This is a genomic window from Pseudoalteromonas sp. SD03, from assembly GCF_040937955.1.
GTDB lineage: Bacteria > Pseudomonadota > Gammaproteobacteria > Enterobacterales > Alteromonadaceae > Pseudoalteromonas > Pseudoalteromonas tetraodonis.
On record NZ_CP162514.1, the window covers coordinates 2,305,221 to 2,362,891 of the forward strand.

General features: G+C 40.3%; 51 protein-coding genes and 1 other RNA gene (2 of these 52 cut by a window edge). 32 read left to right on the forward strand and 20 right to left on the reverse strand.

The genetic code is table 11. The features are described from left to right. Positions 1–389, reverse strand: partial view of a hypothetical protein gene (locus ABZP26_RS10800; RefSeq protein WP_016898941.1) — the 5' portion only. The gene continues 70 nt to the left of window position 1, outside the view; 389 of the gene's 459 nt are visible here — the first part of the coding sequence; its start codon is at positions 387–389; its stop codon lies beyond the left edge, outside the window. A 574-nt stretch (positions 390–963) separates the two neighbouring features. Here ABZP26_RS10800 and leuS point away from each other — a divergent pair. The 14 genes from leuS to ABZP26_RS10870 all read left to right on the forward strand — a co-directional run bounded on the left by leuS (position 964) and on the right by ABZP26_RS10870 (position 14,112). Then, positions 964–3,552 (forward strand): leucine--tRNA ligase, encoded by a 2,589-nt coding sequence (gene leuS / locus ABZP26_RS10805; RefSeq protein WP_036953917.1) that lies wholly within the window; start codon positions 964–966, stop codon positions 3,550–3,552. Position 3,553: 1 nt separating this feature from the next. Further along, positions 3,554–4,045, forward strand: coding sequence for an LPS assembly lipoprotein LptE (gene lptE / locus ABZP26_RS10810; RefSeq protein WP_016898943.1), 492 nt, complete (start codon positions 3,554–3,556; stop codon positions 4,043–4,045). Next, positions 4,045–5,085 carry a DNA polymerase III subunit delta gene (holA, locus tag ABZP26_RS10815; protein WP_036953914.1) on the forward strand — a complete coding sequence of 347 codons (1,041 nt, stop codon included), beginning with the start codon at positions 4,045–4,047 and terminating at the stop codon, positions 5,083–5,085. The genes lptE and holA overlap by 1 nt, the downstream gene beginning before the upstream one ends. Positions 5,086–5,095: 10 nt before the next feature. Then, a complete protein-coding gene (gene nadD, locus ABZP26_RS10820; RefSeq protein WP_036953911.1) occupies positions 5,096–5,725 on the forward strand; it encodes a nicotinate-nucleotide adenylyltransferase in 630 nt (209 codons plus the stop codon). A gap of 62 nt (positions 5,726–5,787) precedes the next feature. Then, positions 5,788–6,105, forward strand: a complete 318-nt coding sequence (gene rsfS / locus ABZP26_RS10825) for a ribosome silencing factor (RefSeq protein WP_013465348.1) — start codon at positions 5,788–5,790, stop codon at positions 6,103–6,105. Positions 6,106–6,142: 37 nt separating this feature from the next. After that, positions 6,143–6,613, forward strand: a complete 471-nt coding sequence (rlmH, locus tag ABZP26_RS10830; protein ID WP_002958522.1) for a 23S rRNA (pseudouridine(1915)-N(3))-methyltransferase RlmH — start codon at positions 6,143–6,145, stop codon at positions 6,611–6,613. A 9-nt stretch (positions 6,614–6,622) separates the two neighbouring features. Further along, a complete protein-coding gene (gene mrdA, locus ABZP26_RS10835; RefSeq protein WP_028834085.1) occupies positions 6,623–8,503 on the forward strand; it encodes a penicillin-binding protein 2 in 1,881 nt (626 codons plus the stop codon). Beyond that, positions 8,500–9,606 (forward strand): rod shape-determining protein RodA, encoded by a 1,107-nt coding sequence (gene rodA, locus ABZP26_RS10840; RefSeq protein WP_016898947.1) that lies wholly within the window; start codon positions 8,500–8,502, stop codon positions 9,604–9,606. Before mrdA ends, rodA begins: the two co-directional genes overlap by 4 nt. Further along, positions 9,606–10,367 (forward strand): septal ring lytic transglycosylase RlpA family protein, encoded by a 762-nt coding sequence (locus tag ABZP26_RS10845; RefSeq protein WP_028834084.1) that lies wholly within the window; start codon positions 9,606–9,608, stop codon positions 10,365–10,367. Before rodA ends, ABZP26_RS10845 begins: the two co-directional genes overlap by 1 nt. Positions 10,368–10,420: 53 nt before the next feature. Further along, the gene (locus ABZP26_RS10850) at positions 10,421–11,581 is read left to right on the forward strand and encodes a serine hydrolase (protein ID WP_013465353.1); all 1,161 of its coding nucleotides are present in this window, start codon (positions 10,421–10,423) and stop codon (positions 11,579–11,581) included. Positions 11,582–11,791: 210 nt separating this feature from the next. Then, positions 11,792–12,070, forward strand: coding sequence for a DUF493 family protein YbeD (gene ybeD, locus ABZP26_RS10855; RefSeq protein WP_016898950.1), 279 nt, complete (start codon positions 11,792–11,794; stop codon positions 12,068–12,070). Positions 12,071–12,089: 19 nt separating this feature from the next. Next, on the forward strand, positions 12,090–12,743 hold the full coding sequence (gene lipB / locus ABZP26_RS10860; protein ID WP_013465356.1) for a lipoyl(octanoyl) transferase LipB: 654 nt from the start codon (positions 12,090–12,092) through the stop codon (positions 12,741–12,743). Then, positions 12,740–13,705: a lipoyl synthase gene (gene lipA, locus ABZP26_RS10865; RefSeq protein ID WP_013465357.1), complete on the forward strand. Its 966-nt coding sequence runs from the start codon at positions 12,740–12,742 to the stop codon at positions 13,703–13,705. The genes lipB and lipA overlap by 4 nt, the downstream gene beginning before the upstream one ends. Before the next feature lie 167 nt (positions 13,706–13,872). After that, complete coding sequence (locus ABZP26_RS10870) at positions 13,873–14,112, forward strand: hypothetical protein (protein ID WP_008109433.1); 240 nt, start codon at positions 13,873–13,875, stop codon at positions 14,110–14,112. A gap of 105 nt (positions 14,113–14,217) precedes the next feature. Here the strand turns inward: ABZP26_RS10870 and ABZP26_RS10875 are convergent, their stop codons facing one another. From ABZP26_RS10875 to ABZP26_RS10895, 5 genes are all read right to left on the reverse strand, one after another. Further along, a complete protein-coding gene (locus ABZP26_RS10875; protein ID WP_028834082.1) occupies positions 14,218–15,291 on the reverse strand; it encodes a phosphotransferase enzyme family protein in 1,074 nt (357 codons plus the stop codon). Positions 15,292–15,500: 209 nt separating this feature from the next. After that, positions 15,501–16,376, reverse strand: coding sequence for an NTP transferase domain-containing protein (locus ABZP26_RS10880; RefSeq protein WP_290218910.1), 876 nt, complete (start codon positions 16,374–16,376; stop codon positions 15,501–15,503). A 15-nt stretch (positions 16,377–16,391) separates the two neighbouring features. Beyond that, on the reverse strand, positions 16,392–16,841 hold the full coding sequence (locus tag ABZP26_RS10885; RefSeq protein ID WP_013465361.1) for a flavodoxin: 450 nt from the start codon (positions 16,839–16,841) through the stop codon (positions 16,392–16,394). Next, on the reverse strand, positions 16,842–17,606 hold the full coding sequence (truC, locus tag ABZP26_RS10890) for a tRNA pseudouridine(65) synthase TruC (RefSeq protein ID WP_013465362.1): 765 nt from the start codon (positions 17,604–17,606) through the stop codon (positions 16,842–16,844). After that, positions 17,599–17,919 carry a YqcC family protein gene (locus tag ABZP26_RS10895; protein ID WP_013465363.1) on the reverse strand — a complete coding sequence of 107 codons (321 nt, stop codon included), beginning with the start codon at positions 17,917–17,919 and terminating at the stop codon, positions 17,599–17,601. Before ABZP26_RS10895 ends, truC begins: the two co-directional genes overlap by 8 nt. Before the next feature lie 103 nt (positions 17,920–18,022). Between ABZP26_RS10895 and ABZP26_RS10900 the strand changes: the two genes are divergently transcribed. After that, positions 18,023–19,051 carry a DUF3549 family protein gene (locus ABZP26_RS10900; protein ID WP_036953904.1) on the forward strand — a complete coding sequence of 343 codons (1,029 nt, stop codon included), beginning with the start codon at positions 18,023–18,025 and terminating at the stop codon, positions 19,049–19,051. Beyond that, on the forward strand, positions 19,052–19,351 hold the full coding sequence (locus tag ABZP26_RS10905; protein WP_013465365.1) for a DUF3301 domain-containing protein: 300 nt from the start codon (positions 19,052–19,054) through the stop codon (positions 19,349–19,351). It begins immediately after the preceding gene. Positions 19,352–19,948: 597 nt separating this feature from the next. Here the strand turns inward: ABZP26_RS10905 and ABZP26_RS10910 are convergent. After that, complete coding sequence (locus ABZP26_RS10910) at positions 19,949–20,605, reverse strand: GNAT family N-acetyltransferase (RefSeq protein ID WP_013465366.1); 657 nt, start codon at positions 20,603–20,605, stop codon at positions 19,949–19,951. A gap of 295 nt (positions 20,606–20,900) precedes the next feature. Between ABZP26_RS10910 and ABZP26_RS10915 the strand changes: the two genes are divergently transcribed. The 3 genes from ABZP26_RS10915 to ABZP26_RS10925 all read left to right on the forward strand — a co-directional run bounded on the left by ABZP26_RS10915 (position 20,901) and on the right by ABZP26_RS10925 (position 22,288). Continuing rightward, a complete protein-coding gene (locus ABZP26_RS10915) occupies positions 20,901–21,137 on the forward strand; it encodes a DUF2789 domain-containing protein (RefSeq protein ID WP_036953901.1) in 237 nt (78 codons plus the stop codon). A 97-nt stretch (positions 21,138–21,234) separates the two neighbouring features. Continuing rightward, on the forward strand, positions 21,235–21,501 hold the full coding sequence (locus ABZP26_RS10920; protein WP_024601586.1) for a hypothetical protein: 267 nt from the start codon (positions 21,235–21,237) through the stop codon (positions 21,499–21,501). A 13-nt stretch (positions 21,502–21,514) separates the two neighbouring features. Next, positions 21,515–22,288, forward strand: coding sequence for a Zn-ribbon-containing protein (locus tag ABZP26_RS10925; protein WP_013465369.1), 774 nt, complete (start codon positions 21,515–21,517; stop codon positions 22,286–22,288). A 56-nt stretch (positions 22,289–22,344) separates the two neighbouring features. On the opposite strand, the gene syd is transcribed toward ABZP26_RS10925, so the two are convergent. Further along, positions 22,345–22,884: a SecY-interacting protein gene (gene syd, locus ABZP26_RS10930; protein ID WP_036953897.1), complete on the reverse strand. Its 540-nt coding sequence runs from the start codon at positions 22,882–22,884 to the stop codon at positions 22,345–22,347. Positions 22,885–22,943: 59 nt separating this feature from the next. Here syd and queF point away from each other — a divergent pair, with 59 nt between their 5' ends. Further along, the gene (gene queF, locus ABZP26_RS10935; protein WP_036953894.1) at positions 22,944–23,789 is read left to right on the forward strand and encodes an NADPH-dependent 7-cyano-7-deazaguanine reductase QueF; all 846 of its coding nucleotides are present in this window, start codon (positions 22,944–22,946) and stop codon (positions 23,787–23,789) included. A 43-nt stretch (positions 23,790–23,832) separates the two neighbouring features. Here queF and ABZP26_RS10940 read toward each other — a convergent pair whose 3' ends face one another. The 3 genes from ABZP26_RS10940 to ABZP26_RS10950 form a co-directional block, all read right to left on the reverse strand. After that, positions 23,833–24,717: a peptidylprolyl isomerase gene (locus ABZP26_RS10940; protein WP_273001647.1), complete on the reverse strand. Its 885-nt coding sequence runs from the start codon at positions 24,715–24,717 to the stop codon at positions 23,833–23,835. A 291-nt stretch (positions 24,718–25,008) separates the two neighbouring features. After that, positions 25,009–28,695 carry a translocation/assembly module TamB domain-containing protein gene (locus ABZP26_RS10945; RefSeq protein WP_368484933.1) on the reverse strand — a complete coding sequence of 1,229 codons (3,687 nt, stop codon included), beginning with the start codon at positions 28,693–28,695 and terminating at the stop codon, positions 25,009–25,011. Beyond that, positions 28,695–30,422, reverse strand: a complete 1,728-nt coding sequence (locus tag ABZP26_RS10950) for an autotransporter assembly complex family protein (RefSeq protein WP_138686876.1) — start codon at positions 30,420–30,422, stop codon at positions 28,695–28,697. The genes ABZP26_RS10945 and ABZP26_RS10950 overlap by 1 nt, the downstream gene beginning before the upstream one ends. A gap of 192 nt (positions 30,423–30,614) precedes the next feature. Here ABZP26_RS10950 and ABZP26_RS10955 point away from each other — a divergent pair, with 192 nt between their 5' ends. Beyond that, positions 30,615–30,947, forward strand: a complete 333-nt coding sequence (locus ABZP26_RS10955) for a ribonuclease E inhibitor RraB (RefSeq protein WP_008109396.1) — start codon at positions 30,615–30,617, stop codon at positions 30,945–30,947. A 36-nt stretch (positions 30,948–30,983) separates the two neighbouring features. On the opposite strand, the gene ABZP26_RS10960 is transcribed toward ABZP26_RS10955, so the two are convergent. The 3 genes from ABZP26_RS10960 to ABZP26_RS10970 form a co-directional block, all read right to left on the reverse strand. Then, entirely contained in the window at positions 30,984–32,735 is a 1,752-nt protein-coding gene (locus ABZP26_RS10960) for a DEAD/DEAH box helicase (RefSeq protein ID WP_368484934.1), read from the reverse strand. A 103-nt stretch (positions 32,736–32,838) separates the two neighbouring features. Next, positions 32,839–35,664: a TonB-dependent receptor gene (locus ABZP26_RS10965; protein ID WP_290208073.1), complete on the reverse strand. Its 2,826-nt coding sequence runs from the start codon at positions 35,662–35,664 to the stop codon at positions 32,839–32,841. Between the two features lie 416 nt (positions 35,665–36,080). Continuing rightward, a complete protein-coding gene (locus tag ABZP26_RS10970; RefSeq protein WP_368484935.1) occupies positions 36,081–38,429 on the reverse strand; it encodes a DNA polymerase II in 2,349 nt (782 codons plus the stop codon). A gap of 60 nt (positions 38,430–38,489) precedes the next feature. On the opposite strand from ABZP26_RS10970, the gene dinG reads away from it, so the two are divergent. The 6 genes from dinG to ABZP26_RS11000 are packed head-to-tail and all read left to right on the forward strand — an operon-like array spanning position 38,490 to position 43,306. Beyond that, the gene (gene dinG / locus ABZP26_RS10975; RefSeq protein ID WP_028834065.1) at positions 38,490–40,565 is read left to right on the forward strand and encodes an ATP-dependent DNA helicase DinG; all 2,076 of its coding nucleotides are present in this window, start codon (positions 38,490–38,492) and stop codon (positions 40,563–40,565) included. Further along, positions 40,565–41,341 carry a TSUP family transporter gene (locus ABZP26_RS10980; protein WP_016898974.1) on the forward strand — a complete coding sequence of 259 codons (777 nt, stop codon included), beginning with the start codon at positions 40,565–40,567 and terminating at the stop codon, positions 41,339–41,341. The genes dinG and ABZP26_RS10980 overlap by 1 nt, the downstream gene beginning before the upstream one ends. Position 41,342: 1 nt before the next feature. After that, positions 41,343–41,951 carry a primosomal replication protein gene (locus ABZP26_RS10985; protein ID WP_368484936.1) on the forward strand — a complete coding sequence of 203 codons (609 nt, stop codon included), beginning with the start codon at positions 41,343–41,345 and terminating at the stop codon, positions 41,949–41,951. Then, entirely contained in the window at positions 41,951–42,838 is an 888-nt protein-coding gene (locus tag ABZP26_RS10990; RefSeq protein ID WP_368484937.1) for a histone deacetylase, read from the forward strand. The genes ABZP26_RS10985 and ABZP26_RS10990 overlap by 1 nt, the downstream gene beginning before the upstream one ends. Positions 42,839–42,888: 50 nt before the next feature. Further along, complete coding sequence (locus tag ABZP26_RS10995) at positions 42,889–43,161, forward strand: late competence development ComFB family protein (RefSeq protein ID WP_008467472.1); 273 nt, start codon at positions 42,889–42,891, stop codon at positions 43,159–43,161. Next, positions 43,154–43,306, forward strand: a complete 153-nt coding sequence (locus tag ABZP26_RS11000) for a YbaM family protein (protein WP_081745130.1) — start codon at positions 43,154–43,156, stop codon at positions 43,304–43,306. Before ABZP26_RS10995 ends, ABZP26_RS11000 begins: the two co-directional genes overlap by 8 nt. A gap of 2 nt (positions 43,307–43,308) precedes the next feature. On the opposite strand, the gene ABZP26_RS11005 is transcribed toward ABZP26_RS11000, so the two are convergent. After that, positions 43,309–43,836 (reverse strand): sel1 repeat family protein, encoded by a 528-nt coding sequence (locus tag ABZP26_RS11005; protein ID WP_368484938.1) that lies wholly within the window; start codon positions 43,834–43,836, stop codon positions 43,309–43,311. A gap of 240 nt (positions 43,837–44,076) precedes the next feature. Continuing rightward, positions 44,077–46,233, reverse strand: coding sequence for an exonuclease domain-containing protein (locus ABZP26_RS11010; RefSeq protein ID WP_368484939.1), 2,157 nt, complete (start codon positions 46,231–46,233; stop codon positions 44,077–44,079). Positions 46,234–46,719: 486 nt separating this feature from the next. On the opposite strand from ABZP26_RS11010, the gene ABZP26_RS11015 reads away from it, so the two are divergent. The 4 genes from ABZP26_RS11015 to ABZP26_RS11030 all read left to right on the forward strand — a co-directional run bounded on the left by ABZP26_RS11015 (position 46,720) and on the right by ABZP26_RS11030 (position 50,428). Beyond that, positions 46,720–48,144, forward strand: coding sequence for a sugar porter family MFS transporter (locus ABZP26_RS11015; RefSeq protein ID WP_368484940.1), 1,425 nt, complete (start codon positions 46,720–46,722; stop codon positions 48,142–48,144). Between the two features lie 202 nt (positions 48,145–48,346). Then, positions 48,347–49,606: an OmpP1/FadL family transporter gene (locus ABZP26_RS11020; RefSeq protein WP_368484941.1), complete on the forward strand. Its 1,260-nt coding sequence runs from the start codon at positions 48,347–48,349 to the stop codon at positions 49,604–49,606. Positions 49,607–49,609: 3 nt separating this feature from the next. Beyond that, a complete protein-coding gene (locus tag ABZP26_RS11025) occupies positions 49,610–50,023 on the forward strand; it encodes a YeeE/YedE family protein (protein ID WP_368484942.1) in 414 nt (137 codons plus the stop codon). A gap of 3 nt (positions 50,024–50,026) precedes the next feature. After that, positions 50,027–50,428 carry a DUF6691 family protein gene (locus ABZP26_RS11030; RefSeq protein ID WP_013465390.1) on the forward strand — a complete coding sequence of 134 codons (402 nt, stop codon included), beginning with the start codon at positions 50,027–50,029 and terminating at the stop codon, positions 50,426–50,428. 74 nt (positions 50,429–50,502) lie between these two features. Here the strand turns inward: ABZP26_RS11030 and ABZP26_RS11035 are convergent, their stop codons facing one another. From ABZP26_RS11035 to ABZP26_RS11045, 3 genes are all read right to left on the reverse strand, one after another. Further along, entirely contained in the window at positions 50,503–53,259 is a 2,757-nt protein-coding gene (locus ABZP26_RS11035; protein ID WP_368484943.1) for a response regulator, read from the reverse strand. Between the two features lie 202 nt (positions 53,260–53,461). Then, positions 53,462–53,558: signal recognition particle sRNA small type (gene ffs / locus ABZP26_RS11040), an RNA gene on the reverse strand. A gap of 139 nt (positions 53,559–53,697) precedes the next feature. Next, a complete protein-coding gene (locus tag ABZP26_RS11045) occupies positions 53,698–54,576 on the reverse strand; it encodes a DUF3014 domain-containing protein (RefSeq protein ID WP_016899296.1) in 879 nt (292 codons plus the stop codon). A 172-nt stretch (positions 54,577–54,748) separates the two neighbouring features. On the opposite strand from ABZP26_RS11045, the gene ABZP26_RS11050 reads away from it, so the two are divergent. Then, positions 54,749–55,894, forward strand: coding sequence for a patatin-like phospholipase family protein (locus ABZP26_RS11050; protein ID WP_016899295.1), 1,146 nt, complete (start codon positions 54,749–54,751; stop codon positions 55,892–55,894). Positions 55,895–55,913: 19 nt separating this feature from the next. On the opposite strand, the gene ABZP26_RS11055 is transcribed toward ABZP26_RS11050, so the two are convergent. After that, positions 55,914–57,671 carry the 3' portion of a monovalent cation:proton antiporter-2 (CPA2) family protein gene (locus ABZP26_RS11055; RefSeq protein ID WP_368484944.1) on the reverse strand. Its footprint extends 216 nt past the window's final position, so 1,758 of the gene's 1,974 nt are visible here — the last part of the coding sequence; its start codon lies beyond the right edge, outside the window — the gene reads right to left on this strand; it ends in the stop codon at positions 55,914–55,916.

Sequence of the window (57,671 nt, forward strand, 5' to 3'; positions counted from 1 at the left end):
TGATAAACATCGTAACTATGGTTGCAATTCTTACATACTAATGTGCCCATGGCTATCCATTCACCTGCGTGATAAACACCATTATGCTTAAAATCTTCACTTAATGACTGCCATTCAAGCTGTGTTTTGTCTTCAATATGAGAAAGCTCAAACCACAATGACTCTTTAAGCTCCTGCCATGCAAGCGAATTATAGTAGTTGTTATTTTCTTGTAGATGAGAAATGTCACGCATTAGGTAATTACGATAAAGATAATATTTTTCTTCACCTAAATCTTTAAGTGCCTGCTCGGATTCAATAAATCGCTTTACTGCTGCTTTAACTTCATGCTCTTTTACATCTTTTAACCAATCGGTTAAATCGCTTAGCCATGCTCTGTAATCTGCCATTTTTTACTCCTTCAAAATTGTGAGGGGACTGATATTTATACGGCGCTATTAGCTGTTGATAAAAACAACACCATACAGGCTTTGTTTAGGGTCTGTTGACCTTTCAAGGTTAAATTTGCAGCAGTCTGTTTGGTATTTAGGCAAGGCAGAGCCTATGTGGTGTGGTTATTCCCCATAAATAGGCGATAACGCAGCATCAATGCCAAACAGGCGCTGCCCGAAGGGTTCTGCCTAGGGGTGATTTACTCTTTGTTGCTCGGTTTTTACTTAGCCCACTAGGTTACAAACCTCGCGTCGCGATTAAATCGCCCCTAGTTTGAACAAATTGTAATCCACAAAGATCAACAGACCCTAGCTTAAACCTCAAATACTTGCGTGTAAACTTAACTAAAAAGATTAACAAACGCTAAGTTAAAACTGACTCCTAACATAGATAAGTATAGGTTAACCTGCACTGAAAACTAATTTAGCGGCAAATTTATAAAAAGCGCCGCTTTGGCGCTGTGAATAACGCTTTATTTGGGGTATCCTATCGACAATTTTTTATTAGTATGCAAGAAGTTTGGAAACGTAAATGCAAGAGCAATATAACCCACAAGACATAGAGTCAAAAGTCCAACGCTACTGGGAAGAAAACCAAGTATTTAAAGTCACAGAAGACGAGAGCAAAGAAAAGTACTACTGCCTCTCAATGTTTCCTTACCCAAGTGGTCGACTGCATATGGGTCATGTGCGTAACTACACCATTGGTGACGTGGTTTCTCGCTTTCAGCGCTTGCAAGGCAAAAACGTAATGCAACCTATGGGTTGGGATGCGTTTGGTTTACCTGCAGAAAACGCGGCTATTAAAAATAAAACAGCCCCTGCAAAGTGGACTTACGAAAATATTGATTACATGCGTAACCAGCTTAAGCAATTAGGGTTTGGCTACGACTGGGATCGCGAAATTGCGACTTGCCACCCAGAATATTACAAATGGGAACAATGGTTTTTCACTAAGCTTTACGAAAAAGGCCTAGTGTACAAAAAAATGTCAACGGTTAACTGGGATCCGGTCGATCAAACTGTACTAGCTAACGAGCAAGTAATTGACGGCCGCGGTTGGCGTTCAGGTGCGGTAGTGGAACAAAAAGAAATTCCACAGTGGTTTATTAAAATTACCGACTACGCACAAGAACTATTAGACGATTTAGACAAATTAGAAGACTGGCCTGAACAAGTTAAAACCATGCAGCGCAACTGGATTGGTCGTTCTGAAGGCTTAGACATAGAATTTACGCGTACCGATAACAACGAAAAATTTAGCGTATACACAACACGCCCAGATACATTTATGGGCGTGACATACCTAGCTGTTGCCGGTGGCCACCCTATTGCACAAGAAGCGGCTAAAAATAGCGACGCGATTGCAATGTTTGTTGAAGAATGCAAAAACACCAAAGTTGCTGAAGCAGACATGGCAACCATGGAGAAAAAAGGTATTGCAACAGGCTTTTACGCCACGCATCCATTAACGGGCGAGCAACTACCTATTTGGGTTGCTAACTTTGTATTAATGCATTACGGCTCAGGCGCGGTAATGGCAGTACCAGCGCACGACCAACGTGACTTTGAATTTGCCACCGCTTACGGCCTCGATATTAAACAAGTTATTGCCCCTGCTGGAGGTTCAGAGCTTGAAGTAAACCTAAGCAAAGAAGCATTCACCGAAAAAGGCGTACTGGTTAACTCAGATGAATTTGATGGCCTTGATTTTGAAAACGCCTTTAACGCTGTTGCCGACAAATTAGAAGCATTAGGTGTAGGTGAGCGTAAAGTAAACTTCCGTCTTCGCGATTGGGGTGTTAGCCGTCAACGTTATTGGGGTTCGCCAATTCCAATGCTGAGTGATGAAAACGGCAACGAACTTGCTGCCACTGAAGATATGCTACCGGTGCGTTTACCAGAAGATGTGGTAATGAATGGCGTTACCTCACCAATTAAAGCCGATCCGAATTGGGCTAAAACAACTGTAAACGGTGTACCCGCTACTCACGAAACAGATACTTTTGATACCTTTATGGAATCATCGTGGTATTACGCTCGCTACTGTAGCCCACGCCATGACGAGGGTATGTTAGACCCTGCAGCCGCTAACTACTGGTTACCAGTAAACCAATACATTGGTGGTATTGAGCACGCTATATTGCACTTATTATATTCGCGCTTTTTCCACAAATTATTACGTGACTTTGGTTTAGTTAATTCAGATGAACCATTCGACCGCTTACTTTGTCAAGGTATGGTACTTGCTGAAACATTTTATCGTAAAGATGAAAAAGGTGGCGACATTTGGATTTCACCAAGTGATGTAAACACCGAAACCGACGACAAAGGTCGCGTAACTAAAGCATGGCATAAAGATGATGGTGAACCGGTATTCTCATCAGGCATGAGCAAAATGTCTAAGTCGAAAAACAACGGTATAGACCCACAAGAAGTTATTGCCCAATACGGTGCAGATACAGTACGTTTATTTATGATGTTTACTGCACCACCAGAGCAAACACTTGAATGGTCAGATTCAGGCGTTGAAGGCGCACACCGTTTCTTAAAGCGTGTGTGGAAATACGCAGTAGATGTTAAAACAGTAGGTTACCAAGCACTTGATAAATCGGCGCTTACTAACCCACAAAAAGTACTACGTCGTGAGCTACACAAAGCAATCGCAAAAGTGAGCGATGATGTAGAACGTCGTCAAACCTTTAACACCGCTATTGCCGCAATTATGGAGCTTTCTAACAAGCTATTAAAAGCGCCATTAAGTGACACACAAGATGTTGCCATTGCTAACGAGGCACTGGAAGCATTAATAATTATGCTGGCACCTATTACACCGCATTTATCGCATCAATTATGGCAAGACCTAGGTAAAGAAGGTGATATTTTAGATGCGGCATGGCCAAAAGTTGACGAATCTGCTCTTGTTGAAGATGAAAAACTAATCATCGTACAAGTAAATGGTAAGCTGCGTGCAAAACTAACAGTGGCAGCTGATGCTACGCAAGAGCAAGTAGAAGCTTTGGCATTTGCCGAGTCTAACGTGACTAAATTTACTGATGGTGCAACGATACGAAAAGTTATTTATGTACCAGGTAAATTACTTAACGTGGTAGCTAACTAATATGGCTGCTTTAAACGCCATTAAAAACGGACTAGCCTTAGTGCTAGTCTGTTTTTTGTTATCGAGCTGTGGCTTTCATCTTAAAAAAGCCTCTAGCCTACCCGATGATTTAAAACAGCTAACGCTTGTGGGGGATGATCAAAAATCTGCTTTATTTAGCTATTTGCAAAGCGAACTGGCTATGAGCGATGTCACTTTAGTGCCTGCAAGTAAACAATCAGCGCAGCTTTATTTATTTAAAGAACAACTAGAGCGTCAAACCTTATCGTTGTTCCAAAACGGACAAGTAGCTGAGTACGAACTGGCATACAGCGTAAGTTATGTAGTAAAACGCCCGAAACAAAAAGCCATCGAAAAACGCTTTGAGTTATACCGTAACTACCAAGACGATCCAGATAATGCACTAGCAAAAGCAAAAGAGCTTGAGCTGCTAATTAGCGAAATTCGCCAACAAGCGAGTCGTCGTATTGTTAGAGAGTTGTCGCAACTATAATGCGTTGTTATGCAAATCAGCTATCGAGTGAATTAAAAAAAGGCTTAAAACCTTTTTATTTGGTTTTTGGCGAAGAGCCTTTTCAAGAAGCGCAATGTGTACAGCTCATTCGCGACACGGCAAAGGCACAAGGATTTGATGAAGTAATTAAATTCACTTTAGCTCAGGGCTTTGATTGGCAAGAAATAATCGCGCAATACCAAAGTATGTCGTTGTTTAGCGCGCGCACTATTATTGAGCTTGATTTAAACCAGCAAAAACCGGGAACACCCGGCGCAAACACCTTTAAAAAAATAGTAGAGCTTGAAAACCCTGATACGATCTTAATCGTAAAAGGCGCTAAGGCCAGTCAAGATGTTCAGCGCGGCGCGTGGTTTAAAGCACTTGATAAGCATGGGTTATTTGTACCCTGTTACCCACTTAGCGGAAATCACTTAAAGCGTTGGCTTGATGAGCAGTGCCAACGCTTGTCACTAAATATTCAAAACGAGGCCAAACTCAGTTTAATTAATGCCACTGAAGGCAACTTACTTGCGTGTTACCAAGAGCTTGAAAAACTAGCATTAATACACGGTGACGCTCTGATCACGCAACAGCTGGTGATGCAAGGACTACTAAACCAAGCTAAGTTTGATATTTTTGATTTAAGTGATGCGCTTTTAAACGGCCACACCGCTCAGGCTATAAAAGTACTTAACAAACTTGCCAGTGATAACACTGAGGTTGTGAGTATCTTATGGGCTATCAATAAAGACCTTAGTACATTATTGAGTGTGCAGCAGGGATTATTGCAAGGTGAGTCATTAGCAACCTTATTTAAACAAAAAGCTATTTGGAAAAATCAACAAGCGCCAGTACAAACAGCCATTAACAGGCTAAACATTCATACCCTAGAGAATATTAGCAGTGAACTGGCATTGTTTGATGCAAGTTACAAGCAAGGTGCATTGATTGCCCCTTACCAAGCATTGGCGCATATTTGCATTAAGTTCTGCCAACCGCTCGATATTCCACTTCCCTGCCATAGTAACCGTCAGTAAAGGGAAATACATGATTGCAATTTTTGGTGGTACTTTTGATCCCGTTCATTTGGGACACCTTAATATGGCGCAGCAATGCGTTGCGACCTTTAAATTACACTCACTCTATTTTATGCCCTGTGCAATACCTGCGCACAAAGCGGCACCGGGGATCAGCACCGAGCATCGTATAGCAATGCTTAAAGCCGCAATTACACCTTATGCGCAGTTCAAGCTTGATTTACGAGAACTGCAACGCAGCGGCCCGTCGTATTCTTTATTAAGTTTGCAAGAGCTAAGAGCAGAAAACCCCGGTACCCCTATTTTATTTTTAATTGGCATGGACTCATTCAACAATTTCGATAAATGGTATCAATGGCAAACAATAACTCGCCTTTGTCATCTGGTGGTGTATCAACGCCCTGGCCAAATTTGTGATACACAGGGTGAACTTAAATGCTATCAACATAACGCTGTTACCACTGATATTGCCTTGCTGCAAAAAACAAATGCCGGACACCTTTACTTTTTAGAAGGAGAACAGCTGGATGCCGCATCCAGCGAAATCCGTCAAGCCCTTAAAAAAAGTACTAAAAAGAGTGAACTATTACCCGACGCCGTGAGTCACTATATTAAGCAGCACCAGCTTTATCAAGAGTGATTGGTATAAACCCCTCAGCGTGTTAAAATAACCGCTATTAAATTTTAAATTGAGACAAAACCTTGGATTCGAAACAACTACTCGCTTTTGCACTAGACAAAATTGACGATATGAAAGCACGTGATGTGATTCAACTTGACGTAACTGGCAGCTCAGACGTAACCGATTACATGATTGTATGTTCAGGCACATCAAGACGTCATGTATTGTCAATTGCTGATAACTTAGCAAAAGAAGCTCGCCACGCTGGTGAAGAGCCATTAGGGTATGAAGGCCAAAGCGATGGTGAATGGGCACTCGTTGATTTAGGTGATGTGATTGTTCACGTTATGCAAGATCAAGCACGTAGCTATTACGATCTAGAAAAGCTTTGGGGCTAATTGCTCCCTATTTTAGACAACGCTCGGAAGTAACGTAGTGAAAATACAAATGATTGCTGTTGGTACAAAAATGCCAGCATGGGTAGAGACAGGTTTTGCAGAGTATCAACGCCGCTTTCCCAAAGATATGGCATTGGAACTCATTGAGATCCCTGCTGGTAAACGTGGAAAAAATGCCGATATAAAGCGTATTTTGCACATTGAAGGTGAAAAAACCTTAGCCGCCATACCTAAAGGCAATCGTATTGTCACACTAGAAGTAACCGGTAAAGCACTGGATACTCATCAACTAGCGAAAAACATGGAAAAGTGGCAACTAGATGGTCGCGATGTCAGTTTATTAATTGGCGGACCTGAAGGCTTAGCCCCAGAGTGTATTGCTGCCTCTGAGCAAAAATGGTCGTTATCAAATTTAACGCTCCCACACCCTTTAGTACGCATTATTGTTGCTGAAAGCCTCTACAGAGGCTGGAGCTTAAATAACAACCATCCTTATCATCGCGAGTAGTTTCTTGCTATGCTAAAACGAAGACCCACCATTCGCGACCACTCAGCAGAAGCTAATTTATTTGCTCGGCGTGCATTCGTGGGTTTTATTTTTATATTAGTCCTTGTAGCAATATTGCTGTCTAACTTGTATAAAATCCAGGTTGATGATCATCAAGATTATCAAACTCGTTCTAATGATAACCGTATAAAAGTTATACCTATAGCCCCCAATCGCGGTTTAATTTACGACCGCAATGGTGTTTTACTAGCCGAAAATAAGCCCGTTTATAACCTTGAGGTGATCCCCGAAGAAGTTGATGATTTAACCGCCTCTTTGAAGTCTATCAGCAAAATCATTGAAATAACCGAGCAACAACAAGCTGATTTTCTTGATGATATAAAACATACTCGACGTTTTAAAAGTCAAGTCCTCAAAGCCCGTTTAAATGAAAACGAAGTAGCGATGTTTTCAGTAAACCAACATAAGTTCCCAGGCTTTAGTATTGAGGCGCGTCTAGCGAGATATTACCCCTTTGGCGATACTTTAACCCATGCATTAGGCTATGTCGCAAAGCTCAATAGAAAAGAGTTAAACAAGCTTGAACAACAAGATGAAGCCACAAACTACCGAGCCACGCATGATATTGGTAAGCTGGGTATCGAAAAGTACTACGAGCCGTTATTACATGGCCAGGTTGGCTCACAACGAGTTGAAGTTAATAACCGCGGCCGAATTATCCGCACTTTAAGTATGGATCCACCGCAAGCGGGTGACGACTTAGTACTTACTCTCGACATTGGTTTACAACAAATAGCCCAACATGCACTTAAAGATATGCGCGGCGCTATTGTGGTAATGGATGCAAAAGATGGCGGCGTTTTAGCACTGTATTCAAACCCAAGTTATGATCCCAATTTATTTGTGCACGGTATTAGCAGTAAAGACTACAAAGCCTTACTCAACCCTGATCGTCCACTGATCAATCGCACGACTCAAGGTCGCTACGCACCAGCATCTACTGTTAAACCACACATGGCTATTTTGGCATTAGAAGAAAATATAGTGCAAGAAACCACCAGCATGTGGGATCCGGGCTTTTTTCAAATTCCCAACGTAGAGCATAGATGGCGTGATTGGCGACGTTGGGGCCATGGCCATGTTGATGTTTATAAAGCAATAGAAGAGTCATGCGATACCTACTTTTATGACGCAGCCTATCGAATGGGGATCACAAAAATAAGTAACTTTATGGCTCGCTTTGGCTTTGGTGAATTATCCGGTATTGATATTCATGAAGAAACAACCGCTATTTTACCCTCAAAAGAATGGAAAGAAGCCCGTTTTAAAGAGTCTTGGTGGCCTGGAGATACTATTTCTGTAGGAATTGGCCAAGGTTATTGGACTGCCACCCCCATTCAAATAGCGAATGCCACTAATATTTTAGTTAACAGAGGGATAAATCACCCTCCTCATTTAGTGCAAGTTGCTAAAAAAGAAGATCAAATTACTCAGCTCAATAATGAAGAAAAACCGCCGGTTGTACTCAATAACGAAGATAACTGGCGCATCGCTATTGATGCCATGCATAACACCGTTAAAAAAACTACCGGAACTGCCCATCGTGCGTTTAAAGGGGCTACTTATGACCCTGCAGGTAAAACCGGTACTGCCCAAGTGGTGAGTATTGCTCAGGGCGAGCGTTACGACGCCGATGCACTCAAAGAGCGCCAACGCGACAACGCCATTTATATAGGTTTTGCCCCGTTTAATAACCCACAAATTGTTGTCTCTATTGTGGTAGAAAATACCGGTGGGGGAAGCTCAGTAGGTGCGCCCATTGCGCGCCAATTAATGGATTACTATTTTGCAGCTAACCCAATCCAATCTTCAGGGGACAAAGCACCATGACAGCTTTACATGATAAGCGCTCTATTTGGCTGCGACTGCATATTGATTTGCCACTTTTTATTGCGTTATTGTTGATGATGGCCGGTAGTATCACTATTGTATACAGCGCCTCAGGGCAAGACGCTGCCATGATGGTTCGCCATATTACGCGAATGGCTGGCGCCATTATAGGTATGTTTGTACTTGCTCAAATTCCACCAGCGACTTTAAAACGTTTAGTTATTCCCATGTATTGCCTAGGATTACTCATGCTGGTTGGGGTACTGCTATTTGGTGTAAGTTCTAAGGGAGCTCAACGCTGGTTAGATTTAGGCATTACTCGCTTTCAACCCTCAGAGCTAATGAAACTAGCGGTTCCGATGATGGTTGCTTGGTATATTGGCCGCCACCATTTGCCGCCGCGTCCGTTACATTTAGTCATTGGCTTTGCCATTGTTATGCTGCCTACCCTACTAATTAAAGAGCAACCTGATTTGGGCACCTCAATTTTGATTGCCAGTTCCGGTGTATTTGTGTTGTTTTTATCAGGCTTGAGCTGGCGTTTAATCGGCTTTTTAAGCTCGGTTGTTGCTTTGGCAGCATGGCCATTTTGGCACTACGGTATGCACGATTATCAAAAGCAAAGAGTACTGACCTTTTTAGACCCTGAGAGCGATCCGCTGGGTTCTGGCTATCATATTATTCAATCAAAAATTGCCATTGGTTCAGGCGGTATCGAAGGAAAAGGCTGGCTGCAAGGCACGCAATCACAGCTAGAATTTTTACCTGAACGACATACTGACTTTATTTTTTCAGTACTGAGTGAAGAGTTTGGCTTATTTGGTGTGTGTGTTTTACTTAGTTTATATTTATTTATTATTGGCCGTGGACTGTATATTGCGGTTAACGCACAAGATGCGTTTGGTAAACTATTAGCCGGCTCACTCACGCTCACATTTTTTGTTTATATTTTTGTAAATATTGGCATGGTATCGGGTTTGTTGCCTGTTGTAGGTGTACCGTTGCCATTAATTAGTTATGGCGGTACCTCGATGGTGACCCTGATGGCTGCATTTGGCATTATTATGTCGATTGCCACAGATAAAAGGATGCTCTTAAAATAATGCGCCTTTACAAACAACTTATAATTATTATTCTCGTTAGCCTCTTTTTAAGTGCATGCAGCAGTTCAAATAGTCGTTACAGCATGCGCCATGATGCGGCGCCGCTTCGTGCACCGACCGAATTAGAAATGCAAGATGCCATTGTTACTCAAGTTATTAAAAGTGCGAGTACTACGCGCCCCTACGAAGTGCTTGGCAAACGTTATACCCCGATGCTCGATGAAACCGGCTATTCAGAAACGGGCATTGCTTCGTGGTATGGCCGTAAATTTCATGGGTATCACACCTCTAACGGCGAAATTTACGACATGTTCGCGATGACCGCAGCCCATAAAACGTTGCCTTTACCTAGTTTTGTGCGGGTAACAAATACGGCTAATGGCAAATCAATTATTGTTCGTGTTAATGACCGTGGCCCCTTTCATGATAATAGAATTATTGACCTTTCTTATGCCGCTGCATACAAACTTGGATACCATAAGTACGGTACAGCAGAGGTTAAGCTAGAAGCCATTACTCTAGCCGATACCCATGCACGAAAAACCTACGTTCAAGTTGCCGCGGGCAGTACCTTAGCCAACATAGAAGCGTTAGCAAGTACACTGCGAGAACAGTATAAGTTACCGACAAATATCGTTGAAAAAGACGCTATTTATAGATTGCACTTAGGGCCAATAAAAGATGCCCAACATGCGCAACAAGTACTAGAAACATTAAAACAAAATCAATTTCAAAACGCGTTCTTGCTTTACACTCAGTAAGCCCTTTAGAATGGGAATACGCATATTTTTAACTTTAACCATTAATGAGTATGATGAAATCTATTAAACATAAAATTCTTACTGGTGTTTGCGGCTTAGTCTGTTCTGCCGCCGTCTTTTCAGCCACCGCCCAAATTATTCCAGCGCCTCCTCAAGTTAATGCAAAAGGTTACTTTTTGGTGGACTTCACCACAGGTAAAGTTATTGCAGAAGGCGAGGCTGATACCAAACTCGCACCGGCCAGCTTAACTAAAATGATGACCAGTTATGTAATTGGTACCGAAATTAATGCTGGTAATATTGCGCCTACCGATATGGTTACTGTTAGTGAAAAAGCGTGGGCAAAAAACTTCCCTGAATCATCAAAAATGTTTATTGAAGTCGGTAAACAAGTTAGTGTCGATGATCTTAACCATGGCATTATTATTCAATCAGGAAATGATGCATGTGTTGCTATGGCAGAGCATATTGCTGGTAGCGAAAGCGCGTTTGCAGATTTAATGAATGCTCACGCCGAAAAAATAGGCATGACTAATACGCATTTTGTTAATAGCCATGGCCTTGATACTGATGCGCATTATACAACGCCACGCGACATGGCAACATTAGGGGCTGCACTTATCAGAGATGTGCCTGATGAATACGCTCTATATAAACAAAAGTCTTTTACTTTTAATGGTATAAAGCAATATAACCGCAACTCGTTGTTATGGGATGAAAGCTTAGATGTAGATGGTATTAAAACAGGTCACACGTCTGAGGCGGGTTACAGCTTAGTCACCTCTGCAACAAAAAACGACATGCGTTTAATTGCCGTTGTAATGGGCACCTCAAGTGAGCGCGCGCGTAAAGTAGAAAGTAAAAAACTACTAAACTACGGTTTTCGCTTTTTTGAAACAATTACCCCGTATAAAGCCGGCGACAGCTTTGCTGAGCAACGTGTTTGGATGGGCAATAAAGAGAATGTTTCTTTAGGAATTTTAGAAGATACACCTATTACTATTCCTCGTGGTCAGCATAAAAACCTTAAAGCAAACTTTGAGCTAGACGATACCCTTGAGGCACCTTTAGCTAAAGGCACAAAAGTAGGTACTTTATTTTTACAGCTTGAAGGCGAAGATATTGCACAATATCCGCTAGTTACACTTGAAGAAATACAAGAAGGTAGCTTCTTTAGTAAAATATATGACTACTTACGCTTACAGATTATGTAATTGCGAGTAAAGTAATATGAACGCCTCCACTGTGAGGCGTTTTTTTTTGCTTGAAAAGTGCTAGAATGCGCCCCATATATACCAATCGTATTGAATGACTATCATTGGCTTGGGTCAACAATAGCATCATTTCAAGATTGCCATTAGCCTGTCAGTTTTAAGCTTCGCGTTTTAGCAAAGCCAACACTTTTTGTTTGAGGAGTTCCCGTCGTGGTTGAACCTGTTAAAGACACTAAATTTGATGAGTACTTAGAGTACCCTTGCCCATTTACATTTAAAATTATGGGTCTAGCTAATGTAAACTTAACTGATCAAATTTTAGCTAAATTACAACCTATTGCTCCAGGTGATTATGCGCCAAAAGTAAAACCAAGCAGTAAAGGTAATTACGAGTCTGTAACGCTAGTAGCTACTGTAACAAGCGGCAAACACATTGAAGAAATTTACAACGTGATCAGCAACATCGATGACGTACGCCATATGCTTTAATCCATAGTTGAGATTTGTTGTGAGCGAAAACACCCTAATCGTACGCCAACTGGGTCGTCAGCGTTACATGCCGATTTGGCAAAAAATGCAAGAGTTTACCGACACCCGTGATGAAAATACCCCAGATGAAATTTGGCTGGTAGAGCACGAAAGTGTATTTACCCAAGGCCAAGCCGGTAAAGATGAGCACTTGCTCGCCCCAGGTGACATTGAAGTGATTAAAGTGGATCGTGGCGGACAAGTAACTTACCACGGCCCAGGTCAGCAAATGATGTATGTATTATTTAACTTACGTCGTTTAAAGATTGGCGTACGAGAGCTAGTAACATGGCTTGAGGAATGTATTATTGAATCCCTTGCTGAGTACGGTATTGATGCATACGCAAAAGCCGATGCACCCGGTGTTTACGTGAACGACAGCAAAATTGCCTCTTTAGGCCTAAGAGTTCGTCGTGGCTGCTCATTTCATGGTTTAGCATTAAATGTTAACATGGACCTAAGTCCATTTTTACGCATTAACCCTTGTGGTTATGCGGGCATGAATATGGTGCAAACTAAAGAATTAAATGGCCCTCAAAACCTTGAAGCTGCAGGTCAAGGGCTGGTAAAACACATGATCAAAAAGCTTAATGCAACACAGGTTAAGCATACTGAAGGGTTTGAAAACGAATGAATAAACCAGTCAAAATGGAACCAGGTGTAAAACTACGCGACGCAGAAAAAATGGCGTTGATCCCCGTTAAAGTTTTACCAACTGAAAAAACCGAAATGCTCCGTAAGCCAGAGTGGCTTAAAATCCGCTTACCTAAGTCAACCGAGCGGATTGACGGCATAAAACAAGCAATGCGCAAGCATGGCCTTCACTCTGTATGTGAAGAAGCCTCGTGCCCCAACTTATCAGAATGTTTTAACCACGGTACGGCGACCTTTATGATTTTAGGGGCTATTTGTACACGTCGTTGCCCATTCTGTGATGTTGCACATGGCCGTCCATTAAAGCCCGATGCAGCAGAGCCTGAAAAGCTTGCACTGACCATTAAAGACATGAAGCTAAGCTACGTAGTGATCACTTCGGTAGACCGTGATGATTTACGTGACGGTGGCGCTCAGCACTTTGCCGATTGTATCCGTGAAATTCGCAAGCACAATCCAGAAATCACCATTGAGATATTAGTCCCTGATTTTCGTGGTCGTATGGACAGAGCGTTGGAAATATTAATTGAAACGCCGCCAGATGTATTTAACCACAACCTAGAAACAGCACCACGTTTGTACAAATTGGCGCGTCCAGGTGCTGATTACAAGTGGTCACTTGAATTATTACGCCGCTTTAAAGAAGCACACCCTGAGGTTAAAACTAAATCGGGGTTAATGGTTGGCCTTGGTGAAGAAATTAGCGAAATTGAAGAAGTACTGCGTGATTTACGTGAGCATAACGTTGATATGCTAACCGTAGGCCAATACCTACAACCCTCTAAGCATCACTTACCAGTAAAACGCTACGTGCCGCCTGCTGAGTTTGATGCACTAAAAGAGTATGCTGATGAAATTGGCTTTACACACGCGGCTTCTGGCCCGTTTGTACGCTCAAGCTATCACGCCGATCAACAAGCAGCGGGTAAAGAAGTAAAATAAGCCTTGCTGAACAACCGGCTGGTAAATAAGCCTGCTGATTAACAAAAAGCTGCCAACGAGCAGCTTTTTTTGTTTATGGGCGTTATTTTCAGCAAATGTAAAATAAAGTTAGGCTAAAGCGGGGTTACTTGAGATAATTACCGCTGATACCCTTAATTAGGTTCATTATGAAACTATTAGTTCGCAACTTATCTCGTGCTACCACTGAGCATGAACTTCGTACTTTATTTACAGCGCACGGTAAAGTGACCACCTGTAACTTAGTACTCGATAAAGAAACTGGCCAATCAAAAGGTTTTGCTTTTGTAGAAATGCCAAACGACATTGAAGTTAAAGGCGCTATTAAAGCCCTTAATCAAACAACCGTTGATAAAAGCAAAATCCGCGTAAAACTAGCCGATGCTTAATAACGATTGAGGGGTTGGAAGTTTATACGTATTTTCAGCGTTTAACCTCGCTTTATATTGCTCAAAGCTTAGCTTTAACACTTTGAGCAATATAACCAATTGTGCTTATATCTGAGTTAACATCGCCTTTAATACCTGCTGCTTACTTACTATATCCCTGTACAACGCAAATTGATTTTTTGCGCGATCTAAATTGTGTCTCTCATGTTTAACACTAAAGTAATTATCGCCGTCTATATAGTCGGTTAAAAAGCGTAAGCCAATCATAAAAGGCATCACTTTAGCACCTAACCAAAAGCTTTGTTTTTCCGCGGCCGTTAATACTGACTTTAATGGTTCAACGTAACCTTTAACAATTGCTGCAAAAATGTCTTCACGAACACCTACTTTTTCAAGCGCTGTTGAATCTTCTTGCTCTGCAGAGCAGAATGTTCTGACCATATCGCCAAAGTCATTAAGCCAATAACCTGGCATACAGGTGTCTAAATCAATCACCGCTTTTGCATCATTTGAATCTGAACAAAATAGCATGTTGTTTATTTTAGTATCGTTATGACACACGCGAATAGGGACTTTTCCAGCTAATGCATTGAGCTCATCAATGAGTGAGAACTGCGACAAGCAAAAATCAACCTCCTCCTGACAATGAGCTACACGTTTATGAGGATCGGCGTTAATAACTTGCTTAAAAACCTCTGCACGCATGGCTAAATTATGAAAGTTAGGGATAACTGCATGTAATTTGTTAGCGTCAAAATCCTCTAATGCTGCAGCAAATTGGCCAAATGCATTAGCCGCGGTTTGCGCTTGGCTAACAGTATTAACCACATCTTCGCTGTAACTGCCACCAATAAACTCAAGGGCTCGCCAAGTATCGTTATTATTATTTACTAAATAGTCATGCTGAGTTGTTGCTACATGCCGCACAATTGCTAAGTTGAACTCACCGACTTGCTGCTTTTTGCTTAAGTGTCGTTCTATTAATCTTGCATTATCAACAAGTAACTGTGGTTTTGGGAATACCACCGTATTGAGCTTTTGTACAACCAATGACCGCTTAGGTGTGCTCAATAACATGGTAGTATTGATATGCCCACTACCAATGGGTTTTATACTCGCATGCTTATCGTCAAGGCCAAAACTCTCAGATAAGTAAACTTCTATAGGAATTGAATTCATTTTCTACTTCACTCTTTTCGCCCAAGGCGACAATAATTTATATCAATTGCATTAAATTAGTGAACGATTACAGCGACAAGGAAATAACGCGATAGCAAGGCGAAAATTATGATACATAGTTGTTCTATATAAATAATTTTTAACGCAGGAAGCGGGTTATTTAATACGCTAGATTGATCATATTTTTAATAAAATTGGTATTAACACCTTTACGCTTGACGCAATGCGCACAAAGTAGCCGCAATGCTTGTCAGTTCTGATTTATAGGTAACACCAAACCAAGGCTCTTTTGCAGTGTATACAAATACAGGCTGTGCTTTTACATTAATCGCTTGCTGGATTTGATCAGGTAAGTAATACTCTTGCTGAGTATTAGCGTTATATTGCTGTAAAAACGTCTCAAAACCTTGTTGCAAATAATCAAAAAAGCACGGCGTGATCCCCCAAAAACTCATAGATCCTAGCGCATCTCGGCTAATTTTTTCACGCAAGCCCTGCGGATTATTTCCAACAATATGTGCAGATTCTTTTTGAATATTTAAATATTCCGTCACTGCAACAAGCTTTCCATCAGCAATGCTACATACCCCGCGATTAACCCCACCGTGCTCAGAGAGGGTATTGATAATCGGGTACCCCACCATTGCCCATTCGGGGCTATTTTTAAAATGCTCACTAAGCAATAAAAATGAAGACGCACCATAATAGTCATCTGCGGTAATAACAATTGCAGGGTTGTTAATATATGCTTTGGCACACAGTAACGCATGCCCTGTGCCCCATGGTTTTATACGTTGCTGTGATAGTGCTTTGTATGCATCAGGAACAAGCGCGTTATGTTGCTCTACTAATACCACGTCAAGGGCTTTAGGTAAGCGAGGTAAAATAGTGTGTTCTATCTCACTGCGAACGGCTTGATTGATGATCAGTACAACCTGTGTCACACCGGCGCGATACGCATCAGTAATGCTTAACTCCATAATCGTGCAATTTAGCCCAGGTATTTCTGCTATTTGTTTATTGCCACCAAAGCGACTACCTAAGCCACCCGCAAGCACAACCAAACTCAGTTTATGTTTTTTCATTTAGAGTCTGCGCATTTATGAGGGTAATTTACCAAGCCAAGCTTGCAACCAAGGCTCAGTTACCGGCCATGGCTCAAAGTCTTCACAGGCATCGATTTCTAGTCGGTTACCAACAGGTTTAGCTTGTAAATCACGTAGTAGCTCATCAAAGCTGCGCCCTGCCCCACAAAACGTATCACCGTAACTTCTATCACCCATGGCAACAATACCAAAAGGCTTGTCTGTTAGCATTGGAAAAGTACTATTTAATTGATGATAAAGATCCGCTAAATTATCAGGAATATCGCCTTGCCCAGTGGTCGAGGTAACAATTAAAATATGCGAAGCATTTTTTATATCATCTAAAGTAGGCTGCTCGAAGACACTAACCTGATGACCAGCTTGCTCTAGCGTGTCGCTAACTTGCTCACTTAATCGCTCTGCACCGCCATACACGCTGCCAACAAAAATACTAATATGTGCCATTTAATAATCCTCTTCTTGTTCTGGCCACCCCAGCTGTTTGCAAATGTTTAACATTGCATCACCCAGCGGCGCTTTAATTGTTATGGGTTCATTATTATAAGGGTGCACAAAGCTAAGCTCTGATGCAAACAACATTAGACGGCGAAGCGAAAAATGCTCCCTAAAAAACTGATTATGCTGGTTATCGCCATGATTTACATCACCAATAATAGGTAAAGACAAGTGCTTTAAATGCCGGCGTATTTGATGTTTGCGACCCGTTTTAGGAAAACACTCTACCAAAGAATAACGAACCGTTGGGTATTTTCCTATTGGGATAGGCAGCGCAGCTTGATGCAAACAATTAAATTGGGTTTGTGCTTCTTGCGCGGCTTTGTCTTGATCAGCAAACTTATCGGCTATTTTGTCGAGTTCTTCTTTTAACGGTTTATCTAAAAAAACAGATTCAGGCGCAAACCCGCGTACCAACGCTAAATAACGTTTTGTTATTGTGCCCTCAATAAATAATTGATTCATATCACGCGCCGCCTCTGAGCTTAATGCAAACAGTAATACACCCGAAGTAGGCCTATCAAGACGGTGAACAGGAAACACATGTTGCCCTATTTGATCGCGCAGCATTTGCATTGCAAATTGGGTTTCATGTTTATCTAAAAATGAGCGATGAACAAGTAGCCCAGAGGGTTTATCTATTGCTACATAATTTTCATCTTGATAAAGAATCGACAGTTCGCCGTATTCAATAGGCTCTGGGCGCTCACTCATTAGGCTCTCCTAAATATGAATCTAATTGGGTCAGTAAAGCGATAATGTCTTCGCTGCCTGATTTATCAGTGAGTGTCATTTGCGCCATCGGGGCGACTGCAAAATTGCGCGGTAACGGCTGCTTGTTGTCAATTAGCCGCTGTAACTTTTCAATAAATACAAACTGCAACCATTGTTCAAATGCCAGTGTATCGTGACAAAACGGTACGCTAGAATCTAATAAATCGGGATTCAGTGGCTCAACCTGCCACAGTTGATGCTTTTTAAGTAGCGCCGCTAATTGCTGTAAATATATGTGGGTTTGCTGGTACATAATCACCCTTTGGTCTGTGTATTATGCAATTATACCCTGTTCCCACAACAGTCGCTATGGCGTATAATTAAGGTAATTTTGTAGTAAAAACAGTTGGAAATCCATGAGTGAACATATAGCTACGTTAGGCCAGCTTTTAGATGGTGCAGGCACTCAATGGCGTGCTTTTGATATTGGCAGGCACATTACCAAGCTTGATAAACAACAATTTTTAGCCGTTGAACAAGCGCAAATTCCTTACCCTTACCCATTAGCAGGTCATGCATGGTTAGCGATTCAGTTTTGGGATAGCAAAGCCAGTAAAGAACCCTATGTGTGGTTCTTAAAATTCCCACTTGATGAGCAAAGTAAGTTAGTAAGCGCGAGCCGTGATCACTTTGCAGATATGGTTATTCAGGCACTAGGAACAGAAATTACCGGCGAGCAAGCCGATGGCACACTCGATAACAACCCTTATGTATTTACTCCGAACGCAAATAAATTAGCGGCGTTTAATGCACAAGTTAAAGTGTTGCTAAAGCAACCAGCGTCGCAATACTACGAGCACGCCCAACTCTACTTTAGTGGCCAAATTGGCTTTGATAATTGGCAAAATGTCGCGTTACAAGGCATTGCCGATTTTGCTTATCGTCTTCATAGTGCTGATAACTTGAAGCACTTACAAGCAGCGTGGCCTAAATTACCAGTTGAAGTATTACAGCCATTAAGTGCAATGCTTGAACACATCGAAATACCGCCCTCGTTAAGTGAGTTATTGTTAAGTTATGGGCAAACCGCCCTTACTAATAATGATGTTGTTGCGGCCTCTGCCGCGCTGCGTGCAATATCATCAGGGCAAGCAGCAGGGCTTAGCGCACAACTTGTTGACTGCGCGCTTAACTCACCTTTAGGGCAAGATTCTGATATTTTGTTGACCATTGCTGGTCGCTGCTTTAAACAGTTAGAACAACCACAGCGTTTACATGTGTTTATGGATAACTGTGCGCATCATGAGAAAATAGCTGAATTATTTCCTAGCGTTTTTGCAGATTTAGTTGCAATTGCGACTATTCGCCCTCACTTATTAGCTTTATTACGTGAAGAAAACAGAAGCGAGACATTAGCTCGCGCAATTGGAAGGTTATTCTCTTAAATGGCTAGTTTATGGACGTTCATACTTATTGGTGCTGTAATTTATTTTTTTTGGCTAAATCGTAAAATAGCCGAAGCAGCGAACGTTCATGCCAAACGCCAAAGCGAGCAATTGCAAGTGCAACTTATGAGTGTAGCTTGCAACAAGCGTCGATTTGGCATTTTAAAAAGTGGTAAACCGGGCATGAAAAGCGAATTTATTTTTGAGTTTTCAAGTGACGGTGAAAACGCCTACCAAGGGGTATTAATCATGGAAGATGAAAAACTAAAAAGTGTGGTTGTGCCACCACATAGAATATAATTTCTTAGCACAAAAAACTAAGGCGTAACCTCAGTTACGCCCCAATTGCAAACATCCTGTAAGGTATCCTTTACCTATTCCCTGTTTATCATCCTCTGAACGAGCAAACTACCGTGTTTACTCTCCATTGCATCCTGCAATATCCACTTACCGCCTTGGCTATCCTGCGTAAACTAACGCTCCTGCAATTTCCTATCGCATCATCCTTGGTGTCCTTTAAATAGCTCCCAGCTATTTTAGTACTCCGTGTACTTCCTGTTTCATCCCTGCATCCGTGTTAACTTGTCCTTTGTGCTTCCTGCTAGTAACTACTTAGTTGCCTGATTCCTTATCCGTGGCAGTAGCTCAATCATTGGGCTATGTCGTCTTGACAAAGTAAAGTTTAAAGCAAACGGCTTAGTATGATAGTGGGGAAAACAAAAAAAATTACGGTCATAAAATTGAAAAATAAAAATAACTATAAATAACAATGGCTTGATGTTTTCAAGAAGATAAAATACGGAGTTAAACTGACAAGGCGCACGTTAATGTAAGATATATCTCACGTAAGTGCGCCCTATTTGGAACATTGGCTTACATAATCACAATTCTAAACACCTAGCCTTGTACAGATAGAGCAGCTTTAAAAAGTAATTCACCTTTAACTCGGTTAAATGTGAGCTGCTTAAAGTGCTCAAAGCCTTGTGATTTAAAAAATTGCGTATGTTCGTCACGAGTCACAAATACCGCTATACCAGAGGACTCAGGATTGTCATGTAATAAACCATCTAAGCCTTTAAGTAATTGGCGGCCAAACCCTTGACCATGAAAATGTGGGTCAACGGCTATAAACGCTAAAAAGTAGTAATTGCCTTGCGGCTTTAGTGCATCACGAATAGTTTTTTCTTTTTCAATTAATTGATTCGTTTGCAAATAACCGGCACTTAACATCAACTTTAATCGCCAATGCCAATAACGCTCTGCTTGAAGTTGGCTACTTGACTCAAATACACAAGCAACTGCTTTTAACTTATCGTTACGGTAAAGGCCAATTAAAGGCTGTTTTTCTTGCCAAAAGCTACTGAGCTCTTCGCGAATAAGCGCACGGAGTTTTTTTTCATAGTCTAGAGGGCTTTTTTCGTTATACCCTAGCAGAGTTTGTAAAATAGGGTCATTTTGGTAGGCCTGATATATAAGGCTTGCAGCGGTACTGATATCTTCTGGTGCAATATGTTGCACGCTAAACGTGTCTGTGGATTCTGCTGTGGCTGTCATTTTATTTCCTTTATTATTTTATACCCTTTGTCATTACGCCGCGTAACTTGTTTGGGATTAATTTTGAACTACAACGATGACCAAATGCTCATATAACTATATACCTAAGTGGGACAAATAAGCGAATTTACATTTTAGTTAGTACGCTCATCCACTGCATTGAGTCAGATCATGCTTTAGCGACTTACTACTGAGTAAATAAAGCGTAAATTCAGTAAGGGTTAAACTGGCTAGATATATCATTCCCCCCTAGAGTTAATAAGTATTAAGTATTAATTCATTAAGGAGCACGATTATGGATACGACTAAGCACGACATAAATACATTGTTCGCACAATTAGGGTTAGCTAATACAGAAGCAGAAATAGATGCATTTATTGCATCGCATGCCATTTCGGATACCACATTATTGCAAGATGCTCCCTTTTGGGATGAAGCCCAACAACACTTTATTGCTGAATCGCTGGCGGTTGATGGCGATTGGAGTGAGGTAATTGACGAACTCGACTCTCGCCTTCGTCAAAATAATTAAATCGCACATTTTAATGTGTCTGAGCCACTTTATTGTTACCATACCTGCTCGCAACTTCAATGTTGCGAGCTTACTTTATTAAAGAGTTATAAATCGAATGAATGCTGCTGTATTTGAAGCTATTAAAGTCCTTCTTGATGAAGGCAAAGTCCCCACTGTTGCACTAACTAAAAGCCGTTTAGTAAAACCTCTTCCTATGCCGGTTATTATTGCGGCAGTGAGTCAATATAAAAATAATCCCGATTCAATTTATAATTTAATGAAAACACCCGAGCAAGCAAGTAACTCAGATCCTAAAAACACTCAGTTAGATAGAATTGAGCAAAAACTTGACCGATTACTTGCTTTGCTAGAGCAAAAATAATTTGAGACTATAAATGTTTGTTGTTGATTTAACATTTGATTGCTACCAAGACACAACCCTAGAGCAAGCCGAGCAGGCAATAAACCGCTTAGTGAATGCATTACGCTTTAATGGCCAAATCATTGGAGAGGAATTTCCAACGGTTTTAAAAGATGGCTATTTTATTACTCGTGTAATGTGCCCGACCGAAGACGCCATGCACCCACTTAATAACAGTGCGTTTGTTAAACACAGTGTTGAAAAGCTTCATGGCGCTGGTTTGCTTGCTCCCAAAGTAAAGGTCATCGGCCAAGATATTCACTCCAATGGTGCCGATGGCTGTAAAGAGCCATCAAGCTATATTTTATATACCACCTATGTGCATACATGTAGCCCACTGTATTGTGGCGATGACTTTTTACCCGTGCCGCTATTTAATATTCCTGCGATTGCTAATGGTGACTATAAAACACTAATTAAATGGCAAGAAGATTGGCAAGCGTGCGATCAAATTCAAATTAATGGTGCAACACGCTGTGAATTTCCAGCGCTTGAAGAAATAGCCAGCACCCAAAGTGATTTATACCGCCGTGGTAAAGATATAACTAAACGGATTAGTTTTTTAACTAAAAAGCCTGTTTACTATTATTTATACCGTGTAGGGGGGGTTGATAAAGCCTCTGAACTTGAGCGTAAATGCCCGAGTTGCCATGGTGAATGGAAATTACCCGAGCCTTGGTTTGGCTTGTTTGATTTTAGGTGTGAACCGTGTGGTATAGTCTCTAATATTTCGTGGGATTTTCAATAAATCCCACACTTAAGGTGCTATGTCTAAAAACATCACACCTTAAAACTACCTTATAATTATACTGTCAACGATGCTATAAATTCACTGAGGTTTTTGGCAAGTACATGATGTGGCTTTTTACCTACATACTCTAGACACACCTCACCTGTTTCTACTAATACGGTAACAAGCAAATCGTCTTGGTCGGTTAACCCAATAAATACACTTGGCGCTTGTTTGAGTTTACGTTTCATTAAAACATGTCCAGTGATATTTTGTTGCAGTAGGTCAAAATCATCTTCATTCCATGCTTGTAATAATTCCACTTGATGTCCGTCAATATTGGCTACAACACTGCCAGCAAACATATGGCCATAAAATTGACTCAACGCCTCTGGAAACTCAAGCTCCAATGCGTTAGCGAGATCGGTTAATGAACCTGTAGGCTCTCTAACTATCGCTTGCCATTGGATCATACCATGTTCATCTGCGCTACCTATTTCACATGGGCTTGGCCATTGCTCATCGTGGACGATTAATGGGCGCTTTTGTGTATTAGTAATCGTTTGTTCGCTAAATTTTTCGTGAAGTTGAGCTAATTGCATTGCAACAGACATACTGTGAAACTCATTTAATTTATATATAATGCATCCATTGTAACTATTTAAGAGCAAACATGACAGATTACAGCAATTCTCCCGATCTTAAAGGCAGCGTACTTGGTCAATCTACTGAGTATGTCGATCAATACACGCCCAGCTTGCTTTTTCCTATTGCTCGCAAGCTTAATCGCGATTCATTAAGTATTGATGAAACTGCGCTGCCGTTTAAAGGCCAAGACATATGGACAGGTTACGAACTGTCTTGGTTAAATACTAAAGGTAAGCCTCAAGTTGCGGTGGCATTGTTTACTTTCGAATGTCAAAGTAGTCATATTATTGAATCAAAGTCGTTTAAGCTTTATTTAAACAGCTTTAATCAAAGCCGTTTTGGGAGTATTGAAATTGTTAAACAACATTTAATTGACGACTTATCCAATGCGGTAAACAGCCCTGTAAAGGTAACCTTATACAGCGCTGATGACTACAATTGTATTCCTTGCACAGCGCTGCCAGGTGAGTGTATAGATGAGTTAGATATTGAGATAGATAACTACCATATTGATGCCCATTCACTTAAATCACAAAGCAATAAAATAGTCACCGAAACTTTGCATAGCCACTTGCTTAAGTCTAACTGTTTAATTACTTCACAACCGGATTGGGCGAGTATTATTATTCGCTATACCGGTGAGCAAGTTTGTCGAGAGTCATTATTACGCTATTTAATTTCATTTAGAACTCACAATGAGTTTCATGAGCAATGTGTGGAACGTATTTACAGCGACTTAACCACTCAACTCCATATTAAAGAACTTGAAGTATACGCTCGTTATACGCGCCGTGGTGGGCTTGATATAAACCCATATCGCTCAACACATTATAACGAAACCCCATTTTCGGTAAAAATAAACCGTCAATAAGTGTCGCGTTACCTTAACAAAAAAGGAGCCTGAGGCTCCTTTTTTAGTCATTAAGTTGCTTAGTTGGCACCGCCATGCCACACACATCAATATAATTATGGCTGTACGCAAACCATTCCTCGCTGCGGTTACCCCGAGCAATAATTAATTGTTTGAATGAATTAGAGTCTGTTTTCATTACTTTAAATTGGCTGCTATCGTCTGCTACATCCGCTAATACTTGTAGATCAGTAATGGGGTTAAACTCGGTATTTTCAGTTGGCGTTCGCGCTAACTGATGAAAATGTGCCATGCCTTTAAGCACCCGACCAAACACGGTAATATTTTTGTCTAAATAACGCGGCCCTTGACCTATGGTGACAAAAAACTCACTGCTGGCACTGTTTATATTGTTATCGCGCGCCATTGCAAATATGCCATGACAATGGACTTGCCACGTTTGTGTATGCGCTTGGTTTTGTGCAACCGCAAAGCCACCTAAAAACCCCGTTACCGGTGCATAACCATCACTGCCCATCTCGGTTATTGAAAGTGGCTCAGTGGTGGTTAAATAAAATTCCGCTGGCACCGTGTTATCTTTAGTTTTGGCTAACTTTTTACCCGTACTATCGCCACCTTGAGCTACAAACCCTTCAACAAAACGGTAAATGTGAGTACCTTGATAAAAGCCTTGTCTTGCCAGTTTTTTAATATTCGCAGTGTGTTTAGGCGCAAGTTTGGGGTTAAGCTCAATATATGCAGCGCCTGTGGGCAGGGTTAACTTTAGAATATTCTCTGATTCGACCCATCGCCATTCATCATCTTTAGCCGCCGCAATAATCTCACTGCTTGTTAGCTTTTTAGCCGATGAGGCTGGTGATTGAGTACTTTGCTGGGCACACCCACCTAACAAAGCCGACACTAAAAGGGTCACTACACACTTTTTCATACCTTTCCTTTTTTATTGTTATCTATTAGGGTCTGTTGACCTTTCAAGGTTAAATTTGCAGCAGCCTGTTTGGTATTTAGGCAAGGCAGAGCCTATGTGGTGTGGTTATTCCCCATAAATAGGCGATAACGCAGCATCAATGCCAAACAGGCGCTGCCCTTCGGGTTCTGCCTAGGGGCAATTTACTCTTTGTTACTCGGTTTTTACTTAGCCCACTAGGTTACAAACCTCGCGCCGCGATTAAACCGCCCCTAGTTTGAACAAATTTTAATCCGCAAAGGTCAACAGACCCTAGTCCCAATCAAACTTATACAGTATGTCTACGTTTTGGTATAAGCCACTGGTTATTTCTATGTATAGTTTAGAGAGTAACTGATAGCGCACAGCCACTTCACTGAGTGAGTCGAACACCCCGACACTGTACTTAACCTGCAAGCTTGGGGCTATATAACCCGATATCTCTACTTTTGTTTGTTCACCACTGCCTTTAGAGCTTAAGCTTACATCAGATAAACCAAAGGTTTCACCCACCTTAGAAACCACTCCCTCACTGCGACTCACGCCTTGAGAAAGTAATAATTGAGTTAACATAGCATCTGTAGAGCTGTCGCCCTCTCCTAATGGTTGCCCATTGAGTAAATAGGCTAAGGCTTGGGCTTGATCCATCGCAGGCTCAGAAAATACTTTTAACGTAGGTTGCTCAACACTGCCGGTTAAAGTCACCCCGGCAATCACACCATCAGCAGTATTATCTGGGTTACGAATCGCTTTAATGTTGAGATACGGTTTGTCGATTGCGCCACTAAAACCTACTTGCCCTGTTCTAATTATTAAGTCTTGCCCGAAGGCTAAATACGTCCCTTCTATTAAATTAAGCTCTCCGGTTGCAATAATTGGCGTACCTTGGCTCATTTTAAGCGCTAAATCACCAGTTACTTTAGACTTGAGTCCAAACGATTCGACTTTTACATCATTTTTTACTGTTACATTTAAGTCTATATCATAATCAAAAGGGACTTTTTTAGCCGCTTGTGTTTTTTGATCAATAATTATTTCATCATCGCTTACTTGCACTGCGCCCTCGGGCAACTCTTCAATTTCTATACGCCCATAAGGTACAACCACTTCACCAACAAGGTTAAGCGCGTTATCTGCTATGCCGATTTTTAGATCGGGTGATACTTTAAATATCACACCCTGCTGCGCTCTAACAAAAAACTCATTGCCAACAACTGCAACATTAACCGCGGGTTGCTCACCTTGCCAATCAACATCACCGGTAAGTTTAACTTGCCCGCCTTGAGGATCACTTAAGTTACCTTTAATCGTTGCCGTGGTTTTATTAAATAAAATATGTATATTAGAGTCTTTAAGTGCAACGGGTAATTGCTCTCCCTCTAAATTAATGTCTGCTATATTAAGCTCACCATCTAACTGAGGATCTTTGAGCGTTCCAGCTAATGTAACCTGTCCGCTGATTGCCCCTTTAAGTTGCTCAAGCGTATCTAAAAATGGCTGAATGTCTGAGAGTAAAATTTTATCTATATTAACGTTACCAGTGAGTGTTTGTGTGTTTTGAATGTCGTCAATATTTATATCGGTAGCTATTTTACCTAGCACACTGGATGCCAAGTTAGCTTCAATTTTACCAACTTGCGAATCTGAAAAAGCACGAATACTGAGTGTTTCTATTGGGAGTTTAAATCGATCCTCTTCTGAGGTTAGCACTGCATTTAATCCATTAGAATTTACATTAGCTCTGAGTGTTTTAAGTGCACCTGACTGCCAATTAGCAGCAAAATCACCTGTTAAGTCTCCGCGTGTGCGAATATTATCTGGTAATAAGTGCTTAAGCTCTGCAAGTGAGAGGTTAGCAAGCTTTGCATTAAACTGCCCTAGCGCTTTTGTTTGCGACAAGGTATCTATACACAACTTACTTTGAGCTGATTGCCAACAATGAGCGCTCACATCAAAATCCCCGTTTTGTGTATTCACCATAACGGATATTTTTTTAGTATTATTAAAACTCAGCTTTTTATCACTAAGGGTTATGTCACTTAGCTCACCATTCCAAATGGCATTTTTCATTTTGCCATTAAGCTCAAGTTCCACCGCGCCTTTTTCGGCATCAATCGACGCGCTAAGTTGATGATCTGTTTTATCACCACTGGCAGCTATGTTTATATTATTAATTTGCTGCCCAGCGACCAGTGCAGATGCAACATTAACACTGAGATCAGTTTGCCAATCAGCAGCCGTATCTAGTTGAGATTTTATAGCAAGTTTATTAATGTTTATCTCATTAAAAATAAAACGCTCTAGTATGACGGCTAAGTTAACCGAAGGGGTTAATCTGTTGCCGCGTACTTTTAAATCCGCTTTACCGTTAGCAATAAAAGGAAGATTAGCCTGCTCATCACTATTAAGTGTGATATCACCGTCAACTTGCCATGTATCATCTACCTGCCCATTCAAAGTTAACTTGTTAGCACCACTACTTAAATAAAAACTATCGATATCCGCTTTTAATTGATTATCTAACTTAAAGTTTGCAGCAAACTCTAAGGGAACGTTGTTTAAAAAGCCAGCTAGCTTAGTATTGTTCATTTGTAGCTGCCAGGTATCGGCTTGAGCGTTAAATACGCCTTTAAACGTCCCTGAAACATCACTGGTTAGGGCATCGGTTAAGTATTGCGCTTTTAAATTTGATAAAACGCCGGTAAAGTCCGCTTTAATTCCCTGTTGCCAATCAAGCTGTGCTTGAATATTCGCAGCGCTATCGTTAGTTTTTAAAGCAAGCGTTTCAAGCGTCGCGTTGGTTAGTGTGCCTTTTAGCTGAGCATTTAAATCTAAACTTGGATAAGCATCTAGCTGAGTATTACCCGTTAAACTTAATTGATAGTCGTTAGCATTACCTTGGGCACTTAAATTGATGTTTTTAACCTTTAGCTCATTATTTTGTGTATTAATAAGCCATTGATTAATTTTGCCATTAACACTAAAGGGATAGTTTTTCTGTTTGAGGTTGGCTGTTGCTCTCAAATTTAAAGGAAATAATCCTGTGGTATCAAGCGCAATGTTAAGCTTGGCTAGATCACCATTTATATCAAGAGTAGCTCTGTGTTCATTCCCTTTTAAGCTAATGTTGCCGTTAATAGGCATAGCCCCTTCCAGTGTTGCATCAAGCTGAGTATTTAACTGCCACTGCTGATAACCTGCCGATAGTGACTGTACTTTAATAGTGGCATCTTCTACGCTCATTTGCAGGGCAATATCATCAATTGAATAGTGTTGCTCGCCCTGATTTATTGTCACGTTGGTGATATTGAACTGCTCAACATTGATGTTAAGTGGCGAGATAAAATCGATATTGGGTAAAGCTGGTAATTCCTTAATAGCCGTTGTTGTTTGTTGATTAGCCGCTGCTTGTTGAGCTGCGGTTTGCTCTTTTAATACCACATTAATACGAGGAATGGTTAAGCGTTTAATTGTAACATCAGACCCTTCAGCCTTTGCCGACAATTGCAGAGTGTTAAGTGTTACATTTGCACTTGAATGATTTAAAATAAATTCATCAATAGCTAGATTTTTTAATGCAATATTAAAGGGTAAGGTTATTTTTTCTAATGCTTCGGTTGGCGTATCGTCTTTATTCTCAGCGCTTTTTGGCAAGGTTAATTTAATCGACTTAGCGCTTAAATTATCAATACAAATACCATCACATTGCCACCAAAATAAATCTATCTTTAGTTGCTGTGCATTAACGCTTACGCCATTTTGGTCAAACTGTAAGTTAAATGCGTCATTGTATAAAAATCGGCCATTTTTTATTTCAATGGTTAAGCCATCAACCAATTTATTCGCTGTATAAGCAAGCAATTGATTACCAGGGGCGGTAAACAAAACGCAAAACAGTGTAACTAACAGCGTTGCTAAAACGGCGCTAACTATCGCCGTTACTTTTTTAAATACTGACATTAAATTTCAGGCCCTATGGTAATACTTAAACGGGTACTTTTACTTTCTTTTGTGAGCCCCCACGCGTGATCAACTCTTATCGGACCAACCGGTGTTAAATAACGAAAACCAAATCCTGCACCTACTTCAAATTGTTCTGAAAAATCATTGGTTGCGGTCCCCCCATCAACAAACAGCGCAGCTCGCCAATTTTTAGCAAATTGGTAGTTGTATTCAACGGTACTCGCTAATAAATATTTACCACCAATACGCTCACCCTGCTCGTTTTGCGGAGAAATCGACTGATAAGCAAAACCCCTGACACTTTGATCGCCACCGGCATAAAATCGCAAAGAAAATGGCACGTTATTTATATCATTAACAATCATTGCGCCCACGTTTGCTTTTAAAAAGATCAGATGGCGGTCAAGGTAAGTACGTAACCAAGCATGCTGTAATTGAACTCTAACCAAATTGGTACTTGAGAGTACGCTATCGAGTCCAAACTCAGCTGAAATAGACCACTGCTCCCCCCAATAAGGTGTGGTGCCACCCTTTGATTGTTTACGCGCATAACTGATCCCAGGCATTAACATTTCAGTTGTTTTTTCTTCGTCATCCCCTATGCGGTAGGTTTCTTGCTCACGCCTTAAAAAAGCCGTTCGTACCCATTTATGCTCAGTTAACCATTGGCGCTGTAACTGACCTGTTAGTATTTCACTGTAAGTTTGATTGGTTAATTCATCTTCCAACTTATAACCGACAGAAAAGCGCCATAAATCATCGTTCGGATCATTCACCGGCACGGTGTAAGCCATGGAAATATCTTGCTGTTTTTGAGAAACATTTAAATTGCTTTCAAGATAGTGCCCGTTATCGGTGATCCATGGTTTACTCCATTTAAAACGTACTTTCGGCCCTAAATCTGTACTAAAGCCACCACCAATTTCATAACTATTTTCTGGTTTATGTAACACATCCACTTTTATAGGAACTTGCTTGTTTTTTCTCGCTGTAATATCGGCGTAAACACGCACGCTCTTAAAATAAGGGGTACTTGATAAATCAAGATTATAATCGGCAATATAGGATGCTTTGTACGACTGACCCATTTTAAATGGCGCCAAAGAGCGGATATATTTTTCGGCTGGAGTATTTCTGGCAATTAAAATATCACCAAATTGATAACGAACTCCGCTATCAATAGTAAAAGTAATGGTTGCGCTGTGTTTTTTGAGTGATACTTCAAATTTTCTAACAGGCCATTTTGCATCGAAATATCCATACTCTAGCAACACTGACTCTATTTTTTTATGCGCGCTGCTATAAACCCCATGATTTAAAATATCACCTTGTTTTAAATTAAGATCTTCAATCGTTTTTTGAACGAACGGATCCTGTTTTGCTTCACCATTAACCGTTATATTAAGTGACTCAATACGTGTGGCTGGGCCTCGCTCTATATTTACAACAAGTTCGCGCTCGTCTTTATCAAAATCAATATTTACTACTGGACTGTAATAACCTAAGGCTTTGATACTGTTCTCAACTTGCGTTTTTGCATACCGACGAAGTGTACGGGTTGGTTTTTCACCAACAAGTTGTTTTAAATAAAGTGCAACGTTATTTTCTAAGTCACCACTGATCCCTTTAATTTCATAATCTTCAATTATATTTTCAGAGGCAATAGAAGACAGGCTTACTAATAAGCAAAAAAAACAAAAAAACTTTAAAAGCTGATTGAACAAGTAAATATCCTTACTGTGGTATCCATAAAATAAACCGCTAGACAGAGATATACTACCATAGCCACAATGAGCCTAACATTAACTTAATCGCAATTAACACTCAAAGATGCAGTCAAAATTTAGTACGCGTTAACGGTTTATTTTGGTTACAATAGCTATAACGAGTACAAAATAAAATTAATGAGTTTTTTAATGCAATTCCCTGATGATGACAATGGCCAGCTACTTGCTGAAATTTCCGCCGCTGGTGTAGATTTAAGTAAAATGCAACAAATTGATTTTTACATTTTATTTGAACAACAGGTTGATGCCGAAAAATTTGCAACTGAGATTGTAAACGATGCATTAGTGCAAACTGCTGATGTTGAAAAATGCAAAGATACCGGCGTTTGGGAAGTAATTGCCCATGTACAAATGGTGCCTGAACATGCACTGTTAGGCCAAGCAGAACAATACATTGAAAGCATAGCGAACAGCTTTAATGGCTATGGTGATGGTTGGGGATTAGACGCAGAAGAGGCATAATCCCTAATTTAAATGATGAATGATATCCAGCTTAGTCTATCGACTTAGCTGGTTTGCTTTTCTGAAGCTGCCTTTATAATCAAAAAGTTTATCTGCTACTTTCCAGCCATATTTTTTACTTTTTCGCGCAATCACAAAATCCGGTGGTATTAAATCAAACTGCGCTTTTATAATTTGCTCTGCACTGACAAATTCAATCGGGGATTGGCCCTGACCTACACGCTTACCAAACTGCTGATTAAAGTAATACCGAGCACCTTTGTTTGATAAATCAAAAATTTCATCACAACTGGCTCCGTCTTCATCAAAATAAGTAATTTTTAACAATTGCTCTTTAAGTTTTACCACACTCAAGCCGCTACAACGTAGGACTAATGCATCTTTAAGGTTTAACGCATTGCGCAACTTATCATCAGGGTCGGCCATCACAGCATCACAATCATGGCATTTTCGAGCAGCAATATCATTTTGTGCGCCGCACTGCTCACACTCTTTAAAACGAAAACGATAATCGCATTGATCGCTTAAACCGTTATCATCTTCTAGCAAACCTTTACAACGCCTGCCGAAGTGCTCGATTACTTTGCCATCAGCATCTGTTTTGCCCCAAAATATATTGGCAAAGCCACACCCAGGACACAGCACTTGCACGGGTTCATTATCGCTATCGCCTTTTTTATCTCCCACCTCTGGGTAGAATAAATCAAAGCCATTGCCCGCATAGTCAATCACTAAACAATCGCTTTTACCTTCTGCCAACCTCAAGCCTCTACCGACAATTTGCTGGTATAAACTTACCGACTCCGTGGGGCGTAAAATAGCTATAAAATCAACATGAGGGGCATCAAAGCCGGTAGTAAGAACCGATATATTCACTAAATACTTTAATTTTTTAGCTTTAAATTGTTTAATTATTTTATCGCGTTCGCTATTTGGCGTATCCCCCGTGATCAGCGCACTGTGCTCCTCTGGTAGATAAGTCATTATCTCTTGTGCATGCATAACCGTGGCTGCAAAAATCATCACGCCGTAACGATTTTCACTGTATTGTATAACCTGTTGTAAAATTGTTTGAGTTGCACGGGTCGATTTTTTTAACAGCGCATTCATATCCTCATTGCTATATTGCCCAAATGCATTGCTAGTTAAAGATGAAAAGTCATAATGGCTAATCGCAGCATCAACCTCTTTAGGGGGCGTTAAATAGTTATGCTTAATCATATAGCGCAAAGGTAATTCAAAAATACAGTGTTTGAATGGACTCTCTTTATTGCCTCTTACAAACCCATGGTAATGATGCTGATAAATCCAGCCTAACCCAAGGCGGTAAGGCGTTGCTGTTAAGCCTAATACTTTTAATTCAGGGTTGTGAAATTTAAGTGCACTAATAACCTTACCGTATTGGCTTTTCTTTTCGCCATTTACTCTGTGACACTCATCAATAATAAGTAATGAATAGTGCTCATTAAGTTTGTCTAAATTACGCGATAACGACTGCACACTCGCAAAAGTGACCTGATGGGTTAACGACTTTTCTTTTAATCCGGCTGAAAATATACTCGCCTCAAGACCAAAGCTTTTATACTTTTGAGCATTTTGCTCAACTAATTCTTTTACGTGCGCCAACACCAATATTTTTTGTTTAGCAATACGCGCAAGCTCAGCTATCACTAAACTTTTACCCGCACCTGTAGGCAGCACAATGACAGCAGGATCATTGGTTTTTCTAAAGTGTAAAACGGTGCGTTCAACCGCCTCTTGCTGATAGGGTCTAAGGGTGTAGGTCATAAGTCTATGATGATCAAAAAGAATGCATATTAGCAAAAAATTTGAGAGACGTTAAAAAAAAAGCCACGGTATACCGTGGCTTTTTAAACATACTGTACTTAAATTAGAACTTAGTAGTAAAGTTCAATTGTAAATAACGGCCTGTTACATCATAAGCTTCTGATACTGTATTAATACCAGTACCGCCATTTGATGAACTTTGGTTTGCAACTGGTGGTTGCTTATCGAATAAGTTGCGAACAGTTAATGTAACACTTGTGTTATCAGTAAAGTTATAACCTGCTGATACATCATGATAAACAACAGATGGGAAGTTATTGTACTTCTCTAACGGTGTAAAATCAGTGTAGTTAAAGTTAGCACCTTCAACACTATCTACTGAGCGATCCCAGTAGCGCATACGCCATGAAACATTTAAATCATCCATGCCGTAAGTTAGGTTTAAGTTAGCTCTGTTATCTGGTGTAAGTACCTCACCAGCATATTCAACTGTTTCACCACTTTCGATACCGGTAGTATCGTATTTACTTAAGTGGTTCCAAATTAAGTTAGCACCAAAAGCACCATACTCTGTGTCTAGTTTATATGCTAATTCAATATCTACGCCTGAAGTTTCGATGTTATTTTCGTTACCAGTACCTGAATTAACTTCTACTAGTGCACCGTTCGCATCACGTAATGCGTTACCACCACAAGATGGGTCAAAGTTAGCTGAACTAACATCAAAACAGCGATTAAGTACAGTAGTACGACTAGTAGTAGATATTGCATCTTCTACTGAGATATCGTAGTAATCAACAGTTAAAGAAAGCTCTTCTGTCATCTGCCAAATAACACCTACACTATATGTGTCAGCAGTTTCTTCTTTAACATTTTCGTTACCGCCAATAAAACCACCAGCGCTTTGAGCTTCGATCTGTGTAAGCTCAAACTTTCCATCAGCTGCTACACGCGCGGCTACTTCAGGAATTGATAAACAGTTTTGAGCTGCATTACCTGTGTCAGAAGCAGTAACTCCGCTACACGGATCTGTTACACCAGCAAAAGTCTCACCACGACCACCAAATAAATCAGCAATATTAGGTGTGCGAATTGCTGTCGCTGCAGAAGCACGGAATTTAAGAGTATCTAATGGAGAGTACTGAATACCAGCATTCCATGTTGTCTGACCGCCGACAATTTCATGGTCTGAGTAGCGAGCTGCTAAGTCAACCTCAAGATTTTCAAGTATTGGTAAAATTGTTTCTGCGTAGTAATCATTCGAGTAGTAACTACCATCTGTTGGTAGTGACTTATTAGTACTAGAGGCACCAGTTTGTGCTAAATCACCAGGGTTAAAGAAACCACTTTCAAGGCGGTGTTCTGCACCGACTGCAACACCTACAAAACCACCAGGAAGCTCGATTGGTAACTGACCAACCAATGATGCTGAGACAATGAATTGTTCAGTTTGACCAGCGATTTTTGCAGGCACTTTAATGTAATCAACAGCTTCCTGAGACACTGTACCTGCGCCGAACAAGTTAAGCGGAACACAACCCTGTAAAATAGCAAGATCGTCAGCACATTGAAGTGTGCCATCTGCATTCTCTACAACATCAAATGCTTTTGCTGCTCTTTCGATGTTGACTTGACCACCACTGTCTTGACGTTGATCAGTTTTGCCCCAAGAAACATAAGTATTTAAAGACCAGTCATCATTTATGAACCAATCAAAGCCAGTTGCAATACGTATAGTATCTCGTTCTAAATCTGTAGAACGAGGACCAAACTCAACCATACGGCGAACCAGATTAGGGATATTATCATCCATTGTTAGAGCAGGGTTTGCAGCCATTAAGTTTTGGCGTAACAATTCTGGCACCATAGGGTTGCTTAGCTTGATCCCGCCTAAACCGCCTCGCTCTGGAATAAACACATCATTAGTCGCAAATGGTGTTGGTTCGATTGTTGAACCATAAGTTTTTGACGAATTCCAATTCATCTCTGCAAAAAATTGAACCTCATCATTAATATCTTGCTTGATATTTAGAGCCGCATATTTTCTTTCTAATGGTGTAACAAGTTGACGGAAAGCTGCTCGGTTGAATGCTTGACCACCTTCAAGTCCTTGATAAGGTGTACCATCAGCATTAAAACCACCAACACGCCCTTGTGGAGGGTAAGATGAGAATACTTTGTCTACATATTCGTTACCATTTTCATCAAGTAATATAGCTTCGTCAAACTCTGAAAAAGCACGGTCTGCCGGCTTTAAACCTTTATCATCATCGTAACCAAAAGATGCTGTTACATTACCTGTACTCCAGCTATTACCAGCGGTTAAGCTCAATGAATACTTTTCACGGTCACTCTCAGATGAAATACCAGTTTGTGCATTAACTTCAACGCCTTCAACATTGTTACGAGTGATAATATTAACTACACCAGCAACAGCATCAGTACCATAAATGGCAGAAGATGCGCTTTTAAGAATATCAATACGCTCGATCATTGATGCTGGAATAGAGTTTAAATCTACAGCGTAACCACTAGAAGGTGAACGGCCAGATACAAATCTACGACCGTTTACTAATACAAGTGTTCTTGACTCGCCAAGGTTACGAAGTGATGTTGTATTAAGACCAACACCAGACGTGCTAAATGATGAATTAGATTGGTCAGCACCAGCAATTGTTACTGGAGACTGATTTAAGATATCCGAAACATTAATAGCACCCATTGCTACGATGTCTGAACGACCGATTGTAGTAATTGGAACCGTAGTTTCTATATCAGTACGCTTGATGCGTGAACCTGTAACCTGAATACGTTCAACTTTTTCTGCGCCTTCTTCTGCAGCAAATGAACTTGCTGAGAAAGCAGCAGTAGAAGCTGCACCAAAAGCGATCGCTAAGCGAACTGCTTTTGAAACTTTGTTATTTAACATTTGATTCTCCCTAGAATACTATTTGTTTTTGTATTTTTTTGATCACACCTTGTTAATTAATTTGTGATCACGCTTCAGATGATAATACTTCAAACACAAGGCGGTCAACATTAAATTAACTTTAAAAGCACTTTGCATGACTTTTCATTATCATTTTTGGCGGTATTTTATTAGTTTTTTAAATTAATTTATGGATACGATTTAGAAACAAACTTGAGAATTAAAAACAACATCATGGTAACCAATTGATTTTTATGATTTTGAACAAATGATTTTTTAAATTACGCTTTGTATTCTTTTTAGATAAAATTGTAACCAAGGCCACAATTGTTAATTTACCTTTAAATTTTTTATTCACCTTTGAAGTTTATAGGCGAATAATTAACTATAAAAGACTTTTTAAGCTCATAGTTAAGCTAAAACAACGAGGCTTGTGTAGATTCAGATGCTGTGTTTAATGCGCTTAATATCATTTGCGCAACAGGGTCGAGCTGTCTTTGAATGTACAGTGGGTAGTTCAGAGTGTTTTTACCGCTATAAAGCTCAGCGCCGGTTACAGCGTAAACATATTCAATCACTTGCCCGCGTTTTATTTCAAACTCAGGATGATTCGCTTTGTATTTTTTAACAGCTTGAACATGAGGAGGAATATTTTTGATGTAATCGTTAAGGTGCTGCCCTAACCGCTTTCTATATACTAATTTACGGTCGAACTCACCATTATAAAGTTTTTGAGTGTAGCTATTTATAATATCGTGCAGTTGCTGTATTTCGAAGTTGTCAGTAAATAACGTCTCAAATAATTGTGTTTGAAACTCTTGTGCAAACTCAGTCCAGTCACTACGTACCGTTTCCATACCTTTAAATACCAGTTTTTTTTCATTATTTTTGGTTACTTGCCCTACATACCGCTTTTTAGAGCCTGTTTTTTTACCTCGTATAGTTGGCATAAAAAACGGACTGTAATGAGTTTCAAATTCAATTTCTAAATAACTTTGTAAATCATAGCGTTGTTTTAAATCAGCTTGCCACATGGTATTAATATGATGAACAAGTTGGCAGCCAATTTCGTTGCATTGCTCAGGGCTTTTATCTTCACAAAGTTTTACAAACGTAGAGTCGGTATCACCATATATCACCTCAAAGCCTTGCGCTTCTATCCATTTACGGGTTGTTTGCATTATCTCATGGCCACGCAAAGTAATGGAACTCGATAAACGCGGGTCGTAAAACCGACAGCCTTTAGAGCCCAGTACGCCATATAAGCTATTCATAATAATTTTAATCGCTTGCGAGAGCATAGGTTGATTAGTGTCTTTTGCTTCTTGGCGAGTTTGTGTCAGGTGCTCAATTAATTTGGGGAGGTGGTGCTGCGTTCTTGAAAATAACGCCTGATTAAATCCTTCAACCGCATGCTCTGGTGCATTTAACCCTGCGATTAAACCTAGCGGGTCAATACAAAACGTACGCATAATTGAAGGGTATAAGCTTTTGAAATCCAATACCAAAACGTTTTTATACAGCCCTGGAGTCGACTCCATCACATAGCCACCGGGGCTCTCAAATGAGAGGCCATGATCGCCTAAATTGGGGGCAACATAACCACTGCGGTGTAATAACGGTAAGTATAAGTTTGTAATTGCGGCAACCGAGCCCCCCATGCGTTCCAGTTCGAGCCCTGTTATTTGGGTTCTGACAATGGCAAATTCAAATAGCTTTAATTTTTCGAAAATTTGATTAACCAAAATACAATCTTGACGATTATAAGCCGCTAGAGAAAGCTTATCTTCGTTAAATTGACGAACAATTTCAGTTAGTCGGTTGTCGGTTTTTATTAATTTAGATTCGTTAAGCACACGCTCTGCAACATTGGCTAATGAAAAGCTGTCAAATCGGTAAGTGGCATTTTTTAATGTATCAATGCCATCAATGACACACCGCCCAGGAAGCGTTAATCGGGTGTAATGGCCTTTATTAATATACAAAGGTTGATTATCTCGGCCAAAGTTAAGGGTAAGTCCTAACGCCTCTGCGCGTTCTTGCAATAAACTAAAGTCAAAATCAATAACATTCCAACCAACAATAACATCGGGGTCGTTATTTATAATGTACTGCTGCAGCTTGGTGAGCAGATTAATTTCGTCATAGCACCAATCTATTTCAAATGTCGGATCGCCCTGCTGCTGTTGCTCACCTATCATTAATACACAATCTAAACCATTTCCCACCAGTGCTACACTAAATAACACCCCATCGCCATTACATTCTATATCCAAAGAAATAGATGTAAGCGTTGGCGTGTAATCTTTGTTTGCTTTTAACTTTGCGTCACTAATTTCAATAAAGCCATTTTTAGTTGTGGCGTTACCCGTTACCCACACACCTCCTTTAATAAAGCGCTCCATTAAAAAGCGGTCACTGTGGCGTACATCAGCTTCGTAAATAGGCATTACTTGCTCTAAAAGAGCTCTTGCAGTGTATAAACTTTTTATATCGTTAAAGTAACAGGCAACACATTCGTTGCCACTAAAATGACACAACTCAACCTTATTAAACTGCGCTTTTATATTTGCCTGTGCGAGTAAAGTATTTGCAGTATGTTGCGCTGACAATGGGATGAAAAACACTGCCTGCTGGTTTTCAATAATAACTTTAAGTGGGCCATGATCAGAGCTTAGCCAATAACACAAAGTAATACCTTGCGTATTTTTAGCGCTGTATTGTTGCCTTGATAAAATAAAGCCCTGATAGATTGCTTGTGTCAATGTTCGATCCCACTTAATATATACACTGTAATTATATACATATTTTAGGTTAATCATCACATGCTATCGAGCTCACTTAAAAAAACAATTAGACAAGTACACCAGCATGTTGCAAATAACCTAACCGATTACCGCCCTCGCAGTAGTCAAAACTATTTAGTTGCTGAAATCGCCAAAACATTAGCCGGTGAATACCATAAAAAACAACGTATTTGTGTTATTGAAGCAGGCACAGGCACCGGAAAGTCATTAGCTTACTGCCTAGGCGCTCTGCCACTGGCATTAGCACAAAAAAAGAAACTGGTTATTTCTACGGCTACTGTGGCTTTGCAAGAGCAATTAATCGCTAAAGAACTGCCGTTTTTTAAAAAGCACTCAGGACTCGATTTTAAATTTGATTTAGTCAAAGGTCGCCAACGTTATATTTGTGCGCACAAACTTCATAATGCACTAAACAGCGATAGCCAAACTCAAATGGAGTTTATGCCTACCCTTACATCGCCATTAAGCGATATGGAAACTAAGTGCTTAAAGCAACTTTACGATGCCTATATCAATAAAAAATGGCAAGGTGATAGAGACAGCTGGGCCGATACCATTCCTGATAGAGTATGGGGGCTCATTGCTTGCGATAAGCATGCTTGCCAACGCCAGATGAAAGCACACCAAACATGTCCTTTTCAACTCGCCCGCCAGCAGTTAATGCAAATGGATGTATTGGTTATAAACCATTCGTTACTGTTAGCCGATTTAGATTTAGGGGGCGGAAAAATTTTACCCGAGCCCGACAACACCATTTATGTAATCGATGAAGCGCACCACCTTGCACATATTACCCGCGACTTTTCATCTGCTGCAGCTACGATAAAAGGCACGATAGATTGGCTCGACAAACTTACTAAATTCAGTGGCAAAATGGCCAAAGTGTTAGTGGGTCAAAAAGGCATTGGGCAAAACTTTAAGTTATGCGATAGCGTTAACGATGCCAACAAAGATTTAAAAGTGGTGCGCGATATACTCGACAACGCTGATTTTGAATATTCAAAAGACGATACCTATCGCTTTGAACATGGTGAAATCCCTAAATCGTTACACGCAAAAGCAAAAGATATTAGCGAAGCCACGCTTGATGCATTACGGTGTTTAAATAAAATGCACGACACCCTCACCCAAGATGTAAGCGACGGTGATATTAAACCTTATGTTGCCGACCCCATTCTGGCTGAAAGCGGGCAATACATAAACCGATTAGAGCAACTTAATAAATTATGGTTTAGTTACGCCACTAAAGGCGAAGGCACACCGCATGCGCGTTGGATAAAACGACTTGAATATAAAAGCCATCATGATCACCTGCTTAGCGATTGTCCTATTGAAGTCGGTTATTATTTAAAAGATAAGCTGTGGAACGAATGTGCTGGAGCCGTGTTATGTTCAGCTACCTTGAGCGCCTTGGGCTCATTTGATCACTTTGCCTATGAAAGCGGTCTTGCTAAAGAAGAAGGGGTGAAATTTATTAAAGTCCCCTCTCCGTTTGACTACCCAAAACAAGCCACTTTACGCATTCCGGCCTCAAGTATAGAGCCAACAGATAAAGAATTTAGCGATCATATTGCTAAAACATTACCCGAATACCTAAACACTAAAAAAGCCAATTTAGTGTTGTTTGCCTCTTACTGGCAAATGGACCATGTAAGTAAGTTTCTTAGAACAAAAGGATTTAACTTATTAGTACAAGGTGAAATGTCACGAGAAGCTTTACTCAAATTACATACTAAAAATATTGATGAAGGCAAAGGCAGTATTTTATTTGGTACCCAAAGTCTTTCTGAAGGGCTTGATTTACCTGGAAAATATTTAGAAAACCTGATTATTACCAAAATTCCGTTTGCGGTGCCCACCTCACCTATCGAAGAAGCGCAAGCAGAGTTTGTGCAAAGTAAAGGCGGTAATCCGTTTTTATCGATAACCGTGCCAGACGCAGCAAAGAAATTGGTACAAAGCTGTGGTAGACTGCTGCGTAAAGAAAGTGATGCAGGCACAATAACTATTTTAGATAGACGCCTAGTCACCAAACGATATGGCAAAGCCATGCTTGACACCTTACCACCTTTTAAAAGACAAATAGATTACTGATGTTTGAACTTGCACTCGACCCAACAACTTGGGCTATTTTATGTGGCGTTGCACTTTTAGCTGGCTTTATTGATGCTATTGCTGGCGGCGGTGGATTACTCACTGTACCAGCACTGTTAACGGCAGGATTACCTCCTCATTTAACGCTTGGCACTAATAAATTGGCCGCCAGTTTTGGCTCGTTAACGGCCAGTATCACCTATTATAAAAAACAACTATTTAACCCACGATTTTGGTTTGCTTCTATTATGGCTACCGCCATAGGTGCTTTGTTAGGCACACTTATTGTTGATCATTTAAGTATCGAGTTTTTAAATAAGCTCTTACCCATTATTATTATTTTAGTGGCTTGCTACAGCTTGTTTGGTAATTTAAGTACCACACAAAGTGATGATCTGCCTAAATTAACCCGCACAATAAAAGTAAAACAGTGGCTACAAGGATTAAGCCTAGGTTTTTTTGATGGTTTAGCTGGGCCTGGAACGGGAACTTTTTGGACTGCCTCAAACGGTATGCTTTATAAAATGAGTTTGCTACTCAATTGTGGTTTGGCGCGTTCAATGAATTTTGTTTCTAACTTCATCTCTCTGATCACCTTTGTTGCACTTGGCCATGTTAACTTTTTACTGGGAATTACAATGGGCTTCTTTATCATGCTTGGTGCATGGTTTGGCGCACATTCAGCTATTCGTTTTGGCAGTAAATTTATTCGCCCAGTATTTAATACGATGGTTATACTTTTAGCGTTAAAACTAATTTACGAGGCATACTTTTAATATGCAATCTGCTGCTTTAGACAAACTACGCCAACAAGTTGCTACGCTTAAGCAACAAGCTGAGCAATTTGATAAAGCAAAATTATTTGCTAAAAACCGTTATATGCAGGCACAGCCAAGCTTATTTGACAGAGCCGTATTTAGCACCAAAAGCATGAACTTGGTTGATTACGTAGTAGAAATAGAAGATGAAATAGCCAGCCTACCACCGAGCGAACACCGTCATGCTTACACCTATGCACTTGAGCGCATTGCCAGCCAAGTACAAGCGGTATTTAATGTTATTAAATCGACTCCTATTTGGGTGAAAGAAAATAAAAGTCATTATAAGCCTCGTGCTAAACAGCCTGTTTATAAACAAGCGGTGCAAAAAATCATGCAATCATCCCACGAATTATATGATGAACTTAAACAAAACCATGAATTTGAGCGCCGCCTAGTACTGATGATTGAAGAGCGTAAGTTACAAATGGAAAAAGCATCACCTGCGCAAGCACAAAAACTTAATCAAGAAATTTTAACCACTCATGCACGACTCGGCCGTTGCAGAAAAGCAATTTCTGCCACCGAAGACAAAATTCAACAACTAGAAAAACAACAGCTACGCTAATGCAGCTTTATTATCACCATCTGTACTCGCAATTAGAGTTACCTGACCGCCATCGATTTCCAATAAAAAAGTATCAGCAGCTTAAGCATGAAATAGAGCGTTTAGGCTACACCCAATTTATATCGCCTTCGCCAGCAACAACAGCGCAATTGAAATTGTGTCATAGCTCAGAGTACATCGCTGATTTTTTAAATGGCTCGTTAACTGACAAAGCAGTTAAAAAAATGGGGTTTCCGCACTCACCTGAACTAGTCGAGCGAACCCTTTATTCTGTTGGTGCCAGTATTCAAGCAGCTGAGAATGCACTGCAAACCGGCTTAGCGGTTAATTTAAGTGGCGGTTATCATCATGCTTATAACAATTACGGCAGTGGTTTTTGTATTTTTAATGATTTAGCCATTGCTGCAGCCCACCTTATTGCAACGGAGCAAGCCGACACCGTATTAATATTTGATTGTGACGTACACCAAGGTGACGGTACCGCGCAAATAACTCAACAGCACGAGCAGATAATTAGCTGCTCAATTCACTGTGAACAAAACTTTCCTCGGCAAAAACAGCACTCAAACTACGACTTTGCCTTACCTGCAAACACCACAGATGCAGAGTATTTAACAACACTAGAGCAAGCTCTTGAGTTATGTGTTCGCCTCCACCAGCCCGATATTATTTTATATAATGCGGGCGCCGATATTTATACCAAAGACGAACTTGGCTTATTTGATGTTTCTTTGGCTGGCGTATACGCGCGTGACTTTGCCGTTCTTAACTTTTGTAAGCAGCGAAACATCCCGCTTATGTGCGCTTTAGGTGGTGGTTATCAGCGTAACATCAATGATTTAGTCAGTGTCCATAAACAACTATTTAAAGCGGCTCTCGATTTATAACAGTCCTTGGTATAGACTCATTAAAGACAATAACAAAGAGTGACTGGAATATGCGATTAGATGACGACATACACAATTTTTACGAAAAAATCGTTTTAGAAGAAATAGAAAAACGTAAACTTAATGAGCGTTACAACGACGATGTAATGGCTGACTTTTGCTGTACCGTACTCAATCAGTTACCCCCACGTTATATTCGATACGATGTAGATATGGCGTTTTATTTAACTCAAACAGATCGTTTAGATATGCAGCAACGCGTTGAACTTGCTATTAATTTTGCGATTGATCAGATTGCTAAAAAGAAAGATATTAATGAGTAACCCGCTAGAAGACGCCCCTACACACGTAAAACTGGCTGTTGATTTAATTATGATATTAGAGCAACACGACGTAGAGCCCGAAGAAGTATTAAAAGCGCTCGATATCGTAAAAAGTGACTTTGAGAAAAAGCTAGTTAGTAACTAGCTTTACTCTATTGTTTGTATTTCATGAACGGTGACAATACCATCGTGTTTATTACAATCAATTTTAATTTCGCCGAATGTTCGTCTCGGTGATGTTGACCTACGGCAGGTCATGTTTTGAGCTTTAACACCAAACTGCTCAATATAAACGGCAACAATTGCATCTATTTCTTGCTTCTCGTGTGTTGTCGCAGCAGTATAAAAAGTATCATATTGTTGTGACCAATTTTCAACGCCAGCTTCTGCTGCAACACCTAACCACCCCATACCAAGCTTAGTTGATTGCTCTAGATATTGCCCTTTTAAAAACATAAACGCTAGGGTGTATTGTGCACTTTTATAACCCAATGCAGCAGGCTCTTCTAAATAGTTAAAAGCTTCTTCAAACTCCCCTTTTTTGTATGCCTTAACACCATTATATTCTTTTTTCTTCATGGTATTATCGCTGTAAAGACTGACTTGTGACGAATTGCAGCCAGTTATTAAAGCCACCAATACCAGCAAAGTGGCACTCAATCGTTGATGATTCATTATTATCCTTAATTTATTATTTTTTTTGCTCAGAAACATAACCACTTTTAAAGCATCTGCCCTAAAACCTGTTAACATAAATTTAATATTATCATGGGATTGCAAAGCTTACAGCGATTATTTTTATAAGCGCAGTTTTAATCGCCCATTAAAAATAGATAAACCTATTTTTTTAATACCCTGTATTTATACACAAGGTACTTTACTTTACGCACAATGCATTTAACTGACGTAAATCTATCACTGACTGTCCGTTTGCTGAACCAGTAATAATAACTGCGCGGCCGCTTTGGCATCGTCTAATGCACGGTGATGATTGGTTAAGTCTAAATTAAAGTGTGCCGATAAATTACCGAGTGAGTATGACTTTAATCCCTTAAATGCTTTGCGTGATTCAACGACTGTACACAGTTTCGGCATTTTAAAATTAATCCCTATCCTCTCAAGCTCTTTTTTAATAAAGCCATAATCAAAATTAACATTATGCGCCACAAAAATACTGCCTGATAATTGATTCAGTAACGGCGCTGCAATCTCGCTAAATATGGGCGCATTGCTTACCATGGCATCGTTAATGCCTGTAAGCGAGGTAATAAAACGCGGGATGGGACGCTCTGGGTTTATCAATGTGGTCCATGTATCAACTATTTCGCCCTGCTTTATTTTAACAATACCAATTTCGGTAATACGGTTACCGCCTTTGAGGCCTCCTGTAGTTTCAATATCAACTACACTATAAACACGGTTAGGGTCTACATACCACTTCACCGCTGCAATATTGACTTTAAAACCACTGTTTTTTAAATTATCGATGCTCACTAGCTGGTTTCTTTTAAGCTTGTCTCCGGGCGCTTTTACCTCTTCAAAATGAACTGCGCTGTTATCAACTATCATTAAATCGGGGTAACCATCTTTTAATTGTCGATAGTTTTTTGCCATGTTTTTTAAATGGCTTAATAGCGCATTTATCGGGCTGTTTAAAATAAGCATCTCTAATGGCTTTAATACATCTTTGTGCCATCTAAATAAGCCATTTGGTTGCTCATAATACTTCGCTGCATGGTTACACACTAAACGCAGCAATTTTTGGGTACTATTACACGCAGCCAGCCGCGCCTCTAATTGCGAGGATTGATTTAAATAAAATGTATCTGTTTTTAAGGCTTGCGGATAAATATCAAATTCGTTGCAGGGGGGGGTTGGGGTTTCAATAAAAAGTTCCTGCCAAAAAACCAGCGCAAATAAGCTTTGCCACAAGGTATTCTCAGTATAAAAAACCTGCTTGCCTTGACGAGTGTAGTGATCACTTACACCTAACTCAACATCGCCACGGTAAAGTTCATCAACTTCTATAATACAGCGTGTACTGGCTAACATTTCACTAAGCCGTGAGCGTGTTTGCTTGTTAAATTTGCGCATTAAAAAGTCATCCGCAAAGTACAGTAACTCATCGGTGAGCGGATTTTCTATAATTTTCTCAAGTTGCGCCTTTACCCATTCTTTATTACCTAAACGGTATTGCTCTCTTATTTGAATTTCTAGTGCGTGCGCATCGTCTTCACAGGCATTAAGTACATCAAACGCTAATACAGGGTTAGTTGTTTTTAGTTGCTTATAAAGTATGACCAATAACTTATTCTTTAGCTCTCGAGCTACAACCCCTACTGCTAATTCATTTATTAACTGTTTTGCTAGCGTCTCATTTTCGTTGTCATCTTTCGCGTTTTTAACAGCTAACCGAAAACGGTTTAACACATAGTTAGATTGCGCTTCCTCAATTGAGTCAAAGCGAGACAAACTTTCATTATGCCCTTGCCTAACAGGAGTTACCCCTAAATCTCTTAGTACAAACCGGTTTTGATGATTAACATCACCGGCACTGAGCCTGCCAATATACAAAAATTCAAAATACTCGTAATACTCTTCTCTATTATTGATCACGTACTGATTATACAAATGCGAAAGACGCTCTGGCTTAGATTCAAAAAATGAAATAGCGACTTCAACTAAACAACTTTTAGCCGCACTTTTTTTAAATAGCGGTGGCTGCTCTTGTTGAGATAACAACTCAATTAAGGCCGGCTTTGTTAGATGACTAAGCAGTTGCTTAGCGTCTGTTTGTGAAGGTTCATATACTAATCCGGCTGTTTTTAAATTAAAAAGTGCCTGATAAGGCGAAATAATCTCTTCATAATTTAATGACTGAGTTTGCACTAAATAAGGTTTACGAGAATAAATACGTGCTAGCATGCATTGGCTTTGCTCGTCGAGGGTGTTTATTTTATTAATAAATGTAATGTGCTTTTGCTCAAGTAAATGCATACATTTATCGCTCACAAAGCCTATTAGCTCTTTAAAATGTGCCAAATAATATTTTGCTGGTAACTCTTTTCTCATAAAAACCGCCAGTACTGTATATAAAAACAGTATAATTATTTGAGCGCTTTTAGCAACCCAATTAGGAGTTAATAGCCTTTTAGAATTTAAATTGATTCAATCTCGGGCGCTTTAATTTCAGCGAGGTTTGTTACTTAATAAACTAAGTTAAAACCGAGCACCCTTTTTATACCCTGGCCCTTATCTTCACCTGTGTAGATAGCAGAACCCTTCAAGCAGTGCGTGTTTAACATTAACGAAGCGTTAGTACCTATTTACGGGCATTCACATGGCAAAAGATCTGTTTTGCTTAAAAACCAAACACACTGCTGAAACTTCAATCTCAAAAGATAAACAGACCCTCGCGCAACTCAATTAATTTATTTATGCATACGTATTACTATTGAAATATCTTTTTTAGCGTGATTACTCTGTGCTAAGGTTGCCCGCAAATTATTAGTGGTACTTTAACTTCATTACACATAATAAAAATTAGGATTGAACAACATGACAACACAGCATGCAACTAAAGGTGAGCAAAGCGCAGCGGCAAAGTGCTCACTTTTATACGTTATTTTTATATCGGCTGTTGCCGCCATTGGTGGCTTTTTATTTGGTTTTGATTCAGGCGTTATAAACGGCACTGTATCGGCATTAGGTAATACATTTAACTCAAGCAGTGTAGCAACAGGGTTTAATGTTGCCTCTGTTTTACTTGGTTGTGCGCTGGGTGCTTTAGCTGCTGGCCCATTAGCTGACAAATTTGGCCGTCGCGCTATTATGATTGTCACTGCACTTATATTTGCTATCAGTGCATTTGGCTCTGGTATTGCTGATAGCTCAGCTGAGTTTATTTTTTACCGCTTATTTGGCGGATTAGGCATAGGTGCAGCCTCTGTTTTAGCGCCTGCTTATATTGCAGAAGTAGCACCAGCAAGTTTGCGTGGTCGCTTAGCGACATTGCAACAACTCGCTATTGTTCTTGGCTTATTTGCAGCCTTTTTAAGTAACTACCTAATTGCTAACGCTGCTGGCGGTGCCGAAGGTATTTTAATGTTAGATTTAGCCGCGTGGCGCTGGATGTTTTGGGCTGAACTTGTTCCTGCAGGCTTATTTTTGATTGGCGTACTTTTTATTCCTGAGTCACCGCGTTACTTAGTCGCACAAGGCAAACTTAAACACGCTAAAACTGTATTTAATAAAATTTCAAACGATGATGCTGATGCGCAAATCAATGACGTAAAGCAGTCTCTGAAAAGCGATAAAAAACCAAGTATTCGCGATTTATTTATCGATGGCAGTAAAAAGGTACACCCTATTGTTTGGGTGGGTGTGGCCTTGTCAGTGTTTCAACAATTTGTTGGTATTAACGTGGTATTTTATTACGGTTCAGAACTTTGGCAAGCCGCTGGTTTTGATGAATCACAATCACTGTTTATAAACGTGCTTGCGGGTACCACTAATATTTTGTCTACTTTTATTGCTATTGCTTTAGTTGATAAAGTGGGACGTAAGCCATTGTTACTGGTAGGTAGTATAGGTATGTTTATTAGTTTAAGTGCACTTACCTACACCTTTGGCAGTGCAGGCCTTGATGAAGCGGGCAAGTTAGCACTTAGCGAAAATATGGGTACCTTTGCGTTAATAATGGCTAATTTGTTTGTGGTATTTTTTGGCTTGAGCTGGGGCCCAATTGTGTGGGTACTGCTTGGTGAAATGTTTAATAACCGCATTCGCGGCGCCGCGCTTGCAGTTGCCGCCAGTGCGCAGTGGATAGCTAATTTTGCTATTACTATGACCTTCCCTATCATGCTAGGTAGTATTGGTTTAGCAGGCGCCTATGGTTTTTACACTCTCTCGGCGTTTATTAGTGTGTTCTTTGTGGTTAAATACATTAAAGAAACACGCGGTATGAAATTAGAGTCAATGTAATTACTTGGCTGGAGTAAAATAGCGCTTAATAATGCTGTTTTACTCCAACGTATTTAACCCTCCTTTGTAAGCCCTTTCATTTGCTTGTTCCTCATCCACAAACAATATGCTTTTTTAGTATATATAATCTTTTAAAGTTCTTTTTTGGAATATAAAAAGTTAGCTATTGTTCGCCAACTTTCTCTACTTAGTCTCAATTTAAATGAAAAAACAGTTACTCTCAGGCCTTATTTTCACCTCTGCGTTAAGCACATTTAATGTATTTGCAACGAATGGCTATTTTACTCATGGCTACGGTATGACTCACAAAGGCATGGCAGGTGCTGGTGTAGCGTTATCAGAAGAGTTAATGTCGGGTGCAAATAACCCGGCTACTTTTTCAGCTAATGGCACGCAAATGTCGGTAGGCATAGAATTATTTGCTCCTGAGCGTAACTACACCGCTGCAAAGGTCGATGAATACTTTCCCAATGCACTGTATTTGGACGCAACAACCAAAAAAAGTGATAACAGCTTATTTGCAATTCCCGAATTTGCTATTGGCCATCAATTAAATGAGCGCATTAATATTGGCCTATTAGTTTACGGTAACGGCGGAATGAACACAGAATATGTGGCTGCTTCTGCCCCTCAAGGCACATTTTATGGCGGCACCACTGGTGTTGACTTAAAACAGTTATTTGTCAGTCCAACCATGAGCTATCAATTAAATGAACAAATACGCCTAGGTGTTTCTGCTATTTATGTAGTGCAACAATTTGAAGCACAAGGTTTGGCAAATTTTGCCGCCTTTTCGCAAAAGCCAGAGGCGCTGTCTAATAATGGCGTTGATACCAGCACAGGCATTGGAATGCAACTTGGGATCAGCCACATTATTAATTCGTCATTTAGCTGGGGCGCCAGTTACCGTTCATCAGTGTCTATGGATGAATTTGACCGTTACAGCGGCCTGTTTGCAGAGCAAGGCGGGTTTGATTTACCAAGCTCTATTCAGCTCGGTACCGCTTGGCAGTTTTTACCATCGCACCAAGTGGTGTTTGATTGGCAAAAAATAAATTACAGTGAAGTAAAAAGTATCGCCAACCCTATTACTAATTTAATGTCAGCGCCACTAGGGGCTGAAGCCGGAGCAGGCTTTGGTTGGCACGATATGAGTATTTATAAACTGGGTTATCAATGGCAACGCACTGAGCAACAAAAAATTAGGTTTGGTGCTTCTTATACCGAGCAACCCATTCCATCATCTGACATTTTATTTAATATTTTAGCGCCCGGTGTGCAAGAGTGGCATTTTACAGCAGGCATTAGTCATGCACTTAGTGACGCGGTGCAATTTAACGCAATGGCTTTTTATTCACCTTCTAAAAATGTAACAGGTGCAAACTACTTAGCGCCTAATCAACAATTATCAATTTCAATGGAACAATCAGGATTGGGTGTATCCCTTGCTTGGAGAATTTAAACGATGACAACCGAATTCACACCACTATCTGGGGCTATTGGCGGTGGTTTAATTGGTCTAGCCTGCGCGTTATTACTGGTTTTATTTGGTAAAGTAGCGGGAATTTCAGGGCTTATAAAATCAATTTTTAATCCACTGGCAGCAGCTTCTCGTTGGAAACTGTGTTTTGTGATGGGGTTATTACTAGCAGGTGTATTTATACAATTATTTGCCCCTGAGCTGTTAGTAGGCGAATTAAGCTTATCGCCTTTGATGATTATTATTGCAGGGCTTTTGGTCGGTGCGGGGACCACGTTAGCGAATGGCTGCACCAGTGGTCACGGCGTATGTGGTATGTCTCGCTTTTCGGCCCGTTCATGGGTATCAACCTGTACGTTTATGGCAATCGCCATTATCACCGCTAATTTAGTAGGGTAAATCATGCACGCAATTATTACGCTTATTTTAGGGTTTGTATTTGGTTTGGGACTAATTATTAGTGGCATGACCAACCCAGATAAAGTGCTTAACTTTCTCACTTTTAATCAGCAATGGGACGGTAGCTTAATTATTGTTATGGCTGTTGCAATGACCATTATGATGGGCGCGTGGTTTTGGCTCACTAAAAAAGGCACGCCGGTGTTTAACGACAAACTAAGCCTTAGCGATTTAAAAAAGGTCGATACGCGGTTAATTACTGGCTCTATTTTATTTGGTTTAGGTTGGGGCTTAAGCGGCGTGTGCCCGGGCCCCGGGCTTGTACAACTGGTATCACTTAAAACAGAGTTTTGGTTATTTTTTGCTTCCGTACTTGGCGGTATGTGGCTGACCAAAAAAGTATAATATGAGTCGCCGAGCACGCCTCGGCCACTTAGCATGCTAACCGTGATCTATGCTGTGTGCTCTTCAACTGCTGCTCAACTGAGTAAATTACCAATCACTGTATATAAATCATCGCTATTAATGGGTTTGGCTATAAAGTCATCCATACCAACAATTAAACAGCGCTGCTTATCTTCTTCATAAGCATTTGCAGTGATCGCCACTATAGGTACTCGTAAGCCGCTTTTAATTTCATTGGTTCTAATCGCGCGAGTGCATTCATAGCCATCCATATTGGGCATTTGGCAATCCATTAAAATCAAATCAAACGACTGACTCTTCAAGACTTCAAGCGCCTTTAAGCCATCTTCAGCCATTGTTAAACTCGCTTTAGTAGGCTCAAGCATTTTTGCAATCACCTGTCGGTTAATCGCATTATCCTCTACCAACAGTATACGTTTATCCAAAAGACTGGGCTGCGAGGCTGTTTTTTTAGGTAACTTTGAGGGAGCCTCTGCTGATTCTGGCGCACTAATACTAAAGGTGAACGTACTACCTTTACCCTCTTCGCTGTGTAAATGAATTTCACCGTCCATCATTTTTATTAGCTTTTGAGAAATAGCCAGCCCCAGCCCTGTTCCGCCGAACTTACGTGCAACGCCCACATCAGCTTGAGTAAACTCACTAAATAATAATGACTGCTGTGCCTTTGCAATACCAATACCGCTATCTTCAACGCTAACCTGAAGTTTATTATCGTTATAATCGAACGATAATCGCACAAAGCCTTGCTCTGTAAATTTATACGCATTAGAGAGTAAATTAATAATCACCTGATTTAAGCGTAATTCATCAACACTAATGTACAGTGGTAAATTTGTGGTTTGAATTATGCTAAATTCCACCTCTTTAGTACTAACAATCGGCGTAAATAAAGAGCGTATATTTTCGATAAATGGAGCTAGCTGCGTGGGTCTACTATTTAGCTCCATGGCATTTGCTTCAATTTTAGAAAAATCTAAAATATCGTTAAGAATATTAAGCAAGTTTTTTGCGCTTTTTTGCTGCGTGAGCAACAACTCTTTTTGTTCATTACTTAAAGACTGATCTCGAAGCAAAACCTCTCCCATACCTAATATGCCATTCATAGGTGTGCGAAGTTCGTGACTCATATTAGCCAAAAATTGAGACTTAGCGATATTTGCTTCATTAGCGAGTTTAACGGCTTGTGTTAGCTCAGTTGTTTGTTCTGCTACTTTATCTGCGAGTTGCTGATTAAATTGACTAAGTTGTTTATTAAGGTCTTCATTTTTTACATTAGAGGCTTGCAAACTTTTGATTGAATGCTGAAGTGCATTGCCCAACATTTCAAATTGTTGCTGTAATTGCAGTATTTCGTACCAACTAGAGTCTGTATTAAATACGTGTTTTTTAGTTTTACTAAAGCTGTTAATTAAATGAGTTAACTCTATGATGGGTTTAACCAGCAAATGGGTAAATTTATAGATAAATAATACCACCAGTGCAATAGAAAATAGCCCCAGCAACATAGTGGGTAACCAAGCAGCCACTACCACCAAGCTTAAATATTTACGATTATAGAGCGATATAACCTGCCACCCTGTGGTGTCGTCAACATACTGATTTGTATGGTACACCTCGTTATCGTTTGAGCGAAAAAGCTGATTACCACTAAAACGTTGGATACTAAGATCCTGCTGCTTAAAATCAGTCAGCGCAGCAAACTGACTTAACGAGCTAAATACTACTTTTTTATCGGCATCAAGAACAAGTAAATCCCCTTTATACTCAAATAAATTGGGAATAAACCGCTCTAACTGATCTAGCTTGAGCGACCCCTCAACTACACCATAAAACTCATCATTTTTATAAATGGGAGCCGAAAGCGCAACAATAGGTTGATCGCCTAATCCTCTGCCTTGAAAAACGCCACTGCTGTAGCCTAACGGGAACTGCTGAGCCTCAGCGAAATAGGGACGATCATTAACATAACGCTGACTCTGACTTAAACCACTGAGCAATTCACTGGGTATACTTTTCTCAACATAACCTTCGGAGTTCGCATACAGACTAGTTGCAAAACCAGGGTATAAAGCCATTAGCCGCTCAAGCTGCTGCTGTATTGGTGCTCCGGCACTCATTGCATCACTGGTTATTACCATTGCATTTTTATGAAACAACAAATAGTCACTAAGCTGGGCACTGATCGAGCGTGATTTTTCTTTAAGTTGCGTATTTACTTCGTATTCTAAGCGCGAGTAATGCTGATTAACCAAAAAGACACTGGTGATCAAAACCACCAAAACAATAATGATACTGACAACATAACTTAATATACGGGCCAGAGGCTGCCCTTGATAAGCCCGGCTTGCGTGGGGAACAAACACACTCACTAAGTCGACCAAAGCTAACGCTATCATAGCATTAATAAAGTATTTTGAGGCAGCCACAACAAGCGTGAGCCAAGGCAGGCCTATAACAAAGTGACCCAAAGCCCACACCAGTGGTAAGCCGACTAAAAACCAAAACACTGCGCCTAAAGGAAGTATTGGCTTAGAACGCTTTAAGCAAAAGGTATAAAGCCAAAACAGCTCAAGCACATAAACAATACTGGTCCAGCTATGCCCCCAGCGATAAAATAAAAAACCAGTGACAATAGTTAAACTAAGGAGGGAATAACGAAGCCCAGCAAACACTAAACTGAGTATTACAAACGTCTGACCAAATAAAAATTCAGAGCTATCAAAAAAATACAGAGGTAAAAGGTTAGCGCATCCCCCCAAAAGCCCTAATAATATAGCAAGCGCCCACTTATTCCTCTGAGACGTCATATTGACCCTTAATAGCTTATTAAACACCTGCGGCGTAAAGTATAATCACGAGTTTTAATTATTGCTCACTCATTAGCTATTGTCTATAAAGGTAAAAATTTAGCTAAGTGGGTATGATCTAGAATTAGTGTACGAATAATATAAATAAGAAATATTGAAAAATGGAATTTTAATACACCCAAATGAGGAATTTGGGTGGCAGTCTTACCAGCCACATCTCGGCACACACGTCACAAACTGTGGCTGCTCCCTTCCGGGCCTGACCAGGTTCGCCTGCTAGTGTTGCGAGAGGACCAATAAGACTACCATTGAGGGCCTTGGTTGGCGCGATTGAGATTATCTCTACTTTTACTCTGTTATTCAAGGGATAATCAAAAAAGAAAGTGCGATTGCATACTTCATATACAATCGCAGGGTGTTTAGTTATTAAAGCGGTTATTAATTACTCTCTAACTGCGCTTTTATATTACGTAGCGCTGCTTTTACCTTTTTCATGTTCTCTGGGCCCATGCGTAAAAGTTGTTTTTGTGCAGCGGGTAATTGCTCCCACTCAGAAAACGCATACTGATAAGTAACCGAGTCACGCAATAAAGGTAAGCTGCCTTTTGGCTCTGGAGTATCAAGTAGCAAGTCAATGGCATCTTCAAGTGTTTGTGTAAACTCATCATCGCCATAGCCAATTTCAGTGTATGCACTGTTGATTAGCGGTTTATATTCTTCATATAAACGAACAGCTTGTGCGGCACTCATACTTGTTAGTACTTTTACATATGGGGTGTAGCGTTCATAGCTATTAGGATCAATGGTTAAAATATCGCCTTCGTTTACGCTAAAACCTTCTTCTAACTTTACAACTGGGGTATGTTTCTTAGCCACCTTACCTTTTGCTAAGTTATCGATAAACACCACACCACGACGAATAACATCATCGTTCAACACTAGGCTCATTGCCGCATCGCCTAAGTATTCATCTAATTTTGCAACCACGACAGGATCACTGTCATTTAATGTTGGTAAAGGCACAACCTCAGACTCTGGCTCAACGTCTGGGCGCTGTGTTGGCACTGCCAACTCTTCAGGTTTTTCTGGCTTAACCGATGGCGCACCGACCACTGGGTCGTTTTCAGGTTTTAGCTCCATAACGGGTTGCTCTTTTATGGGTTCTTCAACCTGCATAACTGTTTCTGGGGCTTCGCTTGGTTTTAATAATACAAACGCAGCGGCAATAATAATGATTAATAAAATAACCCCTGCGAAGATAAGGTTGTTATTCGGTGGACGTTTTTGAACATCTGATTCTGATGGTTTATCTGACATACGAACTCCATAAATATAAAAATGCGATACTGTTTAGAGTACTCTAAACAGGTTTAATTCATAACTTACACTAATATTTATTAATGTAGCTAATGTATCCTTTGATTCTTCTAGCTTAAAGACTTACAGTAAATAAATAAAGTAAAGACAGCGAACAGTTTAAATACCTAACATGAAAATTAAGCAAGTCGATCCTAGTAAACCTAAAATTGCCTTATTACTAACAGGTGGTGGTGCCCGAGCGGCTTATCAAGTGGGTGTTTTGAAAGCGTTAGCGCAAAGTATGCCCAGAACCGCCCCGCTCCCCTTTAGAGTGATAAATGGCACCTCTGCCGGTGCAATTAATTCTGCGGCCTTAGCATGTTACGCCTCATGTATGCATTTAGCGGTAAGAAAACTAGAAACAGTTTGGAAAAACTTTTCAACTTCGATGGTATATAAAAGCGACTTTTTAAGTGTGTTTGGTCATATTACCCGTAATATTTTAACCAGTTTCCAGTCAGAGCATATAAACCATCCACCTGCAAGCTTGTTAAATAACCGACCACTTAGAAAACTGTTAAACGATATACTAGATTTACATCGTATTGAGCGTAATTTACACCGTGACTATTTAGAGGCGCTGTCTATCACTGCATCCAGTTATACTACTGGCGATTCTGTTGCTTTTTTTCAGTCAAATACGCAGCATTCTTGGCAACGAGCCAAGCGCGAAGGACGCGCTACTCGTATCAATGTTGAACACCTAATGGCCTCAAGTGCCATTCCTATGGTGTTTCCAAGTGTGAATATTTATAACCATTACTTTGGCGATGGCTCAATACATCAGCTTTCACCTTTAAGCCCCTCTATTCACTTAGGGGCAAATAAAATATTTATTATTGGGGTTGATCAACCCAAAGAGCCACACCCTCCAGGCTACTCTGCACATTTCCCGGGGCTTTCGGCCGTGGCAGGGCATTTACTCGACAGTGTATTTACTGACACCATGCAATCTGATTTAGAGCGCTTGGACAGAATAAACCGCACACTAGGTTTACTGCCCAATAAGCATAAGCATCAAGAATTGAAACAAATAGATAGCTTTATTATTAATCCATCGCAAAACTTCAATGCCATTGCCGCGCAGTATTACGATGATATGCCTTGGGCGATAAAAGTTTTATTACGTATGATCGGGGTAAAAAAGCGCTCTCAGTCGAGTTTGACCAGCTATTTGTTATTTGAAAAACGCTACACCCAGCATTTAATTCAAATCGGATACGACGATGGTATGAAACAACTCCCTGAAATCAGAAAGTTCTTAGAGCTAGAGTAAGTTTTTTTTGCTTGATGGGCTACTCTATACCATCAAGTAAATAATGCTCAACACGTTCTACACGCCGTGGTTTACCTTGCAGCACTAGAATATCATTAGCATACAATATTGTGTGTTCTTGTGGTGTGTCTATTTCTTCGCCCTCGCGGCGAAGCGCCTTAATTAGCACTTTTCTTTTTGCTAAATTGAGTTCGCTAATTGCTTTATTAACCGCAAATGCTTTATCTGGTAAGGCTATTGCATGTAAATACTCTAAACGCTCTGGCAAGTTGGTATCGCTGTCAATATTTTCGCCGGCAAAAAAGCTGTGCAATAATTTATAACGGTTTCGTCGCTCACTACTAACACGGCGAATAATACGGCTCATTGGCACACCAGACATTGACAACACATGCGACACCAACATTAAGCTTGCTTCAAGCGCCTCAGGCACAACCTCAGTAACCCCTAGCGCTTTTAAGCGCTCTAACTGACTATCATCACGGGTTCTTATGAGTATTTTAACCTTAGGTGCAACCTGTTTAATGGCATTAATGACTATTTGAGTTTGTTGAAATTCGGTAAAAGTAATAATGACTAGTCGCGCTCGCTCTACCCCCGCACACTTTAAAATATCTTTTTGCTCAACATGACCAAATATTAAAGGCTCGCCCGCCGCTTTTCCTTCTTGTACTAAAATGGGGTCGCTCTCTATTGCCACATAATCAATTGCCTCTGGGGATAAAAAGCGGGCAATAGTTTGTCCTACTCGAGAAAAACCGCATATCACCACATGGTTATGATAAAGCGTGCTACTTTGAAGCTCGTCTTCAAAGGCAAACTTTGCGCGCTCTAACATGCCTAGTCGTTTTAAAATAAAAGGGGTTTTATCAATTAAATAGGGCGTAAGCGCCATAGAAATTACGCCCATGGCAATTAAAAATGATACTTGCTCAACGCTCAGCAAGTTATGCTGTGCAGCGAGTGCAATTAACACAAAGCCAAACTCACCCATTTGCCACAGCATTATAGCGCACGCTAACGCATCTTGTTTTCGCTCTCCCATAAATAAAGAAGATAACATCACTACGGCAATTTTTAAGATTAAGATGCCCATCAAGGCAACAATAATAATACCCGCATGATCAACAACAAAACCAATGTCTAACTGCATCCCCACGGTTACAAAAAATAACCCCATGAGAATATCGCGAAACGGGCGAATATCGGCCTCTAATTGATGACGATAGTGGCTCTCCCCTAGCATCATGCCTGCTAAAAAAGCCCCTAATGCCATCGATAAACCAAAAGAGTATGTGAGTAACCCGGCAAACAAAGACACCAATAACGTGGTTAATACAAACAGCTCATCGCTTCGTGCTAGTGCCACTTCTTTAAACACCTTGGGCAAAACCCACTTGCCAATAGCCCATAGCAATACACACACAAACGCGCCTTTAGTCAGCGCAAACAGTAATGCCCAACCAATAATATTGGGATCACTGCTGGCAAATAATGGCAAAATAATGAGTAACGGCACAACCGCAATGTCTTGAAATAGTAAAACACCGATTGCCAATTGCCCTCGGCGTTTATTTAAATCACCACTCTCTTTTAATAATTTAGCAACCACCGCCGTAGAGGAGAGCATAATAATAATGCCGATGGTAAAACTAGTTAATAAACTAAAATTTAATAAATAAAGGATTAAAATAAGCAAGATACTGCTGACTATGACTTGCAATGAGCCTAAGCCAAATACGATATTTCGCATTGCCATTAAGCGCGATACAGAAAA

Coding starts and splice junctions, on each gene's coding strand:
- leuS (WP_036953917.1), top strand. CDS start 964: ATGCAAGAGCAATATAACCCACAAGACATAGAGTCAAAAGTCCAACGC.
- lptE (WP_016898943.1), top strand. CDS start 3,554: ATGGCTGCTTTAAACGCCATTAAAAACGGACTAGCCTTAGTGCTAGTC.
- holA (WP_036953914.1), top strand. CDS start 4,045: ATGCGTTGTTATGCAAATCAGCTATCGAGTGAATTAAAAAAAGGCTTA.
- nadD (WP_036953911.1), top strand. CDS start 5,096: ATGATTGCAATTTTTGGTGGTACTTTTGATCCCGTTCATTTGGGACAC.
- mrdA (WP_028834085.1), top strand. CDS start 6,623: ATGCTAAAACGAAGACCCACCATTCGCGACCACTCAGCAGAAGCTAAT.
- rodA (WP_016898947.1), top strand. CDS start 8,500: ATGACAGCTTTACATGATAAGCGCTCTATTTGGCTGCGACTGCATATT.
- ABZP26_RS10845 (WP_028834084.1), top strand. CDS start 9,606: ATGCGCCTTTACAAACAACTTATAATTATTATTCTCGTTAGCCTCTTT.
- ABZP26_RS10850 (WP_013465353.1), top strand. CDS start 10,421: ATGAAATCTATTAAACATAAAATTCTTACTGGTGTTTGCGGCTTAGTC.
- lipA (WP_013465357.1), top strand. CDS start 12,740: ATGAATAAACCAGTCAAAATGGAACCAGGTGTAAAACTACGCGACGCA.
- ABZP26_RS10870 (WP_008109433.1), top strand. CDS start 13,873: ATGAAACTATTAGTTCGCAACTTATCTCGTGCTACCACTGAGCATGAA.
- ABZP26_RS10875 (WP_028834082.1), bottom strand. CDS start 15,291: ATGAATTCAATTCCTATAGAAGTTTACTTATCTGAGAGTTTTGGCCTT.
- ABZP26_RS10880 (WP_290218910.1), bottom strand. CDS start 16,376: ATGAAAAAACATAAACTGAGTTTGGTTGTGCTTGCGGGTGGCTTAGGT.
- ABZP26_RS10885 (WP_013465361.1), bottom strand. CDS start 16,841: ATGGCACATATTAGTATTTTTGTTGGCAGCGTGTATGGCGGTGCAGAG.
- truC (WP_013465362.1), bottom strand. CDS start 17,606: ATGAGTGAGCGCCCAGAGCCTATTGAATACGGCGAACTGTCGATTCTT.
- ABZP26_RS10895 (WP_013465363.1), bottom strand. CDS start 17,919: ATGTACCAGCAAACCCACATATATTTACAGCAATTAGCGGCGCTACTT.
- ABZP26_RS10900 (WP_036953904.1), top strand. CDS start 18,023: ATGAGTGAACATATAGCTACGTTAGGCCAGCTTTTAGATGGTGCAGGC.
- ABZP26_RS10905 (WP_013465365.1), top strand. CDS start 19,052: ATGGCTAGTTTATGGACGTTCATACTTATTGGTGCTGTAATTTATTTT.
- ABZP26_RS10910 (WP_013465366.1), bottom strand. CDS start 20,605: ATGACAGCCACAGCAGAATCCACAGACACGTTTAGCGTGCAACATATT.
- ABZP26_RS10915 (WP_036953901.1), top strand. CDS start 20,901: ATGGATACGACTAAGCACGACATAAATACATTGTTCGCACAATTAGGG.
- ABZP26_RS10920 (WP_024601586.1), top strand. CDS start 21,235: ATGAATGCTGCTGTATTTGAAGCTATTAAAGTCCTTCTTGATGAAGGC.
- ABZP26_RS10925 (WP_013465369.1), top strand. CDS start 21,515: ATGTTTGTTGTTGATTTAACATTTGATTGCTACCAAGACACAACCCTA.
- syd (WP_036953897.1), bottom strand. CDS start 22,884: ATGTCTGTTGCAATGCAATTAGCTCAACTTCACGAAAAATTTAGCGAA.
- queF (WP_036953894.1), top strand. CDS start 22,944: ATGACAGATTACAGCAATTCTCCCGATCTTAAAGGCAGCGTACTTGGT.
- ABZP26_RS10940 (WP_273001647.1), bottom strand. CDS start 24,717: ATGAAAAAGTGTGTAGTGACCCTTTTAGTGTCGGCTTTGTTAGGTGGG.
- ABZP26_RS10945 (WP_368484933.1), bottom strand. CDS start 28,695: ATGTCAGTATTTAAAAAAGTAACGGCGATAGTTAGCGCCGTTTTAGCA.
- ABZP26_RS10955 (WP_008109396.1), top strand. CDS start 30,615: ATGCAATTCCCTGATGATGACAATGGCCAGCTACTTGCTGAAATTTCC.
- ABZP26_RS10960 (WP_368484934.1), bottom strand. CDS start 32,735: ATGACCTACACCCTTAGACCCTATCAGCAAGAGGCGGTTGAACGCACC.
- ABZP26_RS10965 (WP_290208073.1), bottom strand. CDS start 35,664: ATGTTAAATAACAAAGTTTCAAAAGCAGTTCGCTTAGCGATCGCTTTT.
- dinG (WP_028834065.1), top strand. CDS start 38,490: ATGCTATCGAGCTCACTTAAAAAAACAATTAGACAAGTACACCAGCAT.
- ABZP26_RS10980 (WP_016898974.1), top strand. CDS start 40,565: ATGTTTGAACTTGCACTCGACCCAACAACTTGGGCTATTTTATGTGGC.
- ABZP26_RS10985 (WP_368484936.1), top strand. CDS start 41,343: ATGCAATCTGCTGCTTTAGACAAACTACGCCAACAAGTTGCTACGCTT.
- ABZP26_RS10990 (WP_368484937.1), top strand. CDS start 41,951: ATGCAGCTTTATTATCACCATCTGTACTCGCAATTAGAGTTACCTGAC.
- ABZP26_RS10995 (WP_008467472.1), top strand. CDS start 42,889: ATGCGATTAGATGACGACATACACAATTTTTACGAAAAAATCGTTTTA.
- ABZP26_RS11000 (WP_081745130.1), top strand. CDS start 43,154: ATGAGTAACCCGCTAGAAGACGCCCCTACACACGTAAAACTGGCTGTT.
- ABZP26_RS11005 (WP_368484938.1), bottom strand. CDS start 43,836: ATGAATCATCAACGATTGAGTGCCACTTTGCTGGTATTGGTGGCTTTA.
- ABZP26_RS11010 (WP_368484939.1), bottom strand. CDS start 46,233: ATGAGAAAAGAGTTACCAGCAAAATATTATTTGGCACATTTTAAAGAG.
- ABZP26_RS11015 (WP_368484940.1), top strand. CDS start 46,720: ATGACAACACAGCATGCAACTAAAGGTGAGCAAAGCGCAGCGGCAAAG.
- ABZP26_RS11020 (WP_368484941.1), top strand. CDS start 48,347: ATGAAAAAACAGTTACTCTCAGGCCTTATTTTCACCTCTGCGTTAAGC.
- ABZP26_RS11025 (WP_368484942.1), top strand. CDS start 49,610: ATGACAACCGAATTCACACCACTATCTGGGGCTATTGGCGGTGGTTTA.
- ABZP26_RS11030 (WP_013465390.1), top strand. CDS start 50,027: ATGCACGCAATTATTACGCTTATTTTAGGGTTTGTATTTGGTTTGGGA.
- ABZP26_RS11035 (WP_368484943.1), bottom strand. CDS start 53,259: ATGACGTCTCAGAGGAATAAGTGGGCGCTTGCTATATTATTAGGGCTT.
- ABZP26_RS11045 (WP_016899296.1), bottom strand. CDS start 54,576: ATGTCAGATAAACCATCAGAATCAGATGTTCAAAAACGTCCACCGAAT.
- ABZP26_RS11050 (WP_016899295.1), top strand. CDS start 54,749: ATGAAAATTAAGCAAGTCGATCCTAGTAAACCTAAAATTGCCTTATTA.